The organism is Edaphobacter sp. HDX4, assembly GCF_036877565.1.
In the GTDB taxonomy this organism is placed as follows: Bacteria; Acidobacteriota; Terriglobia; order Terriglobales; family Acidobacteriaceae; genus Edaphobacter.
Window position 1 is genome coordinate 1 of record NZ_JAEDXW010000014.1, and the last position, 57,671, is coordinate 57,671.

General features: G+C 57.0%; 39 protein-coding genes (1 of these 39 running past the window's edge). 24 read left to right on the forward strand and 15 right to left on the reverse strand.

Translation table 11 applies throughout. The annotated features are described in order from the left end of the window. Positions 1-452 precede the first annotated feature (452 nt). From JAO29_RS14135 to eat, 7 genes are all read right to left on the reverse strand, one after another. Positions 453-1,646, reverse strand: coding sequence for an erythromycin esterase family protein (locus JAO29_RS14135; protein WP_334268885.1), 1,194 nt, complete (start codon positions 1,644-1,646; stop codon positions 453-455). Between the two features lie 263 nt (positions 1,647-1,909). Further along, complete coding sequence (locus JAO29_RS14140) at positions 1,910-3,436, reverse strand: GH39 family glycosyl hydrolase (protein WP_334268886.1); 1,527 nt, start codon at positions 3,434-3,436, stop codon at positions 1,910-1,912. A 237-nt stretch (positions 3,437-3,673) separates the two neighbouring features. Continuing rightward, positions 3,674-7,147, reverse strand: a complete 3,474-nt coding sequence (locus tag JAO29_RS14145) for a TonB-dependent receptor (protein ID WP_334268887.1) — start codon at positions 7,145-7,147, stop codon at positions 3,674-3,676. Between the two features lie 367 nt (positions 7,148-7,514). Then, positions 7,515-8,492 carry a formylglycine-generating enzyme family protein gene (locus tag JAO29_RS14150; protein ID WP_334268888.1) on the reverse strand — a complete coding sequence of 326 codons (978 nt, stop codon included), beginning with the start codon at positions 8,490-8,492 and terminating at the stop codon, positions 7,515-7,517. 78 nt (positions 8,493-8,570) lie between these two features. Further along, positions 8,571-9,368 carry an ethanolamine ammonia-lyase subunit EutC gene (gene eutC, locus JAO29_RS14155; protein ID WP_334268889.1) on the reverse strand — a complete coding sequence of 266 codons (798 nt, stop codon included), beginning with the start codon at positions 9,366-9,368 and terminating at the stop codon, positions 8,571-8,573. Next, positions 9,365-10,759 (reverse strand): ethanolamine ammonia-lyase subunit EutB, encoded by a 1,395-nt coding sequence (locus JAO29_RS14160; RefSeq protein WP_334268890.1) that lies wholly within the window; start codon positions 10,757-10,759, stop codon positions 9,365-9,367. The genes eutC and JAO29_RS14160 overlap by 4 nt, the downstream gene beginning before the upstream one ends. A 23-nt stretch (positions 10,760-10,782) precedes the next feature. After that, complete coding sequence (eat, locus tag JAO29_RS14165; protein WP_334268891.1) at positions 10,783-12,030, reverse strand: ethanolamine permease; 1,248 nt, start codon at positions 12,028-12,030, stop codon at positions 10,783-10,785. Between the two features lie 244 nt (positions 12,031-12,274). Between eat and JAO29_RS14170 the strand changes: the two genes are divergently transcribed. From JAO29_RS14170 to JAO29_RS14190, 5 genes are all read left to right on the forward strand, one after another. Then, positions 12,275-13,282, forward strand: a complete 1,008-nt coding sequence (locus tag JAO29_RS14170) for a helix-turn-helix domain-containing protein (RefSeq protein ID WP_334268892.1) — start codon at positions 12,275-12,277, stop codon at positions 13,280-13,282. A gap of 155 nt (positions 13,283-13,437) precedes the next feature. Further along, positions 13,438-16,872, forward strand: a complete 3,435-nt coding sequence (locus tag JAO29_RS14175; RefSeq protein ID WP_334268893.1) for a TonB-dependent receptor — start codon at positions 13,438-13,440, stop codon at positions 16,870-16,872. Between the two features lie 71 nt (positions 16,873-16,943). Continuing rightward, complete coding sequence (locus JAO29_RS14180; protein ID WP_334268894.1) at positions 16,944-19,061, forward strand: phosphocholine-specific phospholipase C; 2,118 nt, start codon at positions 16,944-16,946, stop codon at positions 19,059-19,061. Between the two features lie 88 nt (positions 19,062-19,149). Beyond that, positions 19,150-19,773: a TetR/AcrR family transcriptional regulator gene (locus JAO29_RS14185; protein ID WP_334268895.1), complete on the forward strand. Its 624-nt coding sequence runs from the start codon at positions 19,150-19,152 to the stop codon at positions 19,771-19,773. A gap of 38 nt (positions 19,774-19,811) precedes the next feature. Further along, on the forward strand, positions 19,812-20,249 hold the full coding sequence (locus tag JAO29_RS14190) for a cupin domain-containing protein (RefSeq protein ID WP_334268896.1): 438 nt from the start codon (positions 19,812-19,814) through the stop codon (positions 20,247-20,249). Positions 20,250-20,300: 51 nt separating this feature from the next. On the opposite strand, the gene JAO29_RS14195 is transcribed toward JAO29_RS14190, so the two are convergent. Further along, the gene (locus JAO29_RS14195; protein WP_334268898.1) at positions 20,301-21,488 is read right to left on the reverse strand and encodes a hypothetical protein; all 1,188 of its coding nucleotides are present in this window, start codon (positions 21,486-21,488) and stop codon (positions 20,301-20,303) included. 234 nt (positions 21,489-21,722) lie between these two features. Here JAO29_RS14195 and JAO29_RS14200 point away from each other — a divergent pair, with 234 nt between their 5' ends. Continuing rightward, the gene (locus tag JAO29_RS14200; protein ID WP_334268899.1) at positions 21,723-22,904 is read left to right on the forward strand and encodes an alginate lyase family protein; all 1,182 of its coding nucleotides are present in this window, start codon (positions 21,723-21,725) and stop codon (positions 22,902-22,904) included. Between the two features lie 53 nt (positions 22,905-22,957). Then, positions 22,958-26,323 (forward strand): TonB-dependent receptor, encoded by a 3,366-nt coding sequence (locus JAO29_RS14205; protein ID WP_334268900.1) that lies wholly within the window; start codon positions 22,958-22,960, stop codon positions 26,321-26,323. Between the two features lie 93 nt (positions 26,324-26,416). On the opposite strand, the gene JAO29_RS14210 is transcribed toward JAO29_RS14205, so the two are convergent. From JAO29_RS14210 to JAO29_RS14220, 3 genes are all read right to left on the reverse strand, one after another. After that, the gene (locus tag JAO29_RS14210) at positions 26,417-27,010 is read right to left on the reverse strand and encodes a DNA-3-methyladenine glycosylase (RefSeq protein ID WP_334268901.1); all 594 of its coding nucleotides are present in this window, start codon (positions 27,008-27,010) and stop codon (positions 26,417-26,419) included. A gap of 46 nt (positions 27,011-27,056) precedes the next feature. After that, positions 27,057-28,055: an SDR family oxidoreductase gene (locus JAO29_RS14215; protein ID WP_334268902.1), complete on the reverse strand. Its 999-nt coding sequence runs from the start codon at positions 28,053-28,055 to the stop codon at positions 27,057-27,059. A 218-nt stretch (positions 28,056-28,273) separates the two neighbouring features. Next, on the reverse strand, positions 28,274-29,119 hold the full coding sequence (locus tag JAO29_RS14220; protein WP_334268903.1) for a FadR/GntR family transcriptional regulator: 846 nt from the start codon (positions 29,117-29,119) through the stop codon (positions 28,274-28,276). A gap of 275 nt (positions 29,120-29,394) precedes the next feature. Between JAO29_RS14220 and JAO29_RS14225 the strand changes: the two genes are divergently transcribed. From JAO29_RS14225 to JAO29_RS14265, 9 genes are all read left to right on the forward strand, one after another. Then, positions 29,395-32,679 carry a TonB-dependent receptor gene (locus JAO29_RS14225; RefSeq protein WP_334268904.1) on the forward strand — a complete coding sequence of 1,095 codons (3,285 nt, stop codon included), beginning with the start codon at positions 29,395-29,397 and terminating at the stop codon, positions 32,677-32,679. A 17-nt stretch (positions 32,680-32,696) separates the two neighbouring features. Then, entirely contained in the window at positions 32,697-34,433 is a 1,737-nt protein-coding gene (locus JAO29_RS14230) for a GH39 family glycosyl hydrolase (protein WP_334268905.1), read from the forward strand. Between the two features lie 14 nt (positions 34,434-34,447). Beyond that, complete coding sequence (locus JAO29_RS14235; RefSeq protein ID WP_334268906.1) at positions 34,448-35,734, forward strand: MFS transporter; 1,287 nt, start codon at positions 34,448-34,450, stop codon at positions 35,732-35,734. Beyond that, the gene (locus JAO29_RS14240) at positions 35,731-36,903 is read left to right on the forward strand and encodes an L-rhamnonate dehydratase (RefSeq protein ID WP_334268907.1); all 1,173 of its coding nucleotides are present in this window, start codon (positions 35,731-35,733) and stop codon (positions 36,901-36,903) included. The genes JAO29_RS14235 and JAO29_RS14240 overlap by 4 nt, the downstream gene beginning before the upstream one ends. A 10-nt stretch (positions 36,904-36,913) precedes the next feature. Continuing rightward, complete coding sequence (gene araD1 / locus JAO29_RS14245; protein WP_334268908.1) at positions 36,914-37,939, forward strand: AraD1 family protein; 1,026 nt, start codon at positions 36,914-36,916, stop codon at positions 37,937-37,939. A 22-nt stretch (positions 37,940-37,961) separates the two neighbouring features. Continuing rightward, entirely contained in the window at positions 37,962-38,843 is an 882-nt protein-coding gene (locus JAO29_RS14250; protein ID WP_334268909.1) for an NAD(P)-dependent oxidoreductase, read from the forward strand. Between the two features lie 20 nt (positions 38,844-38,863). Continuing rightward, positions 38,864-41,062: a glycoside hydrolase family 3 C-terminal domain-containing protein gene (locus tag JAO29_RS14255; protein WP_334268910.1), complete on the forward strand. Its 2,199-nt coding sequence runs from the start codon at positions 38,864-38,866 to the stop codon at positions 41,060-41,062. Between the two features lie 138 nt (positions 41,063-41,200). Next, entirely contained in the window at positions 41,201-41,869 is a 669-nt protein-coding gene (locus JAO29_RS14260) for a TetR/AcrR family transcriptional regulator (protein WP_334268911.1), read from the forward strand. A 69-nt stretch (positions 41,870-41,938) separates the two neighbouring features. Next, positions 41,939-42,784, forward strand: coding sequence for a DUF308 domain-containing protein (locus tag JAO29_RS14265; protein WP_334268912.1), 846 nt, complete (start codon positions 41,939-41,941; stop codon positions 42,782-42,784). On the opposite strand, the gene JAO29_RS14270 is transcribed toward JAO29_RS14265, so the two are convergent. Together JAO29_RS14270 and JAO29_RS14275 are read right to left on the reverse strand one after the other, a co-directional pair. Beyond that, positions 42,679-44,019, reverse strand: coding sequence for a sensor histidine kinase (locus JAO29_RS14270; protein ID WP_334268913.1), 1,341 nt, complete (start codon positions 44,017-44,019; stop codon positions 42,679-42,681). The genes JAO29_RS14265 and JAO29_RS14270 overlap by 106 nt on opposite strands. 58 nt (positions 44,020-44,077) lie before the next feature. Beyond that, on the reverse strand, positions 44,078-44,758 hold the full coding sequence (locus JAO29_RS14275) for a response regulator transcription factor (RefSeq protein WP_334268914.1): 681 nt from the start codon (positions 44,756-44,758) through the stop codon (positions 44,078-44,080). 185 nt (positions 44,759-44,943) lie between these two features. Here JAO29_RS14275 and JAO29_RS14280 point away from each other — a divergent pair, with 185 nt between their 5' ends. The 8 genes from JAO29_RS14280 to JAO29_RS14315 all read left to right on the forward strand — a co-directional run bounded on the left by JAO29_RS14280 (position 44,944) and on the right by JAO29_RS14315 (position 55,748). Then, positions 44,944-46,581: an alkaline phosphatase family protein gene (locus JAO29_RS14280; protein WP_334268915.1), complete on the forward strand. Its 1,638-nt coding sequence runs from the start codon at positions 44,944-44,946 to the stop codon at positions 46,579-46,581. A 36-nt stretch (positions 46,582-46,617) separates the two neighbouring features. Beyond that, entirely contained in the window at positions 46,618-47,667 is a 1,050-nt protein-coding gene (locus JAO29_RS14285; protein WP_334268916.1) for a YncE family protein, read from the forward strand. A gap of 24 nt (positions 47,668-47,691) precedes the next feature. Next, a complete protein-coding gene (locus tag JAO29_RS14290) occupies positions 47,692-48,198 on the forward strand; it encodes a hypothetical protein (RefSeq protein ID WP_334268917.1) in 507 nt (168 codons plus the stop codon). 29 nt (positions 48,199-48,227) lie between these two features. Continuing rightward, entirely contained in the window at positions 48,228-51,221 is a 2,994-nt protein-coding gene (locus JAO29_RS14295; RefSeq protein WP_334268918.1) for a TonB-dependent receptor, read from the forward strand. Positions 51,222-51,686: 465 nt separating this feature from the next. Continuing rightward, a complete protein-coding gene (locus JAO29_RS14300; protein ID WP_334268919.1) occupies positions 51,687-53,180 on the forward strand; it encodes an amidohydrolase/deacetylase family metallohydrolase in 1,494 nt (497 codons plus the stop codon). Between the two features lie 176 nt (positions 53,181-53,356). After that, a complete protein-coding gene (locus JAO29_RS14305; protein ID WP_334268920.1) occupies positions 53,357-53,788 on the forward strand; it encodes a DUF3299 domain-containing protein in 432 nt (143 codons plus the stop codon). Positions 53,789-53,793: 5 nt separating this feature from the next. Continuing rightward, on the forward strand, positions 53,794-54,501 hold the full coding sequence (locus JAO29_RS14310) for an ABC transporter ATP-binding protein (RefSeq protein ID WP_334268921.1): 708 nt from the start codon (positions 53,794-53,796) through the stop codon (positions 54,499-54,501). Beyond that, positions 54,498-55,748: an ABC transporter permease gene (locus JAO29_RS14315; RefSeq protein ID WP_334268922.1), complete on the forward strand. Its 1,251-nt coding sequence runs from the start codon at positions 54,498-54,500 to the stop codon at positions 55,746-55,748. The genes JAO29_RS14310 and JAO29_RS14315 overlap by 4 nt, the downstream gene beginning before the upstream one ends. Before the next feature lie 84 nt (positions 55,749-55,832). Here the strand turns inward: JAO29_RS14315 and JAO29_RS14320 are convergent, their stop codons facing one another. Beyond that, positions 55,833-57,209 (reverse strand): phosphatase PAP2 family protein, encoded by a 1,377-nt coding sequence (locus JAO29_RS14320; RefSeq protein ID WP_334268923.1) that lies wholly within the window; start codon positions 57,207-57,209, stop codon positions 55,833-55,835. 95 nt (positions 57,210-57,304) lie between these two features. After that, on the reverse strand, positions 57,305-57,671 hold the end of the coding sequence (locus JAO29_RS14325; protein WP_334268924.1) for a M14 family zinc carboxypeptidase. 1,496 nt of this gene lie beyond the right edge of the window; 367 of the gene's 1,863 nt are visible here — the last part of the coding sequence; its start codon lies off the right edge, out of view; the stop codon is at positions 57,305-57,307.

Consider the following 57,671-nt stretch of genomic DNA (forward strand, 5'->3'; position numbering starts at 1 on the left):
ATCAAGGTTCCGGAGCGCCCGATCGATCTCGTCTTCGGTGGCAAGGACGGATCGACGCTGTATATTCTGGCTCGCACGTCCCTATACGGTGTTCCGGTGAAGCGGTAGGGCACCCCTACCGCTTTTTTGCGCAAAATCTTGGAAATAGGAGACTTAGGTCTGGACTTGAAGTGTAAATTATTCAAAATACGTGGTTTGCGGGCAAACTATCAAAACAGAGGACTTATTGCTCCAATTGTCGCTTTGTCTTCTCAGCTGCTAATTCCATTCTAGTGGTTTCTGCGTAACATATCGGCATCTACAAGTGGTTTGGTTAGTTTTACTTGTGAGCTGCGAGGGCTTGACACTGCTCGGTGAGCGATGGGATGGCCAGCTTCTTCCGCAGATATTTTCACAACTCGCCGATCTCCCGGAATCTTATGGAGTGGCGATGAACACGAGGAGCCTCTTCATCAGGGATTCGGATGCTTCATCCATGCGGGAGCTCGTTCGGCTCGAAAGAGCACCAAACCATCCATAACGCGATCCCAATGGGCGGTCGTGAAGGCGGTTCCGAGAGGCCGCGCCGCAACGGAGTTGTACTTCTTGAGTTGCTTGCCGGATAGGTAGACAACGTCTGAGTTTGTATGGGCGAAGATCTGTGCTTCGAGGGAAGACGGTGGAGCGTCGCCAAGACGTCGAATCGGCTGGTGAATGAATGCGTATTGGCCAGAGTAGGCTGAGAACCCCAGTGAGAAAGCGCCGTCTTTTCGCTTGTTGTGAATGTAGGATCCGAACGGGATTCTGCCCTCGTCTCCCTCAACGCCGCTCAAGTTCTTTGCCGTATGCACTGTGGCTGCCCAGACGATTACCTTACTTTTCGGCGGCAGCTGTGCAAGGAGCCATTTGTAGTTCAGATACATGGACCGGTCGCGGTCATTCAACCATTTCAACTTCTGATCTTTGTTCGTGAAGTCATCTTCGGTAAAGTCTCGTGCGAGATTTCGCTGAAGACTGTCGATCATGGCTTGGTCCTCTTCGATGGACCTCTTATCTTCCCTGGCGGAAGATAGCTGGGTCTGAATTTCAGACAAGCAGCCGAGCATGTTGTTCTTGTCTTGTGGACCGTACGGAGCGTCCTTTGTGTATTTCCAAAGCAGATGCCGTTGAAGAATCGCGAGGCAACGCGCCTTATCATCGCCATGCAGAGGTTGCACCAGATCAGGCGCCATCTGGAGTGAAGCATAACTGCCAGCTCCGATCTGATCGTCAAGGCCACCGAGGGTGAGGCGGCCCGATTTCACCCTTTCTCGAAGAAAGGGAACCATGGCTTCTACCTCTCTGTTGGCCCAAAGGCCACCGATTGCAGCGGAGATCATTGACTCCGACACATCATGGCCAGACCTCAACTCCCTTTCGATGTGGATGTAGTCATACACGCCACTTTCGACAAAGATCGCATTGTAGTGACACTCATCGACGAGACGACGAACGAGCTGAACTTTGAATTCCAGCGTGTACCCGAAGCCATGGATGGGCGGCTCACCCAGCAGAGCGACCTGTTTACCACAAAGGATGTGAGCGATAGGTTCGATCTCTGCAGTATTCGTTGCCGGACTTGCGACCTGATCCTGCGCACTGAGGCCTGCTGCAGAGATGACGAACAACAAGAGGAAAGCTGCGAAGCAAGTAACAGATCGAATCGGCAGAGAGGACATAACTGCACCGATTCTAGACAGGTTAATCGATGGGCTGCGATTGTGGGCGAACCGCAGATCCTTCGACTTCGCTGCGCTCCGCTCAGGATGACACTTTGGAGGAGAGGATCTCCAAAGAAGTGGTGATGCTTTGTGGTGGGATTCTTCCGTGGTGAGCGACTTGGATACGCCGGTCACTGGAGATTAGGGAGCGGCCAATGCGGCTAATGGGACTAGTGCGGCGCTGCGGTGACAAGGAGGAGCGCGTTGGGTTCGAGTTCGAGGGTGAGCTGGTGGTTTTCGAGGTGGGTCTGCTCCGGGGCGGGGAGTGCGGTTGCCTTGTTGAGTTGCTCGACCTGTTGCGGGGTGGGGTAGTCGGGCTTGCCGATTTTGGCGTACTCGGGGAGGACGTTTCCGTGCTCGTTGTCGACGCGCTGGATGGATACCTGTGCATCAGCGGGGACACCCTGAAGGCTGAGGGTGATTGTGCGGGTCTTACCGTTGCGGAGCGATTCGGGGTCGGGGTCGACGAGGTTCCAGAGAGCGATTTTCAGGTGGCCATCTGAAGATCTGGTAACGATGACGTCCTGAGCCGGATTGGCGATGCGCGAGTCACCGAGCTGGTGGAGCAGGGCGAAGTCGTAGAAGCTGGGTTTGTTGATTCCGAACTCGGCGCGGAGGCCGAACTGCCCGATGAAGGGGCGTGGGCCGGGGCCGCCTTCTTCAAAGACGTCGGAGAAGGTCCAGAAGGACATCATGTCGACCATGCCGTCGCACTGGCGAACGGTGTTGGCGAGGGCGGGACCGACGTAGGTGGTGTCCCGGGACTGGTTGTGGCCGGGGACGTTCCACTCGGTCCAGAAGAGCGGCAGGGTGGGTTTACCGGCGGCCTTCATCTGTCCGCGGACCTTGGCGACGGCGCGGCAGACGCGCTGGTCCATGGGGAGGTCTTTGGGGACGCTGGGATCGTCCGGGAACATGTTCTCGACGGTGTCGTCGGCGTAGCCATGGGTCGAGACGAAGTCGACGGGTACGTTGTTTTCGGTGGTGTGTTTGAGGAAGGCGGGGACCCACTGGGCTGCCGCAGTTGCGGGGCCGCCGACGCGAAGGCGTGAGCTGATCGCTTTGAGGTCACGGGCAGTGTGGTCGTAGAGCTCGAAGTAGCTTCGCTGGCTGGGCACGCCGCCCCAGAAGTCGATGTTGGGCTCGTTCCAGACCTCGAAGTACCACTGGGAGACCTCGTCGATACCGTAGCGCGAGACGAGGTTCTTTGCGAAGGCGGTGATGAGGCCATCCCACCTCTCCATGGATTTTGGAGGAGAGACGTTCTGCTTGTACCAGAAGGGATGGAGAGCGTCGGGGTTGAAGGCGAGCTTTTTGGGCATGAAGCTGATCTCGATGACGGGGCGAACGCCGTTAGCGAGGAGGTTGTCGTAGATCTGATCGACGTAGGCGAAGTTGTAGACGGGGTTGCCGTGCTCGTCCTCGTTATAGACGCCAAGCTCGTCGTGCAGGATGCCGTGGAAGCGGACGTAGCGGAAGTCGGTGATCTGCTTCACGGCTCTGAGGTCGTTGAGGTAGCTCTGGCGAAGCACGAGAGCGGCGCGGCCGGAGCCGAACATCTCTTCCCAGAAATGAGGAAAGGGAGTGGTGGGGGCGTTGGCGTTGATCTGGATGGTTTGCTGGGCGGAGAGGGGGAGCGCCAGGGAGACGAGAAGCACGAGGAGGGCTTTGCGGGTGGATTGTAAAAAGGGATGCATCGGGTCTCCGGGTAGCGCTTTTTCACGCCGGTGCATTTCATGGGATGGCCAAGGGTGGTGTGCGGACTGAGGCGGGAGGGGGAGGGATCCGGGGATTTACCGCAGATCTTTCCACTTCGTTTCACTCCGGTCGGGATGACACTCCTTTAGGTGTTTCACTCTGTTTGGAATGACACTCCTTGAGAGTTTCACTCCTGTCGGCATGACGTGCCGTTGTGGTCCATGGTGCGGTCCTGCCTAGAAGCTGAAGCGGGCCTGGAACTCGATGGTGCGGGCTCCAAGGGCTCCACTGGATTGACCGAAGGTGCTGCTGGTGATGAGGGTATTGCCGTCTCCGGTGTTGAAGGGCAGCAGGTTTGTCTGGTTGAAGATGTTGAAGAACATGGCGCGGATGGTCAGGCCGGAGTTCTCGCCGAAGATGGTGTTGTGAGGAATGCCGAAGGTCTTCTGAGCGTCCATATCGGTGTCGAAGTAGTTGGGGCCGTGCAGGCTGTTACGACCTACACCTGGAGGTGGCGGCGCTCCGGTTGTGGGGTAGGCGGGGATGGCGAAGTAGGCCAGACCGCCATTGGGGAACTGCCCACCCTGGCGCTTGAAGGTGTCGTTGCTGGTGTCTCCTGTGCCGTTGGAAAACTGTGCTCCGGGGCGGAGGTTGCAGTATCCGCTGCCCACGTAGACGACGTTGCATCCGGTGTTGGCATAGATGGGAGTCCAGGGAAAGCCGGTGTGGTACTGAAGGATTCCGCTGATCTGGATTCCTCCGAAGATTGCCTCGAGCAGCTTGTTATTGGGGAAGAGCTTTGGAGCGTAGGTTCCGAACAGCTTGACGTTGTGGGTGATGTCGTAGTCAGCGCGACCGTAGGCGAAACGGTTGTCGTAGGGGTACTGATCGATGTAGTAATCCTGCGATGCGGTATCCATGATCCTGCCCCAGCGGTACTGGCCGTTGAGAGAGAAGCTCCTGGAGAAGGTATGCCGGACCTCTGCGAGGAAGGCGTGCGAGCTGGCTGTGGCATCGTTCGAGAAGTAGCTGAAGCTGCTGATGGATGGATTGAGATTGGGATAGTAGATCCAGTTGAGATTGTTCTGCCGGGTGTAGTGACGCGACAGGCTGCCCTGATAACCGGCACTGACGATCCAACGGGGTGTGAGGGCGTACTCCACGCCAAGAGACGTCTTGTAGGTGAGAGGGGTTGGGAGATCCTGCTGGATGCCAACGATCTGCAGGGCAGCTCCTCCGACCGGAAGACCGTTGGAACCAAACGTGACGATGGCAGCGGGATTGGAGGGATATCCGTTGATATCGGTTGCGCTTGCCGACGCGGCATACTGAACGCCCGGGCAGTTCGTAAGGGCGGTGTCAGTGCAGACAGCGTTGACGTTGGTTACAAGAGGAGGATTGGACCGGCCGTTGAGGGTGATTGCCTGCTGCATGCGGTTATAGGCGATGCCGAAACCACCGCGTACGACAGCCAGATGATTTGAGGAGGGATTGAGGGAATAGGCGAAGCCGAACTGAGGTCCCCAGTTGTTGCGGCTGGTTTTATAGAGATCGCCACCGACCTTCATGGTGGCGTCGGTCAGGGTGCGGGAGCCGGTGCCAAGCACAGGATTGCTGAGCTGGTTGTTCGTCTCGGTTGTGGGGGTGAAGTACTCCCAGCGGATGCCAAGGTTGAGGGTCAGGTTGGCGTTTACGCGCCAGTCATCCTGAACGTAGCCGGCGTAGATGTAAGAACGGATGTGTTTGGTAGCAGAGGTCGGGGTTCCGGTGCGGGGATCGAAGTTGCCATTCAGCAGGCGCGGCCGATCATTGGCGAACTCCCAGAGGTTGCGGAAGGTATAGGCGGGGATGGCGGCGAAGGTCTGAGTGTCGTTATCGAGCTCTCGATAGCCGTCGAAGCCCATGCGGATGTTGTGAGAGCCCCAGGTTTTGGTCAAGGTGTCGCGGAGATTATAGGTGGTCTGGGCGAAGTTGCCGGGTCCCGGTGCGCCGAAGTACTGGAACTCACTGGTTCCGATTCCGCCCATGGTGTCGAGGCTGCCACGCGGAAGACCGAAGGGCTCCTGAGGATTGGATGCGATCTCGTTGAAGTACCAGCGAACGCCATTCAAACGGAACTCATTAAGAAGCGTCGGAGAGAAGATGTGATTCCAGAGTGCAGCCTGCGTATATGCGAGGCGATCGACGTTCCAAAGATTGGCTGTACGGTTGGGACCGTTGAAGGAGGTGGACGAGGTCGGCACCCAGTAGACGGTGTAGGCGATCAGATCGCGCGGGTTGAGCTGCCAGTCTAGGCGGCCGTTGAATTGTTGATTCGTAGAAGTGCTGGGGTTGACGGTGTTGACATAGAACAGATCAGGCACGCCATCGAAGCCGCCGCCCGTGCCGGGGGCGTTATTGCCAATGTAGGTTGGATCGGAGGTGCCGAGCGCAGTCGGAAGAGGCGAACCGACATCAAGGGCTGTTCCACCCTTGTAAGGAATCGTGCGGCAGTAGGCAGCACTAAGACCGGCGAAGGCACAGTTGGAGCTGCTCGCCACGGACTGATAGTTGACGCTCTCGCCGGGGTAGCCTGCGATGGCCGCCGAGACACCGCCTGGCTTTGCCTTGGCGATCAGCTGGTCGAACTCAGGCGTTTCATACCACTTCGTAGCCTGATCGCGCCCGCTGTTACGGAGTTCTTCGTAGGAGAAGAAGAAGAAGATGTGATTCTTCCAGACGGGACCTCCAACGCTGCCGCCGAGCTGATTGAAGCGATTGTTGTCACGCAGTAGTTGATCGGTATCTCCCTCGGAGCCGGGACCGTTCCAGCGCTGATAGGCGTTCAGCCCGGGACGATGGAACTTGATGAAGGCGCTGCCGTGGAATTCGTTGGTGCCATTCTTAGAGACGATGAGGACTTGTGAGCCGCTGTTGCGTCCGACGGTGGCATCGTAGGGGCTGGTATGGGTCTGGACTTCTTTCACGGACTCTTCGTTGGGGGTGATGACGGCTCCGCCACCCCAGGCGAGTGAGTTTACCTGGCTGCCGTCAATCTGAAAGGAGTTGCCGGAGACACGGACGCCGTTGCCCTGGGTCTGGGCGCGGTTCTCTACGGCGAAGATGCTGCCGGAGCCACTGCTTCCGCCGATGCCTCCGTTGCCGGGAAGAGAGTAGCTCTGTCCCGTGCCACTTTGCGAGGCGTCGCCGAGAGCGCCGGGGGTAAGGCGAAGGAGCTGGTAGGGATCGCGGTTGGAGGAGGGCAGTGTCTGCAGTTGCTGCGCGCTGATGGTGCCGGAGATATTCGCAGTTGCAGTGTTGATGGCGGGGGCGGTGTCGGTGACGGTGATGGACTGCTGTCCGCCTGCGGCTTCGAGGGTGATGTTGAGTCCCTGCATTGTTTCACCGACGATGCTGACGTTGTCGACTGTTTTAGTGGCAAAGCCCGGGGCTTCAACGGTAACGGTGTAGGGCGCGGGCGCGAGTCGGTTGAAGGTGTAGTTTCCTGCGCCGTCGGTGGTGCCCTTCTGGGTCTGATTTGTCTCCTTGTCGACAATGGTGATGCTGGCCCCGGGGACGACGGCTCCCGTCGGATCGATCACGGTGCCTTGAAGGCCTGCGCGATACTGCGCGTGCGCTGACTGGCCGGAAAGGCACAGGAAGACGACGACCGACAGAAGAAGGGCAAGAATTTTTGGGGAAGGTGCGGGTAAATCCAGACGGGTTTTCATCACTGCTCCTAAAAGAGGGAGCGGCCCTGCGTGCTCGGCCGAAGCTCCGGGTTGGTTCTGGTTTTTATCGTGGGTGGCAAAGTGCGCGGAAGCACTTGCAACTCCCTGAAGGGCCCGTGGCCGCTATACGGCCAGACGATCTCCTTATCGTCCCAGCCGGGGAGAAACCATTGCAGTTGCCGGTAAGCGAAAGCTCTGCCAAATCCAACAAGTTAAAGAAGATCCATGGACTTTGCGTAGGGGACACAGCAATGGCCTGAACGCTTCAACACAAGAGATGCAGAATCAGGGCTGCGGGTGATTTCGAAGACGGAAAAATTTTAGACGTATCTCTTGTGATGCCAAGAGAAAGAGCGTCCGGGAGAGTTTAGCGGCAGCAGCGGAAGCCGATGTTCGAGCTCGAGCTATCGGGAGTGTTGGAGCTGCGAGCGGCGACGCGATATCGGTTGCAGTAGGACTTGTGGCAGAGGAAGGAGCCGCCCTTCATGACCTTCGAGGTGCCGCTGGGCGGACCAGCGGGATTGTTGCGGCTGGCGGTGCGGTGAAACTCGGTGTCAAACCAGTCAGAGCACCACTCCCAGGCGTTGCCGGTGATGGAATAGAGACCGAAGCCGTTTGGAGGAAAGGCATCGACGGGGCAGGTTCCGGCGTAGCCATCATCGGCGGTGTCGTGATGGGGGAACTCCCCTTGCCAGATGTTGCAGCGGTGCTCGCCGTCCGGCCGGAGCTTGTCGCCCCATGGGTAGAGTTTCTGCTCGAGACCGCCGCGGGCGGCATACTCCCATTCGGCTTCAGTGGGCAGTCGCTGGGCACTCCAGCGGCAGTAGGCCTGAGCGTCGTTCCAGGAGATATGAACGACGGGATGATCTTTGAGGCCTTCGAGGGTGGAACCGGGACCGGCGGGAGCGTTCCATCTTGCTCCGGAGACCTTGCACCACCATGGTGCGGCTGCGACGGTGTCTTCGACGAGACTGGAGAAGCGCGACGCAGGGATATGCGACCAGAAGACGAAGGACCAGCCGAAGACTTCGGCCTCGGTTTTGTATCCGGTGGCGGTCACGAACTGCTGGAAGATGTCGTTGGTGACCGGGTAGGCGTCCATCAGGAAGGGATCGACAATCACGGGCCGCACGGGGCCTTCGCCGTCCAGAGGGAAGGAATCGGGAGCATCTGTTCCCATCAGGAAGGTGCCGCCCTCCAGAGAGATCATGCGTTCGCGGATCTCGGGACGGACCTCAGTCGGAGAAAGGATTTGCGACTCGCCGCTAAAGTTGGTCGCCCGCTGGGAGGAGGGAGCGCAGCATCCCTTGAGCGTCTTCTCCTGAGGGTGAGTGGAACAAGTCATAGGATTTCCAGCCTGCACCAGTCTAGCGCGCTTGCGCGGCCTAGTAGAAGGGCTGGAGCGGGGCGCCAGCGTCTGACGTCAGCGCCTGGGAGGAGTAGGCAGTGACGGGGGCTCCGGGAGTGGAGATCCGAGCATCTTATCGCTGTCATCTTTGAGGACGATGCCGGTGGCGCTGATTGCACGCGCTCGATCGAGCAGGTGCAGCAGCTTGAAGACCGCGACATCGTAGGAGATGCCTGCAGGACGGATGTTGGAGATGCAGTTGCGCTCCGAATCCATACGTCCCTTGCGTGGGGCATATGTGAGGTATGCCCCGAGGCTGTCGGCAGACTTGAGGCCGGGCCTTTCTCCAATAAGGATGAGCACCGCCTCGGCCTGGCGGAGTTCGCCGATCTCGTCGGCCAGAGCGACGCGCGCCTGGGTAGCCACGACGATGGGATCCAGATGCCAGTCGACCAGACCGTCGCGCAGACGCAGCAGAAAGCCAAGAGCATGAGACGAGGAGGCGAGGGAAGAGAGTCCATCGGCAACGACTACTGTGAGGGTCCCGGAAGGAGCAGGACTCATAAGGCGAAGAGATTCCGCAGATGCAGGATCGAGAGCTCGACCAAGGTCAGGCCGCCGAAGATATTCCGCACGATTGCGAGCGCGGCTTCGTGCCGGCACAACAGAGAAGCCGGCCTCTTCAAGTGCGCTTTGCATGGCACCAGTGTCGAAGGGAGCGTGGACGGCGTCGCGGGCGCGAGCGTGATCCATGTCGAAGTCCAGCACGGATCGAGTGGGCATGCTGGCTCCGACGCGTCCCATCGCGATGCGGGCGGATGTCCATCTCGAGAGCATCTTCCAGGGCTCGGGCTGTGCGAGATTGTGCTTCATGCGAGGCCTTCGAGACCCTTCTGCGGCAGGAGACGGGCAAGTGTACGTCGGGAGAGGGTGAACTCTCCCTTCTCATCGAAGATCTGCATTCTTCTGAGCCACGCTTCAAACTCCGGAGCTCTCCTGAGTCCCAGCGCCCGACGCACATAGAGCGCGTCGTGGAAGGAGGTGCTTTGATAGTTGAGCATGATGTCGTCGGCGCCTGGCACGCCGATGATGAAGTTGACTCCGGCGACGGCAAGCAGAGTCAGCAGTGTATCCATATCGTTCTGGTCCGCTTCCGCGTGATTGGTATAGCAGACGTCGCAACCCATGGGCAGACCTAACAGCTTGCCGCAGAAGTGATCTTCAAGGCCGGCTCGAATGATCTGCTTGCTGTCGTAGAGGTATTCGGGACCGATGAAGCCCACGACGGTGTTCACAAGCAGAGGACGACACATGCGCGCTACCGCGTAGGCGCGAGCTTCGCAGGTCTGCTGGTCGACGCCGAAGTTGGCTCCTGCAGACAGGGCGCTCCCCTGACCTGTCTCGAAGTACATGCAGTCAGAACCGATGGTGCCGCGCTGAAGAGAGAGCGCTGCCTGTTCCGCCTCTCGAAGGAGTGACAGTGTGATGCCGAAGCTCTCGTTGGCCTTCTGGGTTCCGGCGATGGACTGGAAGACCAGGTCAACCGGCGCTGAATGCTCCATGGCCTGCATGGTATTGGTGATGTGGGTCAAGACGCAGTTCTGTACAGGAGCATCGAAGCGAAGGCGGAATTCGTCGAGCAGGTGCAGCAGTCGAACGGTGGAGGCGATGCTGTCGCTGGCCGGGTTGACTCCGATGACAGCGTCGCCGCAACCGTACAGAAGGCCATCGACGACCGAGGCAAGTACTCCCTGGGGATCGTCCGTGGGATGGTTGGGCTGCAGCCGCACTGCCATCGTGCCGGGGAGACCGATGGTGTTGCGAAATCGGGTGACAACATTGCATCGGCTGGCGACGAGGATCAGGTCCTGATTGCGCATCACCTTGGAGACGGCAGCAACCATCTCGGGGGTGAGACCGCGGCTGATTGCTCGGAGCGTGTCGGCGGTCTGCGTGGAGTTCAGGAGCCACTCGCGAAATTGCCCGACAGTGAGGTGTGAGACAGGAGCGAAGGCCTGAGCGTCATGAGTGTCGACGATCAGCCTTGTGATGTCATCTTCTTCATAGGGGATGACGGATTCGTTGAGGAAGTGCTTGAGAGGAAGGTCAGCCAGAACGAACTTCGCGGCGGCTCGAACGATCTCCGACTCCGCGGCGATTCCGGCGAGGTCGTCGCCCGAGCGCGAAGGGGACGCCTTGGCGAGCAGAGATTTGAGGTCGTCGAAGCGATAGGTCGTGCCGCGAATGGTGTGGGCGAAGGCCATCAGTGTTCTGCCAGTCGAAGATGCTAGGCGTGGACGCGTCTAACAGCTCGAAGTAGAAGATACCCTATGAACAACAGAACGAAGAAGAGAAGAGAGATCAGTGGGTTGTAATAAATGATGCTTGCGAGGCAGACAGCTACGCTGAAGAGGGTCCAGAGTGGAGCGAAGGGATAGAGGCGGGCACGAAAGGGCCGTTCCAGATCGGGTTCCTTCTTTCGCAGGCGGAACAGCGCGAGCATGCTGGTGGCGTACATCACGAGTGCTCCCAGAACTGACATGGTGACGATGTTGGCGGTCAGAGGCTGTCCACCGATGGTGATCCATGAATCGCTGTAGATCGCCGCGATCCCAACGACGCCGCCTGCGAGAACTGCGATCCACGGAGTCTGCAGCTTCGGGTGAACCCTGCCGAATACGGCTGGCAGATATCTTGCACGAGCGAGAGCAAAGATCTGCCTGGAGTATCCGAAGATGATGCCATGCAGTGACGCGATGAGTCCGAAGAGGCCCAGCCATACGAGCATGTGCAGCCAGCCGCTGGAAGAGCCGACGACGATCTTCATCGCCTGAGGTAGAGGATCGTTGATGTTGGCGAGCAGACGCCAGTTACCTACTCCACCAGCGAAGAACATGACACCAAGGGCGAGGGTCAGAAGCGTGCCGATGCCGGCGAGAGAAGCGATCGGGATAGAGTGCGAAGGCCGCTCTGCCTCCTCGGCAGCCATGGCGACACCCTCGATGGCAAGGAAGAACCATATTGCGAATGGGACGGCGGCAAACATGCCGTGCAGTGCGGTCTGACTGATGTGATTGTGTCCTGCCCAGCCGCCGGATACAAAGTTACTGAGATGAAAGCCTGGCGCGACGACGCCCATAAAAACGAGCAGTTCAAAGATGGCCAACAACGTGATCAGCAGCTCGAAGTTCGCGGCTACCTTAACACCCATGATGTTGATTGCCATGAAGAAGAGGTAGGCGAACACGGCTGCATGTTTGGGCGCCAAGCCGGGGAACTGCACGTTGAGGTAGGCCCCGATGGCGAGTGCGATAGCTGGAGGAGCGAAGAGGAATTCAACGAGTGTCGAGGCACCGGCGATGTAACCGCCGAGTCTCCGAAGGCCCGCTGCGCGTAGGCGAAGGGGCCGCCCGCTTGAGGTATGGCTGTTGTGAGCTCGGTAAAACTGAAGATAAAGGCCACGTACATGGTGGCGACCAGAACGGTGACGGCAAGGAAGCCCAGCGTTCCCGCGCTTGCCCATCCGTAGCTCCATCCGAAGTACTCCCCCGAGATTACGAGGCCGACCGCGATGCCCCAGAGCTGCCATGTAGTTAGGGTGGCTTTAAGGTGTGGGCTTTCGTCCATGTCACTCCTGAGGTTCATTATGCGGAAGAGGCTCTCACGGGAGTTATCAAAAAATGGCAATCGAGCGGCAGGTTGGGTCCGCCGCGCAGGACATCATGGCGAGATTGAATTGTGTTCAAACGGGTTACACGTTATTGTAATAACCTCCACACGTGGAATCTGGCGATCATCTCGGTCCTGTGTCGACGGCGGATATTGAGACTCCGCTGCTGTACCGACGTGTTGCTGATGACCCGAATGCTCAAGCCAACAACCTGCTTGGCTGGTCACAGATTTACGATCAGCTTTCAGGTGGGAGTTTTTCCGGTGAGCTTCGCGGCGCCTGCTTACGTACAGTCCATGTATTTCGCGAGTCTACGAACCTGAGCCTGCGTCAATCGTGCGAGGTTCGCTCGCGCGGATGGTGGTTCGGAATTCCTGCGACAGAAGAAGGGTCGTTTCGCGTCGATTTACGCCGAGTCGAGCGCGGTTCCGTTGCTGTGCGTCGGGGACATCAACCGTTTGAGCTGATTACGCCGCAGAACTTCCACATCTATGGCATCGTAGTCGAGCACGAAAGGCTGAGAAGGTATCTGAACGCCACCTATCCGGAGCACCGGAGTCTCCTGGCCCGGGGACTCGACACAATTCCGATGAGTGTGCAAATGGGCGGTATGCTGCGCCACTTGATCCGCAAAGTTCTCCAAGAGATCGCTTCGCGTCCGGCTGTTCTGGATTCCGCGAACGCGCGAGAGGCGATCGAGAGCAATCTGGTTGAGGCAGTGGCCGAGCTATGCGTTACGCCCGAGCGCGCGCTATGCGTGACGCGTCGCGAGGTCCAGAGTTCATTGATTGTGCGGAATGTTCGGCAGTATGTTCTGGATCATTCGAATCGTGTGATCGCCGTTCCAGAACTATGCAAAGCCTTCGATGTCAGCCGCAGAACCTTGCAATACGCCTTTGAACAAGTGCTTGGGATCAGTCCGAATGCTTACCTGAGGATTCTTCGTCTGAATGGAGCGCGACGCGACCTGGCTGGTAGAGAGGCACAAATCTCAGTGCAACAGGCGGCTGCGGACTGGGGCTTCTGGCATCTGAGCCAGTTTGCGAAGGACTATCGTGCGCTCTTCGACGAGCTGCCATCGGCGACGCTCCGGCGCGCTGGCGGGTGCGGCGACTGAAGCTGTATTCATTATTTTTAGGATAATCACCATCACTTTTGCCAAAAATCGATAACAGCTTTTCTGGCGTACTGACTATGCTGCACACACGTATGCGCCAGAAAAAATTGTTTCTCGCCCTCTTTGCGATTGTGTGTTTGATTTGCGCGCCCAGCATGGCCACGGCGCAGTCCATCCAGGGAACGATTCTGGGCACGGTGAAAGATGCAAGCGGCGCCTCCATCCCCGGTGCCGCAATCAAACTGACCGAGATAGACACTGCTACAACCAGGACCGCGACCAGCAACAGTACCGGTGGTTATCAGTTTCTGAATCTATATGCCGGCAGGTACACCATCGAGGTGACCGCCAACGGCTTCAACATGCAGACGATCAGTAATCTGCGTCTGACAGCACGTCAGGAACTGCGCTCCGATATCGTGCTCGAGGTCGGGAGCGTGGCGCAGCAGGTTGCGGTGAATGCGAGCGATGCGGGCACGATCGAGACGGAATCCCCTTCGATCGATGCGGCGCTGTCGAGCACGGCGGTCCGTGACCTGCCTGCCAACTATCGCGCGAGCAGCAGCGGCACGAGCCCGCTTACGATGATTCAGACACTGCCGGGCGTTCAGTCCGACGGGGGTACGCAGCCTACGTTTTCGGTGCAGGGCGGCCTCCCGTTTCAGACCGATGTGACCGTCGACGGCATTACAACGCGCAGTGCGACGGGCGGAAATTCGCCTATCGCGAACGCGTTCCCTTCGGGTGACTCGATCGCCGAGATGCGTGTGGATGGAGTGATGAACAGCGCGGAGTTCGGGCAGCCGGGCGAGGTGACCACCACGACGAAGGGCGGAACGAATCAACTGCATGGAGGCATCTTCTGGTACCACCAGGACTCCTCTCTGAACGCGAAGGACTATGGGGCCTTGTCGAAGGCACACCTGGTGACCAATGACTTTGGCGCTTCCGCCGGAGGGCCGGTCGTGGTTCCACATCTGTACAACGGGCATGACAGGACGTTCTTCTTCGGGACCTATGAAGGGTATCGCAGTCCGCGCACGACTTCTGTTCAGTACTATGTTCCGACGGCTGCGATGAAGAAGGGAGACTTTACGAGAGTCAGCGGAGTGAACTCGCTGACGAATCCCTTCACGGGTGGAACGTATGCGCTGAACGCAGTTCCGATCAACCCGGTTGCACAGAAGTTTCTTTCCTTCTTTCCCGATCCGAATATCGGGGACACGTCGAACTACACACCCGGTGTCTACAACTACTCCACGAACAAAGACACATCCCTGTTTTCTAACCAGTTCGATATCCGTGGCGACCAGTACATTGGACAGAAGGCGCTGATCTTCGCGCGCTTCACATGGAAGAACTACTCTCAAGATACCGCGGAGGCTCTGCTCGTGCCTTCGAGCACGACGACCTACCAGGACCGCATCTTCCTGATTGCCGGGAACTATAACTTCACGTCTAACCTGATCAACGAGTTTCGGTATGGCTTTACGTTCGACAGCAACGGTTCGGAGAATCCCTTCGACGGTAAGGCATTCACAGATAATTCAGGATTGCAGGGTCTGCAGAATCTTTTTTACAACGGCCTGCCGGAGCTGGATTTTTCGTATCTCACGAGTCTGAATCCGGAGCGACTGAGCTCCATCACGAAGTCGCGTACGCATGTCTACACCGACACTCTGAGCTGGGTGAAGGGGCGTCACAGCATGAAGTTCGGCGTGGATATTCGACGGATGCAGGCTGTAACTCCGCTCGGATTCAACGGAGCTGATAACTACGGCACGTTCGATTACTCTGCCGCGACGTTTACCGGAAATGAGTTCGCCGACTTCCTGATCGGAACTCCAAGCACAACCTTCTACGATGTCGTGCAGGCAGACAATGACGGCCGGACGATGCACTACCATGCGTTCGCGCAGGACCAGTGGCGCGTCTCCGACCGGCTGACTCTCAGCTATGGCCTGCGGTATGAATATCATCCTGCCTATCACGATCCTTCAGGAAACATCGGTAACTTCGATCCTTCAATCGCTAAATCCGGCCGGGTGATCTATCCCGATGGCGCGGGTGCCCTGGTTTCACAGGATTATCTGAAGAGCTTCAACTCCTGCGGTCTTGGCCAGACTTCGGGTGTGGCTCCGCAGAACGGGGCACCGTGTACGCCGACGGTAAGCAATTCGCAGGCTGGGTTGCCCTCTGGCCTGCGCACAGCAATCAAGACCCGCTTCGCACCTCGCTTTGGGTTTGCCTATCGGCTTACCGGAGATAACAGGACGGTGCTTCGCGGTGGATACGGGCTCTACAACATCACGCTGCTGGGGTCGAACTTCTACTCTCTCACTGGTACGCTGCAGGCCAATACCGTGCAGTACGCCAACACAAAGACGACATCCGGACCGGCCTATGTATGGCCGAACATCTATGCGGGTTCCGGCAGCAGCTCGAGTGCGGTGAACTATGGTCAGGCCTACTTCGGCACGGCTAACGATGTGAACTGGAAGGACCCGTATTCGCAGCAGTTCTCTCTGTCGCTGGACCGAGACCTTGGGCACAGTTATGGTCTTCGCGTCTCCTATATCGGAATGACGACGAAGCACCTGGTGTGGGCTCCAAACCTGAACGATCTTCCGTACTCGAATACGACGTCAGCGGCAGCGCAGCCTCTTTCGGCGAGGCCCTTCCCCAACTGGGGTGTCATCAATACGCGCTCCACAGGGGCCGATTCGAACTATCAGTCGGCACAGGTGAACTTCAACCATCGCACGTCTTCGGGCCTGACGTTCGATACGACCTACACGCTGGCAAAGAACCTCTCGAACAACCAGGGGCCCGCGAGCACAAGCTTCGCCAGTGAGAGCGGCGGCAGCCGGGCTTCGTACGCGGGCGATCCGGACGTCGATTTCGGCCAGGTGTACGGTTCGCGCCGGCATCGCTGGAATACGACCCTTCTGTATGCGTTGCCTGTGGGACGCGGTAAGCAGTTTGGCGGCAACATGAACCGCCTGATGGACGCCGCGTTCGGCGGATGGCAGATCAGCAGCATCTTCCTGGTTCAGACCGGACCTTTCCTCTCCCCGTACTTTTCGAGCGGACAGGGCGATCCTTCCGGAACGGGTTCGGGCCTCAGCAATGCTCTGAACGGCGCGGCTCTGAGCGGACGTTCGCAGAAGGTAGACCGGGTTGTAGGTGTGAGCACAACTCCAACCAGTCGCAGCGTAAGCAACTGGTTCAACAAAGGTGCTTTCACCTGCCCCGGAGATCCTAGCTGGGTGGCGGGAACGCCGTGCCACACGGGCCGCGGATTACCTGGCGATCCGGCTCCGATCGGCCGCTTCGGGAACGTGCAGAACGGGTCCGTCGTAGGGCCGGGGACGGTCAACCTGTCTGGCGGCCTCAGCAAGAACTTTGCGATCACCGAACGGATTTCGCTTCGCGCAGAAGGAACGTTTACGAATATCCTTAACCACACGAACCTTGGCAATCCGAATATGAACATCTCCAGCAGCGCGTTCGGCCAGATTACGGCGGCGAGTACGGCGGACTTTGGAAGCCCGCGAACTGGCCAGGTCTCGATGAGATTGCAGTTCTAATTACGCGCTGGAAAACGTATGGAAGAAGAGCCGGCGCTTCTGGCCGGCTCTCTCTTCGTTGATTGAGGGACATGAAGACAAGACGCGATTTCCTGAAGATTGCCGCAGCCGCTGCTGGTGGAACCATGATGCCGGCGGCCATACAACGAGCACTCGCGATTCCTGCAGATCGGCGGACGGGGACAATCAAGGATGTCGAACACGTCGTCATCCTGATGCAAGAGAATCGCTCGTTCGATCATTACTTCGGCTCGTTGCGTGGGGTGCGTGGGTTCGACGATCCCCGGCCGGTCCTGCTGCCTGATGGAAGATCTGTGTGGCATCAGCCTACGGCGGAGGTGAAGACAAAGCGGTATCACGACCGGGGACTTTCTGAGAACGCGACGTATGTTCTGCCGTTCTATATCAATCCGCAGAAGACAACCGAGTTTCAAGCCGGTACCGATCACGGGTGGAGCAGCGGACACCTTGCCTGGAATCATGGGCGTCACGATCGATGGGTCAATCAGAAGCAGGACGTCATGACCATGGGCTATCTCAATCGAGATGACGTGAGCTTTCACTATGCCCTGGCGGATGCATTTACGATCTGCGACTCTTATTTCTGCTCTGTGCATGCGAACACATGTCCCAATCGGATCTACATGTGGTCGGGAACGATCGATGCTCAAAACGTATATGGAACAAGGCCTAATGGACCGGGGTTCGATGAGCGTCATCACACGAACGGCTATACGTGGACAACTTACCCCGAGCGGCTTGAGAAAGCGGGCGTCTCCTGGAAGGTATATCAGGGTGGAACCGGAGTTCCCGGTGAGCCGACGGACAACTATACCGACAACTCGCTTGAGTTTTTCGCACAGTATCAAGTCCAGGAGGGAGCCTCGCCTGCAAGTGCCCTTGTGAAGAACGGTGTTACGAATCGATCACTGCTCGGCTTCAAAGAAGATGTGCAGGGTGGGAGGCTCCCACAGGTCTCGTGGATTGTTGCGCCCTATAAATACAGCGAACATCCAGAGGCGTCGCCGACGGACGGAGCGTACTACATCTCACTGGTCATGGATGCGTTGACTTCCAATCCCGATGTTTGGAGCAAGACCGTTCTGCTGATCAACTACGACGAGAACGATGGGCTGTTCGATCACATCGTTCCTCCGATGCCGCCCAAGACACAGGCGGCCGGTCAGTATGGGCTTGTGTCGGCTGATCTGCGCGAGAGTCTCAAAGACGAATTTATCGATATGGATAAGTATCCGGATCAGCGGCGCCCGATCATTCACGGGGCCGATCCAGGAGGTCTTCAGCCGATAGGGCTGGGACCGCGGGTTCCTATGCTGGTCATCTCGCCGTGGACTACGGGTGGATGGGTGTGCTCGCAGGTCTTCGACCACACGTCTGTGTTGCAGTTTCTCGAGAGACGATTCGAGGTGCAGGAGCCTAACATCAGCGCATGGCGTCGCGCGGTATGTGGTGATCTGACTGCAGCGTTTGACTTCTCAAGCGCGGCGAAATCACCGAGCCATGCGTTCTCTCCACCGGCTCCCATCAAATCACTCCATCAGCCGTATTCGGTGCCTAAGGTTCAGGCTGTGCCCGAGCAGGAGAAGGGAACTCGTCCGGCCCGTGCGCTGCCTTACCAATTAGAGACGGCCTGCAGGGTTGAAGCCGATCGCGTCGCCATCGATCTGATTAATAAGGGAACAGCGGGGGCTGCCTTTTACATATATGACCGCATGCGGCCTCAAGAAGAACCGAGACGCTACACGGTTTCCGCCGGAGACGCGCTGACTGATTTCTGGCTGGAGAAAGAGGGAGGCCGGTACGATCTCGCGGTCCACGGACCCAATGGATATACGGTCTATCAAAAGGGAACGATCTCGAAGGGCGAGCCGATTGTCAGCGTGAAGCAGGATCCGACTGCGATGACACTCCACGTATCAGTGCAAAATCCAAGTGAGTCGGCCTGCGTCTATACGGTGGAAGAGAATCACACCAAAGTCCGCGAGAAGAAAACAATTGATGCTGGTGGAGAAGATTCGGTTGAGCTAGCTGTTGTCTCAAGCAACGGCTGGTTTGACGTCGTGATTCGCACGTCTGACGCGAAGGCGCCATTTCTTCGGCGCTTCGCTGGCCACATCGAGAATGGCAAGCCCAGCACCAGCGAGCCATCGCGAACTGCGGCTACATAGAAGCTCGCTTACATCGAAGCGAACGAAGCCCCGCCTGCAGCTTTCATGTTGACAGCAACAGATATTGATGACAATATTTTGTCATCAAATGAGTACACGGACCTATAACAATACTCTGCGGCTGAAGCAGACAGAGCTGACTCGACAGACCATCATTGAGGCGGCGCTCTCCCTTATCGCGGAGAGCCCACGAGACGAGTTATCGCACGAGCAGATTGCGAGGCGCGCGGGTATTGGACTGCGGACGGTCTATCGTTACTTCCCGGAGCGGAACCAGCTTCTGACTGAGGTGTGGTTAGAGGTTGATCGCAGACTTCAGCTCAGTCAATATCCGGACACCGAGGAGAAGATGCTAGCGGCTGTTAACTACGTCTTCAATCACTTTGACCAGAATGCAGATCTGATTCGCGGCCTGCTGGAATCGGATGCGGGCCGTGAGATGCGCGAGCGCGACAATCCGAGGCGGCGAAAGGGAGTGGAGAGAGCGCTGGAAGGCGTTACCGTTCACCTGAGCGAAGAAGAACGATTACGAGTGGTGGGAATCTTCCAGGTCTTGTTTGGCGCGCGCGCATGGGAGACACTGCGTTACCGTTCTCATCTGGCGCCGGGAGAGTCGGCCAAAGCGATTGAGTGGGCGATGAAGACTCTGCTCGCGGCGCTTCGGCAGCAGAGTACGAAAGCAACACGTGGTAAGACGAAGAGAAATTCCTGATCCTGATTAAGAGAGCAGTCGTCGAAGAGGAGTCTGAGATGCAAGTGATCAAGAGCTTCCCAGTTTTTGGCGAAGACGTAGATGTGGTTGTGAGCGGAGATATGACGGGAGGTGTACTGGCGGCGATCGTTCAGACATGTCCTCCAGGAGGAGGTCCGCCGCCGCACAAACACGCGAATGAGGATGAGGTATTCCGCGTGATCGAGGGAGATTTCGCGATTCTGAAGGAAGGAGAGTGGGTGCCCATCGAGAAGGGGCAGACACGAGTGGCTTATCGGGGAAGCGTCCATACGTTTCGCAACACGGGGCAGACGGTGGGAAGGATTATGGCGATCATTACGCCGGCCGGAATGGAGCGTTATCTCGAAGAGATCAGCCCGCTGGTTATTCCCGCGGACTTGCCTCGCCTGGCAGAGATATCTCAGCGATATGGCATCTCTTTTGTGGAAGCACCGGACTCCGCACTGGCTGTTTGATGGGGCGGCCTTGCTTGTTCCGCTCGTCTGGCCATCAGCCGTGACGCCGGGCTACCAGAGATGAGTGGCTTCGATGATAGGAGCTCCGGCTCGCCCGTTTACGACGTCGACCTTCAGTACAACCTCGACGTTCTTATCCTGCCAGTTCCAGCCGACGTGGCGATTGAATTCCTGCAGTAGCTCCGGAGAGGTGACGAACTGGGAGGCGGCGTCGGTACCGAACCGCTGGATCCCGGCGACGACGACGACGAAGCTATCAGTCGTGGGGTTGCGAAAGCGGACGACGAGGGCGTAGTCCGGAGTATCGGTGAAGGGCTTGGATCGGTCGCGCGCCCAGAATCGACCTGGGGTTTGCGCGTCCACGATGCGTTCCTCGGGGTGGGGCGTGAAATGAAAGCGCAACGGTCCAACGATCCGGTCGGTCCATTCGTTGTTATAGGCCCCGATCAGGACTGTGGGATTCTCACGGATCTGGGCCAGGGTTGTGTAGGATGCCGGCTGCACGCGATAGGATCCGCCGCGGGTGTTGAGCAGGGCAGCAACTCGGCCCATTGCCAAGCCATTCTCAAAAGAGAGATAGGGATTCATGCTGCTGACATCGGAGGCGACCCGCGTTCCGCTATTCGAACGAGGCGAAAACGTGACGCCGCCTAGACTGATGATGGTTGGTGTCTTCTGCTGAAGGATTGGGGACCAGAAACGCTCCACAGCATCGGTTCGGCCGGTGTTCCAGGTTCGTACGACCGCGACCAACAGCAGCAACAGTGACGTAGCTGCGATAGACCACGCAAGCAGATGTCGCCGCTGGGGAGGAGGAGCGGCCAGTGGAACCGCTTCAGGGAGGATTATGGCTGGAGTGTCTTCAGCTACAGGGCCGACTGACTCTACGGGTGGGTCCAACCTTGAAAACTCTGGACGATAGGAGCGTGGGGTGAGACTGATTACGAGTGGGGGATCGATCCGGGTGCTGTAGTACAGGGCGAGCCGTTTGCGAACCTCTCCCGCCGAGTACCGCACGACTGTATCCGTGTTGGTGTCGTAGTCGGGCGGTCGGCCAAAGACCTCGATCCCAACCGTACGTTCTTTGATCTCATCGCCGCGTCCCTTCAATGTCTGGTTAACGACATAGCGCAGCAGTGCAGGATATCGCTTGCTGATGAAGTGTGGGCTGGCGAGCACTTCCTCGAGCGCCTGCAGGACCTGTTCCTGCTCTTCGGGCGTGGTGGGGATCCAAGCCACGCGTTTTGGTGGTTCCGAGATCATACGAAGTTGAAATTATAGTCCCATGAAAATAAGTCTCTCAAATTCAATGGCTTATGACGTTGGGGCAAACGTCGCTTGTGTTGTAACGTCGCAAAAAAATGGGACAAACGGTGAGTCACTTGCTTGTGTTGCGGCCCAGCGAGGAGTGTGGAGGCCGCTTTGACAGGCAATGCTGTTTGTCGAGGGAAATCGAAATCAGACGGAGAATTGATGGTGAATCGGAGGTTTTTCTGCGCCGGGGCGGCAGCTACGGTTTTCGGGCACAGGATTGCATTTGCATGGGCCAGGCAGGATACGAGTGCCTACCGGATGGTGGCGGGGGTCGATCGAGGAAGGATTTTAAGCGCGGCGAAAAAGTATGTCTCCATCGCGCCAGTGACGATCACCGCCTTCCGCTCACCTAAGAGCCCGGGGGGACTGCACGACTTCTTCTCTCAGGCGGACTACTTCTGGCCGAACCCGAAAAATCCCGACGGACCCTATATCAGCCGCGATGGCCAGAGTAATCCGGAGAACTTCGATGACCATCGGCGGGCAATGGTCAACCTCTCGCTCCAGATGCCTGCTCTTACCGCGGCGTGGCTCCTCACGGGAGATTCGCGATATGCCAAGCATGCGGCAGCCCATCTGCGCGCCTGGTTCGTAACTCCCGCGACCCGCATGAATCCAAATCTTGAGTTCGCTCAGGGGGTCCACGGCGCCTCAACCGGCCGGAGTTACGGGATTATCGACACGCTCCATCTGGTCGAGGTCGCCAGAGCAGCCAGCTTTCTGGGGCCAGAGAGCCTTTCTGCTTCGGACAAGCAAGGATTGAAGCAGTGGTTTCGTGAGTATCTCGAGTGGCTGAAGACAAGCCAGAAGGGCACAAAAGAGCGAACCGCTCTAAATAATCATGCTACTTGTTGGGCCTTGCAGGCCTCTGAGTATGCCCGCCTGATCGGAGATGAGGGGACACGCGAGGAGATTCGCACCTGGTTCAAGGGAACCCTGCTGACTGATCAGCTGGGCAAGGATGGCTCGTTTCCGAAGGAACTCGTTCGAACCAAGCCGTACAGCTACTCGATCTTCAACTTCGACGTCATGGCGGGGCTGGCTCAGTCGCTCAAGGGTTCCGGTGTGGATCTGACGACCTTCGCCCTTCCTGATGGCAGAGGACTCTGCAAAGCGGCAGCGTTTCTATTTCCTTACCTCGAAGACAAGGGCAAATGGCCCTACGCGAAAGATGTGGAGCACTTCGATGCATTACCTGTCCGGTCGCCGGGACTGCTCTTTGCGGGCCTTGCCTGTCATAAGCAGGACTACATCGCGTTATGGAAGACCCTGAACCCGGACCCCACGGACAAGGAGATCATCCGCAATTACCCCATCCGCCAGCCGCTGTTATGGGTGTAGCTGGATGTCCGTATCGAGACCAATAGAACGACGATTTAGAAGGAGTACCCGCAATGCGTAAAAAGAATAAACAGACATGGATAAGCCTGATGCTTCTGGTCCTGGGTCTGCTTGGAGCGCCGCTCATGCGTGCGCAGTCGAATACCGGCACTATCCTCGGAATCGCGACAGACGATACGGGCGCCGCAATTCCTGATGCTACGGTCACAGTGGAGAACCTGGGCACCGGAGAACAGCGAGCTGTTACGACGGACAACAGCGGTGCGTTTGCGATCCCAAATCTGCAGGTTGGCCACTATTCCGTTAAAGTCACCCGGGAGGGCTTCGCGCCAGCACAGATTGCAGATACTGAAGTTCAGGTGGCGCAGCGCGCGACCATCAATCCTGTGCTGCATGTGGGTGGTATTACAGACAAGGTGACTGTGATTGCCGCGGATACGCCCTTGCTGAACCAGGCATCGTCCTCGGTCGGGCAGGTGATCGATACGCAGACGGTTCAGAACATGCCACTGAATGGCCGTACCTTCTGGCAACTGACCCAGCTTACTCCGGGAGTCAGCTATATACAGGGAGGTCAGAATATCGCTGCCGGAGGTACATCGATCCGAGCCAGTGCGGTGAATGTCAACGTCAACGGCCTTTCACCTTCGTGGACGGGCTGGTATCTGGATGGCGCAAACATCACGGAGTTTCAGCTGGGCGGAACCGTTATTCAGCCCAATGTCGACGCTCTGGACGAATTCAAGGTGGAATCGAGCAACATGGGCGCGGAGTATGGCCACAGTCCGACCATCGTCAACGCAACGTTGAAGAGCGGAACCAACCAGTTCCATGGCGTCCTCTATGAATTCCTTCGCAATAATGCTCTGGACGCCGCGAACTATTTTTACACTCCGCCGGCCGGCTCGAATGCGAGGAACGGCGCCCTGCATCGCAACCAGTTCGGCTTCGCGGTTGGTGGCCCGATTATCCGAAACAAAACATTCTTCTTCGTCGATCTACAGGAGACCCTTTACAACCAGCAGCAGAATTTCAACAGTATTGTAGCGACAGACGCTCAGCGGGCTGGCGACTTCTCATCTTTACTGAATCAGCCTACCCCTGTTTTTCTGCGGAATCCAATAACGAAGCAGCCCCTCAACGATGGCCGAGGACCCAATACCTTCCGACCAACGCCGCAGTCCGCATATTTGCTGCGGTACATGCCGCATGCAAATGCCGTCGTCAATGGAGTAGGGCGCGCGATCCTTACCAACAAGCTTACGCAGCAGCTGGGACAGGGAGATATACGCCTCGATCACCAGCTCACACAGGCGGATCACCTGACCGGAAGATATTCGATCGCCGACAATCATGAGAAAGATCCTAATGCGTATCCGGCCATGGGCGTCTTCCCTCTGCGCAGTCGCGGCCAGAACGGCCTCTTCCGCGAGACCCACGTTTTTAACTCGAAGTGGATTAACGAACTTCAGGTCGCCTATTACCGCAGCTACTTTTTGTTCACCAGTTCACTTCAAGGCCAGGACATCAATGCTGCCGCAGGAATTGCTGGTCTGGAGGGCCTGGCACCATCATCGACCGTCGGGTTCCCCAGCGTTACGATCGCCAACTACTCCAATTACAACGGGCAATCGAACAACAGCTATCCCAAACAGAACAAGATTCGGTCATGGCAGTACAGCGACCACGTCACCTATGCAAGCGGCAAGCACGATATCCGGTTCGGATATGAGTTGTTCCACAATACGAACACCTTTGTGGCCGGCAATAATTCGTCGGGAACCTTCAACTTCAACGGTTCCTATTCCGGCGACAACATGGCTGACTTTCTGCTCGGCTATCCCCGCAGCGCTAGCCGTAGCAGCTTCCGCAGCCTCTGGGGAAATGCGGGAAACTTCCAGTCGTTCTATGTTCAGGACAACTACCACGCGCTTCCGAACCTCACTATCAACGCTGGACTGCGGTGGGAGATCAACCCCTTCTACAACTCCGGAGACAAAGGACAGATCACGGGCTTCGATCTGACGAATGGCAAGCTGGTTCTGCCACGTGATTTCTCTATCAACGCGCAGCCGCTGACGCCTCAGCTCGTACCCCTGTTCTCTGACCGCTTTGAATACGCAGACGACCTGGGACTTCCGAAGTCGATTCGTAAGTCGGACTATTTCAACATCGGGCCTCGTCTTGGACTGGCGTACGGCATCACGAGTAACACTGTACTGCGGGGAGCTTATGGGATCTTCTATCTATTCCCAGACGATAATGCGATCAACAACACACAGAATACGGTTCCGTTTATAGCGTCGCAGACGTTGAACAACACAGCGACGACCCCGACGTATACGCTTGCAGATTTCTATCAAGGACAGCCTGTGGTTGCTCCGAATCCTACGCCGGGAAAGGCATGCCCGTTTGGGGCTGTGGCGAATTCGTGTTCGACTCCCAGCGTGACATCCATGGCGCTCGATGTCCAGAACACCTACATCCAGGAGTGGAATGCGGCGGTTCAGCACCAGTTCGGGGGGCGAATCTCACTTGATGTCTCGTACGTGGGAAATAAAACAACACATATGCAGCAGGGTTTCCAGATCAACGATCCCGCTCCCGGGCCCGGTGTTATCCAGGACCGAAGACCGCGTGCGCAGTGGGGGACGATCAACTACTCGAAGTTTGCCGGGATGGGAAACTACAACGCTCTCCAGACCAAGTTCGAGGCCCGGAATTTTGCCGGAGCCACTTTCCTGGTTTCCTATACGTATGCGAAGTGCCTGACGGATGGCACCTACACTAGCGTTGTTCGCGAAGATACACCCCTGATTCGGTATTACGGTGTGTGCAACTACGATCTGAAGCACAACTTTGTCGCGAGCGCGCTATACGGTCTGCCGTTCGGTCGCGGTAGGGCATTCTTTTCTCAGGCTCCTGCATGGACGAACGCCGTGATCGGGAACTGGAACCTGTCAAGCATCGCTACCTTGCAGTCGGGTCTGCCCTTCACGCCAACCATAAGTTCGGACCAGGCAAATACGGGTGCCGGCAGTCAGCGGCCAAATGTTATTGGCCGACCGACCATGGTGCGGGCTGCTAACTGCTGGTTCTATGACTCACGCAATCCCAGTTGCCGTAGTGCATCAAGCGCAACAGACGCCTTCGCTGTCCCAGCCCAGTACACCTATGGAAACGGGGGAATCAACACGCTGCGCGCGGACGGGCTGGTCCAGTTTGACGTCTCGCTGATCAAATCTGTTCGATTCACGGAATCAAGGTCTCTCGAATTCCGAGCTTCGTTTTATAACGTGTTCAATCACACAACCTTCGCGGCGCCCTCGACGAACATCGATTCCACGTCTGCGGGAACCATCAGCTCGACGTTGAATGCAGCACGTCAAGCTGAGCTGGGGGCGAAGATCTACTTCTAGCCGCCGGGACCGTTCTTCCCCTATGCGACGGTAAACCGCCAGAGATGTCGAAGATAAAGTCGACACTCTGGCGGTAGCCGTTGGTTTACGTTGCTAACATCGTTCGGTGATGAGATACCGCGAGGGTCGATCGATGGCTTTGGTTACGCCGATGCGGGGAGTGCTGATGATTGGCCCCGTTTCGTAACCGTCGTCGACGATGCGGAGTGCAGCATCGGGATGCGTCATGTCGATTCCGCCCTCCGCCTCTCTTGTGATGCCAAGAGCCTGACACAGGCGACCGGGTCCTCCCGTGAGTTGCTTTGCAGATGCATTTGGCTGGAGCTTGCGAAGCTTCGCCATCGTGTCCGTTCCTTCAAGCGGGCAGAGTGCACGAAAGAGCACACCGCCTGGCTGTCCCGCAGGAAGACAGGACACGTTCAGGCAGTAGTGGATGCCGTAGATGAGATACACGTATGCCACGCCCGGAGGTCCGAAGAGCACAGCGTTACGTGAGGTGGGGCCAATATAGGCATGCGAAGCTGGATCTTCCAGGCCGAAGTAAGCTTCGACTTCGATGATTCGGCCGCTCAGTCTCTCGCCACGAAATTGACGAATAAGTGTTTTACCCAGGAGTGCCTTCGCAACGACGTCAGGAGAACGCTCATAAAACGCACGTCCGAGCTGTTGAAGCCTCTTGCTCTTCATAGGGTTTCTGGTACGGGTGCTGGATTCAAGTGCAGTCGCTGCGACGCTATGTGGAGAATAGCTTCTTGCCGCAGAGTCCGGCAGCGACTAATCCAAGCCCGAGGAGAACCCAGCCGCGATGCGTCGTTGCCGTAGCCTGTACACTGAACCGCCGCGCTCGCTTGTCGAATTCTCCATGTGCACCCAGTGAGGTAGGTACCGGTTCCCACAGGTTGTACTGTCGGTTCGGTGGGTCGAGGGTCTTCTGTTGTTGGGCTGCATATCCGGTCTTTCCAAGATATCGATCGAGCAAGCCCGGCATGATCCTCTGTCCCACGATCGCTTTCACGGTCGATCCACCAACCCAGTACTCGCGGCGAGGTGAGGCGGTGAATCCCGCGTGCGCCACTACACGCGCACCCACCTCAGGCTCGAATATTGGAGGGACGGGTTGGGGCAGGCGCGGGAGCCGACTTTTTACCCAGGTGAATTGCGGTGTATTCATCGCCGGCATGTGGACGACGGTCACGTGCACATTGCTTTTATCGTGATATAGCTCACAACGAAGCGAGTCTGTAAAACCAACGATGGCATGTTTGGTGGCGCAATAGGCGGACTGCAAGGGGATACTGCGGAACGCTAGAGCGGATCCGACCTGGATGATTCGACCCTCATTCCGTGGAAGCATGCGACGTAGAGCGGCAAGTGTTCCATTTACGTAGCCAAGATAATTGACCTCGGTGACACGGCGGAATTCTTTGGCCTCCATCTCCTTGATCGGCGAGAAGACGGACACCATAGCATTGTTGACCCAGATGTCGATGGGGCCAAGCCTCTCTTCGAAGGTAGAGGCGGCCGCCTCTACAGCAACATCATCGCTAACATCCGTCGCATATACAGCAGCCGTTCCACCCAGCCTCTCCACTTCGGCTGCAGTAGCGTCGAGTGCCACCGGATCGCGCGCGATTAAGCCCACTCTGGCACCTTCTTTTGCGAATGCGTGCGCGATGGCACGCCCGAGCCCAGCCGAGGCTCCGGTGATCACGACTGTCTTTGGTTCCTTCATTGGTCTCTTTGCCCTCGTAGTATGGGACTCCAGATCGGGAGCAGTGAGATGCCTGAGTCCAGACTGAGTGCCTCTAAATGGCTTGGTTCCGTTCCCGATAGGAGAGCGAGTCCCTGAAATCGAAGATTTCGCGCTGGAGCTAACTGCAAAATAGCAGGTCTCGCCGGGACGCTCTCGCTTGATTGATTATGCTGGCCGGGCGTTCAGGGAGCGTCGCATCAGGACCGAGCGGATCGCTGATTTGCCTTATCGGGCGTAGCCTTGGCCGTGCGGGGAGTCCTTTGGACGGCGAACTTCGTCGTTGCCATATGATCTCGAAGCGTGCGTTCCTTCTCCTGCTCCTGAATCTGCGTCAACAGGTTGGCTGCATCCGCCAAGTGGGCGGTCATTAGTGTCGACGCCAGTGTCGCGTTCCGCTGTTCAATCGCTGCCAGAATCGGTTTGTGAAAGGCGAGGGTATGCTCCAGATCCACGAGTTGCGAGGTCACCATCATCATGTTCAACATCGCGCGATGAATTGTATGAAACAGGCGTCCAGTCAGACGGTTTCCGGATGCTTCGAAGATTGCGCGGTGAAACAACAGATCCGACGCTACCAGCTTCACCCTGTCTCCTTCGCTGGCCTCAAGGTCCTCGATCGACTGCCGCAGCACCGCTATATCGCTCGAGTTCGCTCGCTCCGCCGCCTTCGCCGCCAGTGACGGCTCCATCAGAAACCGCAGTTCCGTCAGTTCCTGAACTGACGTGTCGTCCAGCAGGAAGAGGAACTCCATCGGCACTGCGAGCACGGAAGAGGCGTCGCGATTAAGGTAACTACCGTCGCCCACCCTCTGCTGGATCACGCCCATAATCTCCAGTACCTTCAGCGCAGGCCGGAGCGAAGAGCGCGCCACCTTGAAATGCGCAGCCAGCTCCCGCTCAGGGGGCAGTTTCGTCCCCGGACGCAGCACACCATCACTCATCATCTGCTGAAATCGCAGGATAAGCAGATGCGTGACATCCTCCTTATTGTCGAGGACGTGCTGGGATGCGCTCAGGCTTGCGACGCCACGGCGTGCGTTCATAGGTCCATAGTGCTTCGATGCTGCAGCAATGTCAAAGAAAAATGCGTTTGAACCTAATGGTATAGGTACAACCATTGGCAGCGGGGTTTGGTCAATCATGGAGAAGCAAACGTAACGCTGTCTGGCGAGTTTTATCCGACGGTATCAAATAACTTCGAAAGTTTCGCTCTTTACTGTTGACATCTTTTTTCCACCGGTACTACCTTTGTTCCCGATTCGAAAGACGGTCGGAGCCATCTTGTGTGCTCCATGGTGAAAAGATGATGAGCGAATATTTGAAACGAGCAGTACGTCTGTGCCTCTCCCTTGTTCTTCCCGCATTCCTCGCCTGCTTTGCCCTTGCGCAGGTAGAGCAAGGTCGTTTCGTCGGTGAAATCACCGATCCTCAGGGCTCCGTCGTCAGTGGAGCGACCGTGAGGCTGACCAATACTGGAACCAACATCGTGCAGACCGCCGTGACGGATGGCAGCGGTAACTACGTCATTACTCCGGTTCCAGGGGGCGAGTACACTCTTAGCGTGTCGGCGCCGGGGTTTGCCACCACGACCACTTCGCAGATCGTGGTGCAGGTTGGCCAGATCGTCCGTGAAAACATCAAGCTCAATGTCGGAACCGCAACGCAGACCGTTGAGGTCACCACCGCCGCTCCGTTGCTCTCAACCGATTCGGCAACCATTGGACAGGTCATCACAAACCAGCAGCTCACAGGTCTGCCGCTCAACGGCCGAGGCTTCTACAAGCTCGCGCAGCTGACGCCAGGCGCCTCTCTCCAAGCCGCGACGGGTAATTCCCTCGCCATCAGGCCGGAGATCGTAAACGGTAACGTTATCAGTGGTATACGTGGGTCGGCTACTTCTTTCCTGCTCGACGGCGTCGACGTTACCGAGCAGCACCAGGGCGGCACCTTCATCCAGGCCTCCATTGATGCACTCCAGGAATTCTCGGTGCAGCAGAGCCCCTATTCGGCCGAATATAACCGGGGCGGCGCCTTCTTCAACGCGACGACCAAAACGGGCACCAATCAGTTCCACGGTGGAGTTTTCGAGTTCATCCGGAACGACAAACTGGACGCTCGCAACTACTTCTCTCCCACTCGCCAGATTCTGAAGCGGAATCAGTTTGGCGGTGATGTCGGCGGTCCGTTGACGATTCCGCATCTTTACAGTGGCAAGGATCGGACCTTCTTCTTCCTCGATTACGAAGGACAGCGCCTTCGCCAGGGACTTGTCTTCAACAGCATTGTTCCCGATATGGCGAAGAGGTCAGGGAACTTCGGAGCGAAGGCCATCCGCGATCCGCTCACCGGTACTCCGTTTCCCAACAACACGATCCCTTTGGCCCGGCAATCGCAGCCTGCGTTAGCGATCCAGCAATATATCCCGCTTCCGAATACGAGCACCGGGACCTTCGCGTATGCACCTTCGCAGGCAATCGACTGGGATCAGTTCACGGTGCGTGTGGATGATCAGATCACACCATCGAATCGGTTGTTTGCTCGCTGGATCTATGTGAAGAATCGCGAGACCGACCCGAACTCTTCTCCTGCCCTCGGGACCGCCAGCCTCACCTCGCTCGGTCAGGACATCGCTGTCGGCCTCATCACCAACATTGGCGCAAACAAGGTTAACGAAGCGCGTGTGCATTATCTGCCTAGCCATGTACGCCTCAGCGCCTTCCTGCAGGGACCTGACTGGAATGCCCGCTTCGGTGTAGCCGGGCTATCTCCACAGTTACGCCCGGGCGTGGGGGGTGCCTTTCCGGACTATTCCTTCAGCGGCTATTCTTCCCTCCAGGGCGCGGCCTTCGATCAGAGACCGAAATCGCAGGACCGCAAAGCTCTGGAAGGAACTGAAAATTTCACAATTCTTAAAGGAAAGCAGTCGATCAAGTTCGGCACGCTTATTCGGTACTACCAATGGTTGGGATATGACAGTCAGCAGTTTGCCGGCTCTTTCACCTTCAACGGAAGCCTGAGCGGCGACGCCTATGCCGATTTCCTGCTCGGCTATCCGTTTTCTGTACAGAGGGCCTATCCCGCTGACAACTTCGGCGGTGAGCAGACCTACTATCAGTTCTTCGCGCAGGACGATATCCGTCTCAGCAACAGGCTCACTATCAACGCTGGCCTGCGATACGAATACTCTCCCTGGCTGAATGGCTACAAAGGCCAGATCGGAACCTTCGACCCGGCGCGGGCCCAGCCGATCATCGTCGGCGGCAATGGGCCTGTGCCCGATCTGAGTGCCCAGTTTGCAGCGCCTGCGGCTTACCAGTTCTTTGGCAAATACATTCAGACCAGCAGCACCGCGGGTCTTCCCTACAATCTGACCTACACGGACAAACATCAATGGGCGCCCAGAGTCGGGTTTTCTTACTCTGCAACTCCCAAGACCATCATCCGTGGCGGCTTTGGCATGTTCTACGAGCCTGAAGGCACGAGCGGACGAGTCAACCTGAACTCCCTTCCATTCCGCCTCAACGAAACTCAGAACCAGAGCCTCCGTCCCGGTGCAACCCCGGGGCAGAGTGGGATCCCGACCCGTACCTTATCAGACTTCTTCCTCGGCACTCCGCTCGGGTCGGCGCAGGCGAATCCCTCACTCGTGCCTACTAAGCTTCACCTCAATCTGGGCTACAACGAGCACTACAGCCTCGGGGTTCAGCAGCAGCTCTCCTCCAACGACGTCCTGGAGATCAGCTATGTCGGCAATCATGGGGTCGCTCTTAACAGTTCGAACGACTTCAACGATCCCAGTCCCGGGCCCGGCGGAGTTCAGGCGCGAAGGCCCTATCAGCCCTGGGGACCCATTACCTTTAATACCCAGGATCTTTCAACTAACTACAATTCTCTGCAGGCCAAGCTCGAACATCGCGAAAGCCATGGACTCTCGGGCCTTGTCGCTTATACCTATTCGAAGTTTTTCCAGTTCAACCAGTCGCCCCCGCTAGGTGGCAATACAGGGTATGAATACGCCTTGTCGCCTTATGACATCCCCCAGAACCTTGCACTAAGCGGCAGTTACAAACTTCCAGTCGGCCGCGGCCGCGCCTTCCTGTCCCACGCAAACGGGTTCGTCGAAAATACTCTCGGTGGCTGGCAGCTACAGAGCATCATCGTGCTGCGCAGCGGCGTTCCCTACACCCCTACCATCTCCGGCGACCGCGCGAACACTGGCGTTGGAAATCAACGCCCCAATCTGAATCCCAATGGCGGCAATCCCAACTTTAAGCGCTCCGTTGCTCATTGGTTCGACAACACCCGTTATGTGCAGCCTGCGCAATACACCTACGGAACCGTCCGGGCGAACACTCTTCGTTCAGACATCTATCGGCAATTTGACGCATCCATCTTCAAGAATTTCGCGTTGCCTCACGAAAGCACTCTCTCTTTCCGAGCGGAGTTCTTCAACCTCTCCAATACCACCAGCTTCAGCGCCCCTGGAGCCAGCATCACCAGCTCCGCTTCTACCTCGCCGGTCGACACCAGCACCTATGGACAGATCGTCAGCACCTCCGTTCCGTCGCGTGATATCCAGTTCGCGCTCAAGTACAACTTCTAACCATGAAGGATCACACGATGACTGAGGTTTCACTCTGGCTGAGCCGCACGATCTTTGCGGCGGGTATCGTCTCCACCGCGGCTGGAAGCGCCTGGGCTCAAGGCACTGTCCCGGAGCCGCTTCCCGCTTCAACCCAGCCCGCCGTCACCATCCAGGTCGATCTCAATCAGACCGTCGGTCCCTACAAGCCCATCTATAGCTGGTTCGGCTACGACGAGGCCAACTACACCACCATGCGCCACGGTAGAGAGCTGCTCAGGCAGTTGCACGATCTCAGCCCGGTTCCCGTCTATATCCGTGCGCATCATCTGCTCACCTCCGGAGACGGCAAGGCCGAGCTCAAATTCAGCTCCACGAATGTCTACAGCGAAGACGCGAGCGGCAAGCCGGTCTATAACTTCACGATCCTCGACGGCATCTTCGACGCTTACAAGGCGGCTGGCGTGCGGCCTATGGTCGAGCTTGGCTTTATGCCCAAGGACCTCGCCGCTGACCTCCCGAACCGTCACGAGCCCTACCAGGTTCATTACCCAAAGTCGACCATCTCCGGCAAATCCAATAATCCGCCCAAAGACTATGAAAAATGGGGCGAGCTTGCACGCGTCGTCACCGCCCACCTCGTTCAGCGCTACGGCAAAGACGAGGTTCTCAAGTGGTACTTCGAGGTCTGGAATGAGCCGGACATCGACTACTGGCACACCAGTCCCGAGGAGTACTGGAAGCTCTACGACTACGCAGTAGCAGGCGTTAGAGCAGCCCTTCCCGGAGCGAAGGTCGGCGGCCCCGCGAGCACCAGCCCCGGTCGTGAGAAGGCCAACATCTTCCTTAAGAATTTTCTAGAACACGTTAACTCCGGTAAGAGCGCCGCGACGGGAGGCTCTGTCCCCATCGACTTCATCTCCTTTCACGCCAAGGGCTTCCCCAAGATCGAAGCAGGGAAGGTCACCATGGGCATCAACCGCGAGCTCAACGACGCCGACAAGGGTTTCGCTCTCGTCGCCAGCTTCCCAAAATTCAAGCATCTTCCCATCATCATCAGCGAGGCCGATCCCGAGGGCTGCGCCGCTTGTTCGTCCAAGGTCAATCCAGCCAACAACTATCGCAACGGCACTCTCTACCCGGCCTACACCGCCGCAGCCTTCAAAGGTCTCTTCGAGCTGCAAGACCGTCACTCAGTCGACTTGCTCTCGATGCTGAGCTGGTCCTTTGAGTTCGAAGACAAAGATTACTTCGAAGGCTTCCGTTCCCTCGCCACCAACGGAGTCGATAAGCCAGTCCTTAACGTCTTTCGCATGTTCGGCATGATGGCCGGTGACCGCGTCAAGACAACCAGCACTGGAGCCGTTCCACTCGACACGCTCATCAACACAGGTGTTCGCGAGTCTCCGGATATCGATGCCTTCGCCACCCATTCCGGCAAAGAGGCCGCTGTCCTCCTCTGGAACTATCACGACGTGAACCAGCCTGCCCAGGCCGCGCCCACCACCGTAACGATCGCTGGCATTCCGGCCGGAGTCCATCGCGTACTCCTCCAGCACTTCCGCATCGACGACACCCACAGCAACGCCTACACCGTGTGGCAGCACATGGGCTCGCCTCAGCACCCCAGTTCACAGCAGTATGCTGAGCTACAAGCAGCAGGACAGCTTCAGCTTCTTACCTCGCCCGTCTGGCTCGACGTCGTCAACGGCCAGGTGAAAGTCGCAACCGAGATGCCCCGCGAAGGAATCTCTCTTCTGCATCTGAAGTGGTAATTTCGAGCCGATCAATGAACTCCTCGGGCGTCTCCTCGGGCAAGCTCTCCAGCGGCGGTGCAGACCGTCGCTGGTACTCCGTCGCGCTTGTAACCGTCGCCATCGCAATCAGCTACTTCGATCGCCAGACGCTGCCCGTCGCCATTGCCGCGATCCAGCACAACATCCCTCTCTCCGACCAGCAGTTCTCTTATCTCCAGACCGCCTTCCTACTCTCCTATGCCGCGCTTTACATCGGCGGTGGTCGCCTGCTCGACCGTCTCGGAACCCGCCGCGGGTTCCTCATCATCATGCTCTGGTGGTCCATCGCCTGCGCGCTGCATGGCCTCGCCTCTGGCTTTATGCTTCTGCTCTCCGCCCGCTTTCTCCTCGGCATGGGCGAAGGAGGAGCCTTCCCCGCCGCAGTCCGCGTCGTGGCTGAGTGGATTCCGGCGGAGCAGCGCTCCACCGCCGTCGGCATCATCAACGCTGGAACGGCTGTTGGATCCGTCCTCGCGCCGCCGCTCATTGGCTTCATCATCCTGCGCAGCGGCTGGCGTGCTGTCTTCTTTGCAGCCGGGGCGATCGGTATCGCCTGGGTGGTCTGGTGGGCGGTGTCCTACCGCAACAACGACCTTACCCTCTCCGCGAACACCCTCGACGCGCGGCTTCTCGCCTATCGTCTCAGTCTCCGTGAATTGCTGGCGTTCCGCAGCGTTCAGACCATCGTCTTCGCGAAGTTCATGAGCGACTCGGCCTGGTACTTTCTCCTGTTCTGGCTTCCAAAGTACCTCTACGATGCGCGGCACTTCGATATCAAGCAGGTCAGCTACTATGCCTGGATCCCCTATGCTGCCTCAGGCGTCGGCAGCTTCCTCGGCGGACTGCTTTCCAGCTCCCTGCTTCGTCGCGGGTACTCGCTCGACAAAGCCCGCAAGATCGCTCTCGGCCTGAGCGCTGTCTTCATGCCCGTGGTCATGCTGGTGCCGCTGGTTCCGGTACAAATGGCCATCCTGCTCTTTAGCATCGCCTTCTTCTGCCAGCAGTCCTGGTCCGGTCTCATCATGACCCTCCCCGCGGACATCTTTCCGCTCTCAGCCGTCGGTACTGTCTCCGGGCTGGTCGGTTTCGGGGGAGCCATCGGAGGAGCGATCTTCGGCATCGTCGCCGGATATCTTCTCGGCCACGGCTTCGGTTACGGGACGCTCTTCGTTCTGGTTGGAACCTTTCACCTCATCGGCTTCCTCGCCATCCTCTTATTCGGCGGCAGGATTCAACCCCTTCGCAGTCACGATCTCCAGGAGATAGAGAGCAACATATGAAGATCACAGAAGTTCGCACTCGCGTCGTACAGTGGGAAGGCAAGACCGTTCCGCTTCCGCCGCATTTCTGCACCAATCCGATGGATCTCGTCAGCTATCGAGCTGCATCCATGGGCAACTTCGCCTTCCACGGCTGGGTACTGGTCGAGATCTTCACCGACTCCGGTCTCGTTGGTCTGGGCAATGCCGCGCTCTCGCCCGTCGTCACAAAATCTCTCATCGACACCTACCTTAAGCCTGTCCTGCTCGGCGCCGACCCCTGGGACATCGAGTTCCTGTGGCAGCAGATGTATCGCCGCACCATGGCCTTCGGGCGCAAGGGTGTCGCCCTGACCGCCATCTCTGCGGTCGACATTGCCCTCTGGGATCTCCTCGGCAAAGACGCGAAGCAGCCCGTCTATCGCCTGCTCGGAGGCCGTACCAAGGAACGCATTCCCGTATACGCAAGCCGCCTCTATGCCATGCCTATCGATGAGCTTCGCGCAGAGGCCCAGCGCTACAAAGACGAGGGCTATAAGGCCATGAAGCTCCGCTTCGGCTGGGGACCGCTCGATGGCCGTGAGGGCATGATGAAAAATGTCGAGCTCGTCCGTAATGTGCGCGAGGTCATCGGTGAGGGTATAGATCTGATGACCGATGCCTACATGGGCTGGACTCTTGACTACGCCAAACGCATGCTCCCGCTGATCGAGCCCTTCGGCATACGCTGGCTCGAGGAGCCTGTTATTCCCGACGATACCCGCGGCTATAAAGAGCTCAAGAGCTACGGCCGCGTTCCTATCGCGGGCGGCGAGCACGAGTTCACCATCTTCGGCTTCCGTGAGCTGCTCGAGAACAATGCGCTCGACTACATCCAGTTCGACACCAACCGTGTCGGCGGTATCAGCCAGGCACGCAAAATTACCGCACTCGCGGAATCCTTCCAGGTGCCCGTCGTCCCCCACGCCGGGCAGATGCACAACTATCACGTCACGATGGCCAGCCTCAACGCTCCCATCTCCGAGTTCTTTCCAAAAGTGGATGTCGAAGTCGGCAATGAACTCTTCTGGTACATCTTCGACGGCGAGCCCGTCCCCACCGACGGCTACATCGATCTCGATGAGAACACTCCTGGCCTCGGGCTCACCGTCAATGAGGAATCTCTCAAACGTTTCACGGTGATCGGATAAGGAGTCCACTATGCCCACTCATCTCGTGCAGATTACCGATGGCTCCTCCCGACGAATCGCTCTCGTTGAGGAGCCGCATCTCCGATGCCTCACCGGAGTCTCCAGCGTCTACGAACTCGCTCAGAATTGCATCGATGCGTCGGAGTCGATGTCTGACAAGGCGCACTCGCTAGCCACCGGAGAGACCCTCTCCTACGACGACATCTACTCTGGCCGTTCTCCCTGGCGTCTGCTTCCGCCCATCGACGTTCCCGGCGAGCCTTCGCGCCTGTTGGTCGCAGGCACTGGCCTCACCCACCTCGGCAGCGCCCGTCAACGCCAGGCAATGCACCTCGCGGACAAAAAATCCGAGCAGGAAGAAGAGGCTGCCCTCACCGACTCCATGCGTATGTTCCGCTGGGGCGTCGAAGGCGGCCGCCCGGCGGAAGGCGCAGTCGGCATCGCGCCCGAATGGTTCTATAAAGGCGACGGTTCTGTCCTCCGCGCTCCCTTTGAGCCCCTCGAAATTCCTTCGCATGCCGAGGACGGAGGCGAAGAGGCCGAACTCGCTGGCGTCTACCTGATCGCGGAAGATGGCACGCCCTTTCGTATCGGCATCGCTCAAGGTAATGAGTTCTCCGATCACAAATTCGAGAAGCGCAACTACCTTAACCTCGCCGGCTCCAAGCTCCGCGCCTGCAGTCTTGGACCCGAGCTCGTGGTCGGGGCATCCTTCGGCGACATCTCCGGCGAGGTCCGCATCGAACGCGACCGTGAGACCCTTTGGTGCAAGTCCATCGCCAGTGGCGAGCACAACATGTGTCATAGCCTCGCTAATCTCGAGCACCACCACTTCAAATTCGCCGGGCACCGTCAGCCCGGCAGTGTCCACGTCCACTTCTACGGAGCTGACGCACTCTCCTTTGGGGAGGGCATTGTCCTCAAGGAGGGCGATCTTGCTGAAGTGCGTTTTGAAGGCTTCGGCCGCGCTCTGAAGAACCCCATTCGGGAAGAGGTAAAGTCGAGCCAGGCCGTTCGAGTGCGCTCGCTCGCCTAACCTGGAGAAAAAGGAAAACCTCATGGAAAAAATATCCGTCGCATTGCTCGGCCTCGGCACAATGGGCAGCGGAATGGCCACCAATCTTTTGAAGGCTGATTTTGAAGTTACCGTCTACAACCGCACAGCGAGCCGTTCTGAGCCGTTTGCCGCACAGGGAGCCAGGGTCGCTTACACTCCCGCCGAGGCTGCCAAGGGAGCAAAACTCATCCTCACCATGCTCTCGGACGACAACGCATCACGCCAGACCTGGACCGGCCAAGACGGTGCGCTCGCCGCAGCCGAACCCGGCGCAGTCCTGGTTGAGTCCAGCACGGTCAGCCCGGAATGGATCTCTGAGCTCGCACAACTGGCTAAAAATAGGGGGCTGGATCTCCTCGATGCACCGGTTACCGGGAGCCGCGCTCAGGCTGAGGCAGGCAAGCTCAAATTTCTCGTTGGAGGCTCGGAGCAGGCCCTCGCGAAGGTCACTCCTGCCCTAGAGGCCATGAGTCAGGAGATTATCCATCTCGGTCCCGTCACCAGCGGCGCCAAGATGAAGCTACTGAACAACTTCCTCTGTGGTGTCCAAGTCGCATCCCTCGCCGAGGGCATGGTGTGGCTTGAGCACAGCGGTCTGGATCGGGAAAAGGCGCTGGAAGTCCTAAAGACCGGAGCTCCCGGCAGCCCGCTGCTCGCGAACATCTCCGCGCGGATGACGAGCGGTGAGAACACGGTTAACTTCCTCCTCAGTCTAATGGCGAAGGATCTCTCCTACGCCCACGCCGCCGCCGCGCAGACTGGCGTTGAACTCACCACGGCTACCAACGCCAAAGAACTCTTCGACCGCGCCGCCGCTGCAGGATATTCCGACAGAGATATGTCCGCCGTGGTCGAGGTCCTTCGCCACCCCGTCAAATCCTAACTATTCGCCACAGGAGCGCCATGTACAGCAGTCCGCTTTCAGTACGCCTCAATGCAACGAAGCACCGTCTGCTCAGCCTGGCGCTCCTCGCCTGTTCGGCCACCGCACTTGCACAATCCGCAGCACGGCCGGTTTATCTCGATCCATCCCAGCCCACGGACAAACGCGTGGCTGACCTCATTGGCCGCCTCACCCTTGAAGAGAAGGCTGCGCAGCTCAATCATCTGAACAAAGGCATTCCCCGCCTCAATATCCCCATGTGGGGCGGCTGGAACCAGACCCTTCACGGCGTCTGGTCCAAGGAGCCGACCACACTCTTTCCAGCGACCATCGCCATGGGAGCGACCTGGGACCCCGCTCTCGTCCACACCATCGCCGATGCCATGTCAGACGAGGCCCGAGCCCTGTACAACAGCGGAGCTGAAGGTCCGCGTTCCCGCCATGGCCTTGTCTACCGCTCGCCTGTCATCAATCTCGTTCGCGATCCCCGCTGGGGCCGCATTCAGGAGGTCTTCAGCGAGGACGCCTTTCTCACCGGGCAGATGGGCGTCGCCTACGTTCGCGGCCTGCAGGGTGACGATCCTAATCATCTGAAGCTCGCCGCCACGATCAAACACTACGCCGTCTACAACGTGGAGAACGGTCGCCAGCACCTCAACGCTGAGGTCGACGATCGCAACCTGATGGAATACTGGCTGGCTCAGTGGAAGATCGTCGTCACCCAGTCCCATCCTCAATCGCTGATGTCCTCCTATAACGCCGTCAACGGCACGCCGGACGCCGTCAATCATCGTCTCCTCACGGATATCCTTCGTGGACAGTGGGGCTTCGACGGCTTCGTGACAGACGATTTGGGAGCTGTTGCCCTGCTCACCGGCAGCCGCAAGGGCTCCACAGAAACCGGCCAGCGCCTCACAGAGGATCCCGTTGAAGCTACCGCCCTTGCAATCAAGGCAGGCAACGACTCCGACGATACCGAATTCGAGACCAACATCCCGCTCGCAGTGCAGCGCGGTCTGCTTACGACAGCCGATGTCGACCGTGCACTCGCCCGAGTCCTGCGTGTCGGCTTCCGGCTGAATGTCTTCGATCCTCCGGGCACTAGCCCCTACAGCAAGATTCCGAGTTCCGTAGTTCGCTCCCCGCAGCATCTCGAACTAGCCCTTAGGACGGCGGAAGAGTCCATCACTCTCCTCAGCAACCGCAACAACTTCCTTCCGCTCAAACAGGAGCAGGTCCACTCCGTCGCAGTGATCGGCCCGGCCGGGGACGACGAGTACGAGACCGGCAACTACTATGGCAAGCCTGCCCGCAAGGCCGGGCCGTTGGCAGGACTACGCGATCTGCTCGGTACGAGTGTGCAGGTGCAATACGAGAAGGGAGCCGGTTTCACCGATTCCGCCGACCCTGCAGCCATCAGCCGCGCCGCGGATCTCGCCCGCAAGTCCGATGTGGCTCTCCTCTTCCTCGGGACCAATCTACACGTCGAGGCTGAAGGTCGTGACCGCCGCAATCTCGATCTTCCCGGAGCACAGGAGCAGCTTCTCGAGGCCGTCTATGCTGCTAATCCCAAGGCCGTTCTCATCCTTATGAACGCGGGGCCGCTCGCCGTCACCTGGGCGAACGATCATGTGCCCGCCATCCTCGATGCCTGGTATCCCGGCGAAGCGGGAGGCACTGCCATCGCCCGCGCACTCTTCGGGAAGGATAATCCCGGCGGCCATCTGCCCTACACGGTCTACGCCAGCCTCGACGGTGTGCCTCCGCAGAACGAATACGACATCTCCAAGGGATACACCTATCTCTATTTCAAAGGTGTTCCGCTCTACGCCTTTGGTCACGGCCTCAGCTATACCCGCTTCGACTACAGCCACCTCAAACTCTCTGCCACTACCGGCGCTCCCACCGACACCCTCCAGGTCTCCTTCGATATCAAGAACGTCGGCGACCGCGAGGGTTCAGACGTTGCCCAGCTCTATACTCATCAGCGGCAGAGCAGCACCTATCAGCCCATCCAGAGCCTGCGCGCCTTCGAGCGCGTGACTCTCCAGTCTGGCGAGAGCAAACATATTCAGCTCAATCTCCCGCTCTCCGAACTTGCCTTCTACGACGCCCACGCCAAAGCATTCCGCATTGAGCCCGGCGTCTTCGACCTCATGATTGGGACCGCCTCCGACGATATCCGCCTCCGCTCCCACATCAACGTAATAGGGCAGTGAAGAACATCTCTTGAGGTTCCGTCGTCGAACGACTCATGAATTCTTCAAATCGGTTTCCATCGTCTACAAAACTAACCGAACAGAGACGGGCTGACCTGTGGGGCAACAAACATCAGCTCATCGAGTGGCGCCAAGACGATGCGCGTTCTTAAGTTCAACTTTCACCGGTTCCACGTGAACCCAAGAAATTTGCAACCAAGCCGACTAGTTGGTAGTCTACTTTGCATGCAAGGGGAAATGGCAGAACGCATTCTGAAGACAGCGCAGGCGCTGATGGTTGAGAGAGGATACTCCGCCTTTAGTTACGCCGACATTTCGGAAGCGGTAGAGATCAGGAAACCAAGCATCCATCATCACTTTCCGACAAAAGCTGGACTGGCAGTGGCTGTTCTCAGATCACATCGCGAAAGGCTGGTCGAAGCGACCGAACAGCTCGACCAGCAGATCGAAGATCCCTGGAGACGCCTTCAGGCCTATGTCCAGTACTGGGAGGGGTGCATTCGAGGACGAACAATCCCATTCTGCGTTGCTGCACTCATGGGAGCGGAGCTTCCATCCTTGCCAGAGGAAGTACAAGCCGAAGTGCACCTGCATTTCAGGACATTGGGCGAATGGCTTGAACGAACCTTGAAAGCGGGCATGAAGATGGGTGTTATCAAACTGCAAGATTCGGCAGCAACAGAAGCCCAGACGTTGATGGCGATCGTACATGGGGCTATGCTCTCCGCGCGCGCCACTGGCGAGTGCGACGTCTTCCAACTCGTCACCGGGGCAGCCCTCAAGCGTATCGCCGCCGCAAAGCACTAAACAGTGGAGGTTGAAATCTGGCCTCTGACCTGTCCGATAAACCTACCAACTAGAAGATAGTGAGACTCTATGCAAACCAGACCCTATGAACCAGCCCGCTCCTTGCGGAACCTTTACTTCGTCCGAACGGTATTCCAGTTAATTTGGGCAGCCGCGGTGCTCTCGACAGCACTTACGCACCCACGTTTCGCTGCCGTCCTGCTGATCCTGTATCCGGTATGGGATGTCGCCTGCACTCTTCATGATCTCAGGACTTCGAGCCCCACAGCGAGCGCAAGGACTTCCCAGTTCATCAACACACTTCTGGGCAGTGCTACTGCTCTCGGGATAGCCTTAACGGTCTTTAGCAAACCGGCATACTCCATCGCAATCTTCGGTGTATGGGCGCTGGCAGCTGGCCTACTTCAGCTCGTTTCCGGGCTCGTTCGTCGCAAGCAACTCGGTGGACAATGGGCGATGATCCTGAGCGGCGCTCAATCCACTGCAGCTGGCGCTGCATTTGTATTCGGCGGACTTCGCGGAAAGTTTCATACAAAGGACCTGGCCGGCTATGCCATCTTCGGCGCGATCTACTTCCTCATTGGCGGAATTCTGCTTAGTCGAAAGCTCTCCCAAATCTCAGCAGCGCAGGGAGGAGCCATCGCGCTTGGACTCCTATGTCTCATCGCGACTCCGGTCGCCCGCGCTCAGGCTCGCGAAGCCAGGAACGTTGTTGTGGTGCATGGTGCCTTTGAGAGTGCAGATAGTTCAGATCGGAGCTGCTGGTTGAAGGAGACGGTGGGAACCGAACACTTGATAGCGGATCAGACTTACTGCAGAGGGGAGAGTGAAATCTGTCCGTTCAATACAGGGAACTGGACGGAGAATCTACTCCCGGTTACTGCGTCCGACTTCGCTGCGATTGATCCTGAGTGAACCTCGACGATCCACTTTGCTATCGCCAGTCCGAGCCCGGAACCTCCCTGATCGCGATTTCGTGAAGTGTCGACCCGATAAAACCGATCGAAGATCTTCTCGATCTCGTGCGAAGCGATTCCTATCCCGCTGTCTATCACATGGAGAGTGGTTCCGGCGTGATCCGAAGCTAGGGAGACGAAGATCTGACCTTGTTCAGGCGTATATTTGAGGGCGTTATCGACCAGTATTGTGATCAGTCGGCGTAGCAGCGACAGATTGCCGAGAATCCAGCAGTCCTGTTGAATGTCCGTCTCCAGAGCCTGAAGTTTTACTTCGGCGCGAGTCCTGAATGCGGTACAAGTCTCCTCCAGTACTTCAGAGAAGGGAACAAGTGAGAGCTGAATATTTTGATTGCAAGCATCCGCTCGTGAAGCTGCCAGAAGATCGTCAAGAAGTTGGGTTGTGGCTTCACACTCAGCCAAGATAGTCTGCATTGCCTGCTGATACTCAGCAACGGAGCGTTCTCTTTTTACAGAAACCTGAGCGGTCGCCAGCATGACGGTAAGCGTCGTCCGGAGGTCGTGCGAGATATCACTGGTGAACTGTGTGAGGCGCAACACGGCAGTCTCGAGCCTGCTCAGTAATTCGTTCCATGTGGTCGCTAGCCGCTGAATTTCATCTCCCGTATTTGGTACGGGGAGGCGTTTGCGCAGATCGTGAATGCTGATCGTCTGTGCAGTTCGTGTCATGCGATCGATGGGCTCCAGCGTACGGTGCGCTAAAAGGAGTCCCCCTGCTACTGAGACAAAAAGTAAGAGTGGAATGGAAATCAGATATGAATTTCTCACCATTCTGAGAATGGTGTAATGTTCGTCGACCTGTCCGGCGAGCGTCAACCGGTACTGTTGCCCGCGCAGGGTAATGACCTGTTGTAGAACTCTCATCCTGTGGCCCGACACGCTCACCATACTGAAGCACGGTTGTTCGCAAGCAGTCGAAGGCCACGGCAAATCTCTTGTACTTGCCTGGTAGCGGTAAATAGCGTGACCGTGTAAATCGGCAACGCCTAATAGATCGTTTTCAGGACTAACAAGGCTGAATTGATAGATCAATCGGCTAAGCGGTAAAGAGGAGAGCGGCTGCTGGTTGACGAAATGAACAAGTCGTACCGTTCGTTTCTGAAGGGTCTTTTCTCTAGAACTTGCCAGCGCTTTTTGTAGATAAAAAAAAGAAAATAATCCGAGGGCGCTCATGCAGGCGATCGTGAGAGCCATGTACCACAAGCAGATACGAAAGCGGAGCGACCGATGACTAGGAAGCACCATGAGCAGAGAAACTATATCCGATGGACCGAATGGTCCGAATGAGGCTGGGATATCCTTTCTGATCGACTTTGGAGCGCAGACTAGAGATATAAAAATCTATGGAGTTATCGCTTACATCGGCATCGAAACCCCATCCAGCTTCGATGAGTTGATCACGGGAGACGACCTGATTCATCCTCCTCATCAAGAGCTCAAGGATAAGAAACTCCTTGCGTGTGATAGGGATCTCCTGCCCATCTCTTCTGAGAAGATGTTGCGCACGATCCAGTTCAAGCGATCCCACCGTGATGCTATCGCTGGACGCCTTATGACCACGTCGGCCGACGGCCCGCACGCGCGCAAGTAAATTGTCGACTTGAAATGGTTTGGTCAGGTAATCGTCTGCACCTAGATCAAGTCCGCGGACCATGTCAGGCATGCTGTCCCGAGCCGTCAACATCAGAATAGGAACCGTAAGCCGCTTCGTTCGCACTCTGTTGAGGATGGTGAATCCGTCTATCACCGGAAGCATGACATCGAGAACCACGACGTCGAAGTGATCGCTTGCGATCAGTTCCATACCCTCGTCCCCACGATAGGAGAGGAATACGTTGTGTCCATCTTCTTTCAGGCTCTGCTGGAGGACCTCACCGATTCGCTTGTCGTCCTCAATCACCAATACGTTCATGGTTCGATTGAGCATGATCCCTATGAATTATCGTGTGCAGGTTCGTGAATAGTCTGTTACTGCTGCCCGCTTCTCAGCTTGTCCTAAGGAACACCGGCTTGAATCAAGCCATACCCGATTGCAAATGCACAGAGCCGAGATTTAACGTGCGGATGCCTGCGATCGGTTGAGGAGAGTGGGTCTGCATGAAGAAGTATTTTGTAGTCGCCTCGTTGCTTGCACTGCAGCCGAGCCTTGTTCTAGCAGCCGGTAATGCTGGTCTACCGATTCACCAGCCAAAGCTGATTGTAGCCATCGCGGTCGACCAGTTTCGATATGACTACACGACCCGTTTTCGCTCGCGATACCAGGCTGGCCTCGAGAAGATGCTTTCTGAGGGTGCGGTCTATGTGGACGCGCATCAGGATCACTATCCCACGGTGACGGCGACGGGGCACGCGACGTATCTGACAGGATCGGTACCTGCAACCAGCGGCATTATCGGTAATGAATGGTATGACCGTAAGTCGGGCAAGGTGATCACCTCTGTAGAAGATGCAGAGACAAAGCTACTTGGTGTGGATGGCGAGAGTGTGGGTTCATCACCGCACAACCTTGTCGTGAGCACGCTTGGCGATGAGCTGAAGATTGCCGATCGCGGCGCTTCAAAGGTGATCGGAATTTCAATGAAGGACCGTGCGGCCATCCTTCCGGCGGGGCGCATGGCCGATGCCGCGTACTGGGTCGACAACACAACAGGTGCGGTTGTCAGCAGTACGTGGTATCAGCAACAACTGCCGGATTGGGTCTGCCAGTTCAACGATCAGAAGGTTCCGATGAAGTCGCTTGGCGCGAGCTGGTATGCGGTTGGAGCCGCGGGTTCGGCGGCGAAGCCTTTGATGGTGCTTCCGACGACGGCAGGGAAGTCGTTCTTCTCGCAGTGGGAAGAGACGCCGTTTGCGAATGACATGCTCGAGGAGTTTGCCGAGCAGGTCATGCAGCACGAGAAGCTGGGTCAGCACAATGAGACGGACATTCTGACGGTCAGCTTCTCTGCGAATGATCACCTGGGACATGCCGTTGGGCCGGACGCCCCCGAAGTTGAGGACATGTCGGTCCGGACGGATCGAACTATCGGCAAACTGTTGGATGCTGCAGTGAAGCAGGCGGGAGGAAGGCAGAATGTGCTGGTCATCCTGACTGCGGATCACGGCGTAGCTCCTGTGCCTGAGGTCAACCAGAAGCGCAAGATGCCCGGCGGCCGCCTGGATAAAACGAAGTACATCGCCACCGTGGAAGCCGCTCTGGAGAAGAAGTTCGGAGAGGGTAAGTGGGTGATTGCCACACAAGAGTCGGGCTTTTATCTCAACGATGAACTGATTGCGCAGAAGAAGCTGAAGCACAGCGTGGTTGAAGATGAGGTTGCATCTACCGTGATGACTCTGCCGTATGTGGCACGCGCGTACACACGCACCCAGCTGCTCCGTCATGAGGCGACACAGTCGCAGATCGATGAATATGTAGCTCGGGCCTTCTACCCGCAACGTGGACCGGATGTGCTGGTGGTCGTCAAGCCTTACTACCTGTTTGGCAAAGAGGGCACATCCCATGGATCTCCATACGACTACGACAGCCACGTACCGCTGATCTTCTGGGGTGGCGCGGTCAAGTCGGGTGTTTACAGCAAGACGGTTGGCGTCAGTGACGTTGCTCCAACGTTGGCGGCAATCCTTCAGATCCAGGCTCCGAGCGGATCGGTCGGTCACATTCTTACCGATGTAGCTCAACCCTACCTCATCCACGCTCACCGTCCTTCTGCGGCCGCTGCCGCACAACACGAGTAAGTTCGAACCTCGCAATAACAAGAAAAGGAAGTACTGATGAAGAAGATGATTGCTCTCACATTCTTGTACGCCGTAACAGTATTTGTGCCGGTACACATGATGCACGCAGCCAGCGCTCCACAGACACCTGTGACTCTGAAGAGCTGGACTCCATTACCTGGTATTGAAGGTGACTTCGACTTTCTCGCGGTCGACCTGAAGCGTGATCACCTCTTCGTCGCGGCAGAGGAGCATCACACCGTCGAAGTCTTCGAGGCGAGCACGGGCAAGCACCTGCAGAGCATTACGGGAGTGAAGACTCCGCACACGCTCGCGTATGTTCCAGAGAAAGACGAATTGATTGTTGCCGATGGTGGGGACTCCTCCTGCCTGTTCTTTTCTGCCGCGGACTTTCATCGCGTAGACCGCGTTCAGCTGATTGATGGCTCCGTTACCGGAAAAACGGATTCGCCGGATGTGGGCTACTTCGATGCAAAGAAGCACCTGTTTTTCATCGGGAATGGCGGAAAGTCGGCGAATCTTCCTTACTCCGAGATCGCGGAGATTAATGTCGATACGCACGCGATTGTCGGCAGGATCCGTGTAGAAGGAATCAACCTTGAGGCCATCGCGGTCGACGATGCAAACGACAAGCTCTATGTAAACATTCGCGACAAGAAGCAGATTGGTGTCGTTGATCTGAAGACATCGCAGGTGGTTGATACGTGGACCACACCGGACCTGAACCTGAATACCTCGATGGCGTTTGATCAGGCGAACCACAGGCTGTTTGTGGTGGGACGCAAGCCGGGGCTGCTCTACGCGTTCGACATGAATACGGGCAAGGTCGTCGATAAGCAGTCGTGCGTAAACATCGCCGACGGCATGATCTGGGACCCGCAGATGAAGCGCATCTATGTTGCCGGTTCGCAAGGCCTGTCGATCTTTCGCCAGGAAAGCAAGGACCGCTACAGCAAGGTGGCCGATCTGCCTACGAACGGTGGAAAGACAGCGTTGCTGATTCCTGAACTGAACCAGCTTTATGTCATTCATCCGAAGACGACCATCGACGATGCGGGTCTGCTGGTCTATCGCGTCAACCAGTAACAAAGGATAACAAAGGAGAAAATCATGATTAATCGAATCGCAGCAGCAGGTCTAACGATACTGGTGTCATCCGCTGGATTGGCGGCGCCGAGTCTCACAGCACAGCAGCCCCTCCCTGCCAACTACATTCGTGTGGAGGCACCGATGGCGCAGCGTCTGACCGTTGCTACCAAGCAGCACCATCCTGAGATTGTGAAGTTGGGATTGCATGCCACACCACCCTCCGCGACGGACAACGCCATCATTGGGAGCGATGCGCCGGCGAAGATTGGTAAGAAATCTTCGGACAAGGACATGCAGAAGGTGGCCGCGGCAAAGGAAAACGCCGAGCGCATCGAGAAGGATGGGATCTACGATCTCTTTCTGCCTTTGACCGACGCCAAAGGGCGCGACATCGGGCAGGGCTTCGTGGTGATGGAGGTTCCCTTCAAGAACGCAAGCAACCCGGAGCAGGCTCTGAAGATTGGCGAGAAGATTCGTGACGAGATTCAGCGCGAGATTCCCAGCCGCGATGCACTGTACCAGCAATAGATCCTTTGGACGTCTCTCAGGAGCCATTTATGAAGAAGCTTGCCGTTTTTCTCCTTCCATTTGTTTGTCTACTGTCGGCTCTCGCTCAGACCGACCGAGGTACGCTTACCGGCACGGTGACTGACGCGGGAGGCGCTCGACTCGCAGGAGCGGAAGTTGTTCTTCATTCATCGGCAACGGGACAGGATCGTCTCAGCAAGACGAACGACGAGGGCGTGTTTACGATTGCCTCTCTGCCGGTGGGGAGCTACGTCGCGCATTTTTCGGCGGATGGCTTCGCACGGCAGGAGGTGAACAATCTCACGTTTGAGGTAGGGCAGACTCGATCGCTGATCATCAAGCTTTCCCTGGAGAGTGTGTCCTCGCAGGTCGAGGTGACGAGTGCCGATTCGGGCTTGGCCACGTCATCGGCTGAGATTGGTGGCGTCGTTCATGGTAGCCAAGCTCAGGACCTTCCTCTGAATGGGAGGAACTACGTGAGTCTGGTGTCGCTTGTGCCGGGAGCAATCGACTCCGGCACAGGTACGCAGGACCAGGTCCGGTTCGCGGGACTTTCGGCGGAAGACAACTCGTGGCACCTGGATGGCGTGGATAACTCCGGCATCAACCATCAATATCAGAAGGTGGCGATTCGTCTGCAGCCCTCGACCGAGGCGATTGCGGAGTTTCGTGCCAACAGCACAGCCTACGGCGCTGACCAGGGTGGAACCCCAGGAGGCCAGATCGAACTGGTCTCGCGGTCCGGTACCAATGCGTTTCACGGATCGGCGTGGGAGTTCATACGAAACGATGTCTTCGACGCAGCGCCGTGGGGTTCAAACGGATCGCTTCCTCCTCTTCGTCTGAATAACTTTGGAGCGAACCTCGGTGGCCCGATTCTAAAGGGAAAGCTGTTTTTCTTTGCCAACTACGAATCTTTGCGGCAGGTCCTTGATCAGGTAGTGACAGGGTCTGTTCCCAGTGCGTCGTTCCGCACGGCCGTTCTTGCCAAGTCGCCTTCGCTGTCTCCCATTCTTGCGCAGTACCCGACCGGTACGGTTCCAACCAGCAACCCGAATGTGATGACATGGTACGGCAGCGGGCGCCAGATCGATCACGAAGACTCTGGTCTGTTGCGTGTCGATTACCATGCAAGCGAGCGCATGAATGCTTTCGCACGGTACAGCACAGATCACTATTCCCTTATTACTCCCGGCAGCCTTACAGGATCTGCCTTTACGACCCTTGCGACTCCCAGTATCGTGTTGGGACTGCAGAATACGATCACGTCAAACCTTATGAATGATGCGCGCTTCGGATTCAACCGAGCAGCGTTCACGCAAGGTGAAAATGGCACCTTACCCTTTGCCGTTGTGGTGACGGGCCTCACAAAGCTGGATGACGCGACCGGCTCGGTTCGGTATGACAATTCATTTACCTTTGTCGACGATGTAACGCTTGTGCACGGCCGCAATACTGTGAAGTTTGGTGCGACCGTACGACGTGTGCAGGAGAACAAATCCTCGCCGAGTGTTGCAGACGAGATCTACACCTATACAAGCCTTCCGAACTTCACTAACAATGTCATGGACTCCGACAGCTATGCGGGCGTGGTGCCGTTGACCGGGCAACGCATGACGGAGACGTTTGGCTATGTGATGGATCAGTTTCAGCTGTCGCCTCGTTTCACGGCGAACCTGGGATTGCGGTACGAGTACTTCGGCGTAGATCACGAGGTCCTGGGCCGCGGGATCGTAGTCGATCCTTTGAATTGCGCCAACGTCATCTGCCCTGCCGGAACGCAATGGTACAAACCGAACCTTGCCGACTTTTCCCCGCGCATCAGTGTGGCATGGCAGCCTGAGTTGTTGGGCCACAAGAGCGTCATCCGTGCAGGCTTTGGAATCTACTATGGCGACGGTCAGTTCGGAAACCTCGGTACGCCGATCGGGAATCTGGCGACCAAGTACACTCTCACCCAGAAGCAGGCTCCGGGGCTTAGCTATCCGACAGCACCATACCTGGGAGCGGTTTCCTATAGCTTCAGTCCTTCGGGATCCCCGATCAATCGCCGCGATACGGCCTCCAATCAATGGACGCTGTCCGTGCAGAACGAGATCGCGAGAAACACGATCTGGCAGATTGCGTATTTCGGCAACAAGACCTCCCATGTGTTCTCCGACGTTACGCTCAACGGTATCAATCCCAATACGGGGAAGCGACCATACTCCGGTTACTCGACGATCGACTACCGCGGCTTCACCAACGACGCTCATTCTCACGCCTTCCAGACGAGTCTGCAGCGCAGTATGAGCACGGGCCTGCTGATCTCGGCGAACTACCAGTACTCGCATTCGATCGACAATGGCGGATTGGGCGGCGGCGAGGCGGTAATTCCGCAGGACTATTACTGTCACCGGTGCGAGATCGCGTCCAGCGATCAGGACATGCGTCACTATTTCTCATCGAGTGCGATCTGGCGGCTGCCGATCGGCAAGGGGCATGCGTTGCTGTCGAATGCATCACGCACAACAGAACTGTTGCTCGGTGGGTGGCAGTTTGGGGCGATCGGCACAGCGCGTGCGGGACTGCCGGTGAACATCACGATGAGCCGCAGCGCATCGGACCTCCCCGATCAGCTGAACAAGAACCAGCGCCCGAATCTGGTGCCCGGAGTATCGCTCCATCCCTCCAACCCGACGCCGGGGAACTGGATCAACGTAGCAGCATTCTCCGCACCGGCAACGGGGACGCACGGCAATGCCGGACGCAATATCGCACGGGCTCCTGGATTGTGGCAGATGGATACCTCGCTGCAGAAGCGGTTCAGAATTACGGAGAGGCTTGGCGCCAGCTTTCGCGCAGAGGCCTTCAACCTGTTCAACGTGGCGCATTACGGTACGCCGGCTAGCGTGTGGGCCGCACCCACAAGTAGTTCCTCAAATCCCAACAACTTCGGGGTTATCACAACTTCGTTCAATAACAACCCTGTGGGAACTGGAACGCCGCGTGAGCTGCAGTTCATGCTTCGTATCGATTTTTAGACGCAACTCCTCTCCTGGGTCGGAAAGAACCCCGTGTGGCAACTGAATAAGGAGTGGGATACCTCCGAACCACTCTATTAACCCTCAGTGCGTGTTCTTTCGAGATCAGCGTAATTTGACCGGGCGCCATGCCAATGGCGCCCTATATTTTGGACGCGTGTGGAAACGCTGGTCATAGGTTGGGTGTCCGAACTATTGGACAACGCCGGTTCTTCCCCACAGGTGAGAATGGCGAGTTCCGTTACGACGGGCGTGTTGAAACTGGGGAGGCGAGCACCATGGGCCCTCTGATGGGTGGGTGGCCTAGCGTCGGCTGCAGGTATTCTGGCAAAACCTGACCTGTCCAAATCTGTAAGTCGCTGCCTAGGCTAATGGGCCTATAGTCGCAGGTGTTCGACCCGGATTACACTTGAAGCGCAAATATATCGTCGGGATATCTGTTCTCTCAGTCAAGGGGTAGTCGTGATGAATTTCAAGAGTCTTGGGGTCGTGGTAGTACTGACTGGAGTCACCCTCTGTTCTTCTCTAATTGCTCAACAAGCAGCACAAGCTCCCGGCCAACGTCCAACCGGGCGTCGGTCCTTTGCTCTTCCCCCTAACCCGCTTCCTTACGATCTTTTGCTTCAGCACGGTCATGTAGTGGATGCGAAGAACCACATCGATGCTGTGATGGATGTGGCAGTCAAGGATGGGAAGATCGCTGCAGTGGGCCAGAATCTCAAGGCCAGCGATGCTCTGAAGACCATCGATGTAAGCAATATGTGGGTAAGTCCTGGGCTCATCGACCTGCACGTGCATGTTTATGCGGGAACCGGCGAGCGTGGCTCTTATGCTGGCGATTACTCCGTCTATCCGGACGGATTTACGCTGCGCAATGGGGTGACCACGGCTGTCGATGCAGGTTCGTCTGGCTACAAAAACTTTCCCGACTTCAAGGACAAAGTCATCGATCGCTCCATCACCCGCATTCTTGCTGATCTGAACATCGTCGGTGCCGGCATGCGCGGCAGCAAGTACGAAGACAACCTGGACGATATGGATGGACAGGCGACGGGCGAGTTTGCGAAGAAGTATCCCGGAGTCATCGTCGGTATCAAGAGCGCACATTTCACCGGGCCCGAGTGGAAGCCCTATGAGCAAGCAGTTATAGCAGGCAACATTGCAAATATTCCTGTGATGATCGATTTTGGCGCGCGCCGTATCGAGAGGCCGTTATACGATCTTGTTACCAAATACTTGCGTCCTGGCGACATTTATACGCACTGTTTCTCGGGCAATCGTGGAGAGCAGGACGAGAAGACGGGCGGTCCCTCCAAGGCTCTCATTGCCATGCGTGAGCGCGGTATCTATTGCGACGTAGGCCATGGCGGCGGTTCCTTCGCCTTCTCCGTTGCAGCTCCTATTATGAGGTCGGGCTATCTACCCGACTCGATCTCGACCGATCTTCACGTCACATCCATGAACGGCAGCATGAAGGACATTCTTAATGTCGCCGATAAGATGCTCCTTCTCGGCGAAACAGTTCCTCAGGTGCTCACACAGATGACCTGGAATCCAGCCCGTGAGATCAAGCAGGAGCAGCTCGGCAATCTGTCGGTGGGATCGATCGCCGATGTTGCCGTCTTCTCAGAAGAACACGGAAAGTTCGGCTTTTACGATATGTTTGGCGCGAAGGCGATGGGCAACACAAAGCTTATCTGTGAGCTCACGATCAAAGGCGGCAAGATCGTCTACGATCTAAACGCGATGGAGTTTGATCTATGGGACGCTCCCAAGCACAGCTCCGACCCGGCTCTTGCAGGTCACTGGACAACATTTACTGTGCGTCCATTTGGAGCTACCCATCCAGGTCGCTGGCCTGTCTGGATTCCCGGGCAGCAACGTAATACGAACGAGTCTGGTCCACCGAACGTGTACAACATGCCCGCAGGGCAGCCGCCAGCTAAGCCAAACCGATAATCGGATCAGGTGATGGCTTGTCCGGGGCGACAAGCCATCTCTCCTGTAGTTGCACCAGTTCCAGCAATGTGCATCGCAGGCCAGACGGTGCAATCGGTTGACTAATTAGCGATCTTTAGCGTCCATCTATTAGGCCAGTGTTAGGCAAAGGGTGCACCCAGGTAGCCGGAGGTTTGATGAAAAAGCTCGCGTCGATCGTTCTCACAGGGGTGCTTTCGGTGGGTTTTCTCTTTGCTGCTCCCGCGAGCTCTGTAACGGTCACCTGGAATGTGCTCAAAACCTTAGACAAAACCAAGAAAAATACTCCTGCCGAAGCACTCAACGGCAAAGAGGTCACGATACCCGGTTTTATGGTTCCTTTTGAAGACGACGCGGAAAACGTCTCTGAGTTTCTTCTGGTACCCTTCGCCGGTGCGTGCATTCACGTACCGCCCCCTCCTCCTAACCAGATGATCTATGTAAAGCTTCCGAAGGGGAAGACGACTAAGTTTCCCTGGACAGATCCGATTTCTGTCACTGGTAAATTGCATATCTCTACGGTAGATAGCCCTTACGGCGATGTGTCCTACAACATGGACGGCGAAGTCGTAGCCCCCTATGAGGAATAGCTGACATGGAGGATTCAGCTTCTGTTGCCATCTCTCTTCGAGACGTTCGCTTTAGCTATCGCACTTCAAAGCCTATTCTTGACGTTCCTTCACTAGAAGTCCCTGCAGGGCATCGGGTTTTTCTTCATGGTCCGTCAGGCAGCGGCAAGACGACTCTTCTCTCGCTTATCTCCGGTGTGCTCGCTCCACAGAAGGGGAGTGTCTTCGTTCTCGGCCATGAGCTCACCGAGCTTACCGCCTCCGCACGCGACACACTACGTGGTTCAAAGATTGGCTACATCTTCCAGGGTTTCAATTTGATTCCTTACCTCACTGTTGCAGAGAATATCGGCCTGCCTTGCGAACTGCACGCCCCGCGCAGACGACGTATTACTGCTGGTTCGATCGCCGAAGAAGTGAAGCGGCTTGCTACCCGCCTTGACATTCACACACACCTGTCATCGCCTGTCACGCAACTTTCCACTGGCCAGCAACAGCGTGTAGCGATTGCTCGGGCTATCATTGGCTCGCCTTCATTGGTTGTTGCAGACGAGCCGACATCATCGCTGGATACCGATCGCCGCGATGCCTTCCTTTCGCTTCTGACCGAGATTACAGAGGAGACGCATGCTACCCTCCTTTTTGTCTCCCACGATGTCACGCTAGCCCCCCACTTCGATACCCTGTTGTCTCTTAGAGGAATCAATAAGCTTGCAGAGGGAGAGACCGCATGACCCTTCTACGTCTTGCCCTCAAGTCACTTCGTGCGCGAGCTCTCGTAACTTCTCTTACGATCTTTTCGATCATGCTGTCGATCATGCTGCTCGTGGGAGTTGACCGCCTGCGCGGAGCGGCCCAGCAAGGCTTTGCTGGAACCCTGTCTCATACCGACCTCATTGTCGGGGCGCGCGGCGGAGATCTTCCGCTTCTGCTCTCCTCTGTCTTTCACATCGGCTACGCGACCAACTCTGTTTCTTGGGAGACTTATCAGCACTTCTCTCATCATCCCGCGGTGAAGTGGACCATTCCCATATCCATGGGCGATTCCCATCGCGGCTATCGTGTCGTCGCTACGGATCAGAACTTCTACGATCACTATCAGTATCGTGGCGACCATCACCTGTCCTTTAAAGAGGGAAGAGCACCCAGCGGCCTGTTCGACGTCGCCCTCGGTGCTGAAGTGGCTTCACGGTTTCACTACACGCTGGGGCATAAGCTCATACTCTCTCACGGCATTCAGGAGAGATCCATTCTGAAGCATGATCGCTCACCTTTCACGGTGACCGGAATCCTGGCGCGGACTGCGACGCCGGTAGATCGCGCTCTTTACATCACTTTGCTCGGTGATGAGGCGATGCACTTTGACTGGACGGACGGAACGCCACCCGCCATAGGAGAACCGATGCGTCCGCTCGATCCCTCTAAACTCAAGGTCGACGAGATTACCTCGTTTCTCCTCGCTGCGAAATCGCGTGTATCCACGCTTTACCTTCAGCGAGAGATCAACACCTATAAACCTGAACCCTTGACAGCTATCATTCCTGGCCTAACGCTGCAGCAGCTTTGGCAGCTTCTCGACTATGCGGATGCCGCTTTGTCGATCGTCTCGGTGGCAGTGCTTGTTGTCGGTCTGATCGCAATGCTGATCGCTCTCTACACTGCGCTCAACGAGCGTCGTCGCGAGATTGCCATCCTGCGCGCCGTCGGCGTCCACATCCGTCAGATATTCCTACTCTTCCTCCTTGAATCCACGCTTATTGCTACTATAGGTACCGTGCTCGGCATCGCCGCAGTCTATGGTCTACTGTTCCTGCTGCGCCCCTATATTGAAAACCACTACGGACTTCCTATCGCCCTCGTCGGGCTCTCTTCCAGAGTTGAGATTTATGCCGTTTGCACTATCCTTGGTGCCGCTCTACTTGGAGCCATTCCCGCATTTCGGGCCTACCGTAACTCGCTTGTCGACGGTTTGAACGCGTAATAATCGTTCCGGTAGGTAATCCAAACGTGGTCCGTAATACGTCCTGTTGGAAGTTCGCAGGCCTCAGTTTGTTGGACCAGGCGTCTATTTATGGGTCGTCCTTTGTAGTGCACGAAGTGACGCAGCATACAAGTTCAGACGAGAGTAGACTCCGAAGGCTGATCCGTTATCAAGAAAGCCACCGCCCGGCCCTTCCGTTTCTGTGAGGATACGATTTGCCTGGTCCAACGGGAGATCTGGAAAAGCGATGGTTAGCAAGTATCCTGCTTCCGGAGCGAGCTTGCCAACGTCCTCCTGAACGCCAGCATTTCGAGAATAGACCACGGGCAACCCATAGGTTTGAGTCGAGTCGTAGAATGCCTCGTCAATTCCCGCATCGCTGAATCGCCCCGTATCTTCTTTAGCGCAAATTGCCACCGCGTTTCCACACGACGTTTCGAGCACGCTGACGACTTCCGCGCGCGCCTTCATGAGTGCACCGCGAAAGTCATGAATTGCGGGAAGATTTCCTGGACCCTGCCCAACATACGCAGGGTCATTGGCCAGCAGGTGCGCCACATCGTAAAGCGCGAGCGTACGTCCCGCTAGAACATCCATTGCATAGTGCGCTCCGATGAGAATCCGATCGTTTCCATACTCGGCGGCTCGCGCGACCATCTGCGGATATCGTTCAGGAATCAGCAGCGCGAGCAAGATTGAACCGGTATATCCGTATGTTGTATGTCCACTTGGGTAGGAGGGGCTGTTGCTGAGGTCCATTACAGGTTCACGGTTGTAGACAGTATTGTCCGCAGGGGCACCGAAATAGTCCCGCCCGACGATCTGCGTGACCTTTGGCTCAGTCTGGAATGGCCGGGAGTCACCAAATGCATTTGCGCCACGAGTGCCTGCAGGGAGGTTGTAGGCGCGACCGAACGGATCGACGACTCCCCCCATGCTTTTCAGAATCGACATAGCCTCAGAAGAAGCAGGCGTCCTTCCGTCGGTTGTCCCATTGGCAAAGAAGAACTTTGCAAAGTTGGAGTGACTCCCCGTTGTGGTCACTCCATATGCAATCACATCGGCCACAGCTTGAGAGACGCTGGTGAAACGCGTTTGATCAATATAGTGGGCGCGAGCTATATAAGCATCACCCAGTGTCGTCCCAAGCCCATCTGACAACTGCGCCAAGTTGCCGTTAGTGCTGAAGACATCGCGGAGCGCTTGAAGCTGCTGTTCGTGGAAAGGTAACAGGTTAGATTGACTTATAGAGCCCATTTGAAGGCCGCCGGTTACTGCAAAGTTGGCCCCGAGGGCTGCCTGTCCTGCTTCTGATTGGGATAGCGTGCTGAGTGTCGCCAGCCCTCTCAGTGTTGCGAGATTAATACCCGATTGGGCATTGATCTTTGTACCGAGAATGCACAAAAGTGCTGCTGTAATCAGCACTAATCTGCTGGTAGTTCGCGCGGCTGTTTTTTTCATCTCGCATTTCCTTCCAAAATCCAATCAGCTCATTTGCAATCTATCCTACCTATCCGATGGTCCGGTCGGCCGATAGAGCCGACCGCCCGCGCCAACTACCACGTCTTGTCCCAAACTTCTACTATGGGGTAACGATTCATTGCGGAGGGTTGATAGTTGGATCGGATGATCCACCAGTCGAGTCGAGCCTGCGGATCATCGGCGAACTTTGGATCGGAGTGGAGCTTCTCCTGGAACTCGGCAAGCATCGCCGGGTTTTCGGCGGCCATCTTGTTGGCGATGGGAACGGTGAGATACTGGCCCGCGCCGATACGACCCATAGTCTGAAAGATGGAGCCGGCAAAACCCCAGCGTATGAGTGCGTCCGGTGCGGCAGGGTGCAGCAATGCCATGATTAGCCGTGCGCGCTGTTGCCTCATCGGAACATACCAAGAACCGGCGGGAATAGTTACCCTCTCCTTG

What these genes read in the sequence shown, in the direction of transcription:
- JAO29_RS14145 (WP_334268887.1), bottom strand. Translation starts at nt 7,147, where the DNA reads ATGAAAACCCGTCTGGATTTACCCGCACCTTCCCCAAAAATTCTTGCC.
- JAO29_RS14185 (WP_334268895.1), top strand. Translation starts at nt 19,150, where the DNA reads ATGAGTACACGGACCTATAACAATACTCTGCGGCTGAAGCAGACAGAG.
- JAO29_RS14310 (WP_334268921.1), top strand. Translation starts at nt 53,794, where the DNA reads ATGGAGGATTCAGCTTCTGTTGCCATCTCTCTTCGAGACGTTCGCTTT.
- JAO29_RS14300 (WP_334268919.1), top strand. Translation starts at nt 51,687, where the DNA reads ATGAATTTCAAGAGTCTTGGGGTCGTGGTAGTACTGACTGGAGTCACC.
- JAO29_RS14320 (WP_334268923.1), bottom strand. Translation starts at nt 57,209, where the DNA reads ATGAAAAAAACAGCCGCGCGAACTACCAGCAGATTAGTGCTGATTACA.
- JAO29_RS14240 (WP_334268907.1), top strand. Translation starts at nt 35,731, where the DNA reads ATGAAGATCACAGAAGTTCGCACTCGCGTCGTACAGTGGGAAGGCAAG.
- JAO29_RS14265 (WP_334268912.1), top strand. Translation starts at nt 41,939, where the DNA reads ATGCAAACCAGACCCTATGAACCAGCCCGCTCCTTGCGGAACCTTTAC.
- eutC (WP_334268889.1), bottom strand. Translation starts at nt 9,368, where the DNA reads ATGAAGCACAATCTCGCACAGCCCGAGCCCTGGAAGATGCTCTCGAGA.
- JAO29_RS14230 (WP_334268905.1), top strand. Translation starts at nt 32,697, where the DNA reads ATGACTGAGGTTTCACTCTGGCTGAGCCGCACGATCTTTGCGGCGGGT.
- JAO29_RS14215 (WP_334268902.1), bottom strand. Translation starts at nt 28,055, where the DNA reads ATGAAGGAACCAAAGACAGTCGTGATCACCGGAGCCTCGGCTGGGCTC.
- JAO29_RS14250 (WP_334268909.1), top strand. Translation starts at nt 37,962, where the DNA reads ATGGAAAAAATATCCGTCGCATTGCTCGGCCTCGGCACAATGGGCAGC.
- JAO29_RS14140 (WP_334268886.1), bottom strand. Translation starts at nt 3,436, where the DNA reads ATGCATCCCTTTTTACAATCCACCCGCAAAGCCCTCCTCGTGCTTCTC.
- JAO29_RS14235 (WP_334268906.1), top strand. Translation starts at nt 34,448, where the DNA reads ATGAACTCCTCGGGCGTCTCCTCGGGCAAGCTCTCCAGCGGCGGTGCA.
- araD1 (WP_334268908.1), top strand. Translation starts at nt 36,914, where the DNA reads ATGCCCACTCATCTCGTGCAGATTACCGATGGCTCCTCCCGACGAATC.
- JAO29_RS14220 (WP_334268903.1), bottom strand. Translation starts at nt 29,119, where the DNA reads ATGAACGCACGCCGTGGCGTCGCAAGCCTGAGCGCATCCCAGCACGTC.
- JAO29_RS14295 (WP_334268918.1), top strand. Translation starts at nt 48,228, where the DNA reads ATGAAGAAGCTTGCCGTTTTTCTCCTTCCATTTGTTTGTCTACTGTCG.
- JAO29_RS14285 (WP_334268916.1), top strand. Translation starts at nt 46,618, where the DNA reads ATGAAGAAGATGATTGCTCTCACATTCTTGTACGCCGTAACAGTATTT.
- JAO29_RS14275 (WP_334268914.1), bottom strand. Translation starts at nt 44,758, where the DNA reads ATGAACGTATTGGTGATTGAGGACGACAAGCGAATCGGTGAGGTCCTC.
- JAO29_RS14255 (WP_334268910.1), top strand. Translation starts at nt 38,864, where the DNA reads ATGTACAGCAGTCCGCTTTCAGTACGCCTCAATGCAACGAAGCACCGT.
- JAO29_RS14200 (WP_334268899.1), top strand. Translation starts at nt 21,723, where the DNA reads ATGGTGAATCGGAGGTTTTTCTGCGCCGGGGCGGCAGCTACGGTTTTC.
- JAO29_RS14260 (WP_334268911.1), top strand. Translation starts at nt 41,201, where the DNA reads ATGCGCGTTCTTAAGTTCAACTTTCACCGGTTCCACGTGAACCCAAGA.
- JAO29_RS14205 (WP_334268900.1), top strand. Translation starts at nt 22,958, where the DNA reads ATGCGTAAAAAGAATAAACAGACATGGATAAGCCTGATGCTTCTGGTC.
- JAO29_RS14160 (WP_334268890.1), bottom strand. Translation starts at nt 10,759, where the DNA reads ATGGCCTTCGCCCACACCATTCGCGGCACGACCTATCGCTTCGACGAC.
- JAO29_RS14180 (WP_334268894.1), top strand. Translation starts at nt 16,944, where the DNA reads ATGAAGACAAGACGCGATTTCCTGAAGATTGCCGCAGCCGCTGCTGGT.
- JAO29_RS14270 (WP_334268913.1), bottom strand. Translation starts at nt 44,019, where the DNA reads ATGAGCGCCCTCGGATTATTTTCTTTTTTTTATCTACAAAAAGCGCTG.
- JAO29_RS14150 (WP_334268888.1), bottom strand. Translation starts at nt 8,492, where the DNA reads ATGACTTGTTCCACTCACCCTCAGGAGAAGACGCTCAAGGGATGCTGC.
- eat (WP_334268891.1), bottom strand. Translation starts at nt 12,030, where the DNA reads ATGGAGCTACGGATGGGCAAGCGCGGGAACGCTGGGCTTCCTTGCCGT.
- JAO29_RS14210 (WP_334268901.1), bottom strand. Translation starts at nt 27,010, where the DNA reads ATGAAGAGCAAGAGGCTTCAACAGCTCGGACGTGCGTTTTATGAGCGT.
- JAO29_RS14315 (WP_334268922.1), top strand. Translation starts at nt 54,498, where the DNA reads ATGACCCTTCTACGTCTTGCCCTCAAGTCACTTCGTGCGCGAGCTCTC.
- JAO29_RS14175 (WP_334268893.1), top strand. Translation starts at nt 13,438, where the DNA reads ATGGCCACGGCGCAGTCCATCCAGGGAACGATTCTGGGCACGGTGAAA.
- JAO29_RS14290 (WP_334268917.1), top strand. Translation starts at nt 47,692, where the DNA reads ATGATTAATCGAATCGCAGCAGCAGGTCTAACGATACTGGTGTCATCC.
- JAO29_RS14280 (WP_334268915.1), top strand. Translation starts at nt 44,944, where the DNA reads ATGAAGAAGTATTTTGTAGTCGCCTCGTTGCTTGCACTGCAGCCGAGC.
- JAO29_RS14190 (WP_334268896.1), top strand. Translation starts at nt 19,812, where the DNA reads ATGCAAGTGATCAAGAGCTTCCCAGTTTTTGGCGAAGACGTAGATGTG.
- JAO29_RS14305 (WP_334268920.1), top strand. Translation starts at nt 53,357, where the DNA reads ATGAAAAAGCTCGCGTCGATCGTTCTCACAGGGGTGCTTTCGGTGGGT.